Source organism: Corynebacterium sp. UMB10119B, assembly GCF_030228125.1.
Taxonomy (GTDB): domain Bacteria; phylum Actinomycetota; class Actinomycetes; order Mycobacteriales; family Mycobacteriaceae; genus Corynebacterium; species Corynebacterium pseudogenitalium.
In genome coordinates, this window is sequence record NZ_JASPBG010000004.1 from 1 (window position 1) to 57,464 (window position 57,464).

Here is a 57,464-nt window from a genome sequence, read left to right on the forward strand (position 1 = left end):
TTGGCGTAGTCGTAGGCGGTTTCTCGTGTGCACCAGTGCCAGGCGACGACGTGCTCGCTGGTTGCAGCGACAAGCAGACATTTTTTGTGGAAGTAGGTGCCATCAATAAAAAGCTGGTCGTAGACGCGGTACGGGTCCGGTTTGCACGGGACGATGATGAACCAAAAGTAGGTGAACCAGCGGATGAGTGTGCGCCTGGAGACGTTGTGCGCAGCAGCGACAGCGTCGAGGGGACGCTGGTTGGTGATCCAGTCAATGAAGATGGCAAACCGATATGCGCTGGTCTTGGCTGAGTTGGGATTGGTGAAGGTGTGCCCGCAGTCTGTGCAGCGCCATCGCTGTTTTCCGCTGGATGTGGTGCCCATTTTTGTGGCGGTGTGTTCGCATGCCGGGCATAGGGGCCTGTTGTGTTTTCTCTTTCTGTGTTGAGTTGGCATGCAGCTGGTTTAACAGTCTGCTGTCATAGCACATCCAACGCCTGAAGTGGTGGACCTTCCGGTCTACGGCAGGGAATCCCGATTCAACGAGCACTGTCCCGCCGTAGGCCCAGGCAGGACCTGGAATCCATATCCAAAAAAGCACACATTTTGTCGCTTAACCCCTGCCTCCAGAGTGCCAGTGACAAAAGACGCAACCCAATTTGGTACGTCCATTTAAAGTGCCAGGTTATAAAAGTGCTAGATAATTAGCGATGTCACATTTGTCACTCGCGTCAGTTCCCTGTGCACCACAATCCCGGTTTCCAACAAACCTGCGTGGCGTTTCCCCAGGTCGCGAAAACACCCACCCGGAATTTGGTGCGTTGGGAGTGAGTGGAAAAGGATAACATTAGCGACGATGCTCGGGGCCGCTCGTTTCGAGAGGTATTTCACTATGGACGAAGAGGACGTCGATAAGGCGGATTATGAGAGGCAGTTGAGGCTGTTTTGGGCGTGCTCGCAGGAGATGAACTGGTTAGTTAGCTTCACGCAAAGAGCGAACAGTGGCTCAAGAGAGTTACGTGAACCCTCCGTTACTTCGGCCGTGACATAAACGACGAGAAATTAACAGTGCTGATAAAACGTCGAGGCCACTCCTCGTCGTCGGTCAAAAGCATGTCCTCCCACAAACGTGACACGGCTGCCCCGGGCTCAATAGGCTCATCGATCGTCCCTAACGCGGTGGAATAGCTATACATATTCCATTCATCCTCGTTAACCGGTTCATCACTTTGTGCCTGGAGATCATGGAGCAAGTTCTGTTTCACAACGGGATCCGACTCATCAACCTCCACATCAGCGACCAGATAGACGGTCGTGAACTGCTTTACGCGCTCCACTCGTTCAAGGTAGCGTTGATAGCACCGAGGCAAATCCCTTTCCTTTGCAAGGAAATAGGTCTTGGTCAGGGTAATTTCGCTGGACATTACTTGGGGTTCCAATTCGTGTCATAGGCACCCGAAGGGCGTTTCTGCATCCTGGGCAAACGCACTGCCAGGGGTAGCGAGAGCCAAAACAGCACCAAAAATCAATACTGAACGGGTTTTTCTTGCAAGCTTTTAATCGACATCTTTAGCCCCCTTACTGTTGGATCTGTACTTCGCTTATGACAGTAAATGGAAAGTGCTTTCAAGTCTATGGAACTTTCGTTCAGTATTTACAACTAAGAAGATTGCGCAAACGCGTAGGCGTGAAAGCCCAAGCGATCACTTCTCGTCGCGCACAAAACTCCACCAGTGGAAGCAAGAAAACAGTTCCGAAAAAGAACCTAGCCTTTATTCAGGCCATTCTTCGAGTTGGGTTTGTCGGATGCGGTTTGTTGGTACCGGTGTTCCAGGAACGCGGTACCGGCCTATTCCGGGTAGTTGGTACTGGTCCGGGTCAAGCACCAAGCATGCGATGCCCGACCCGGACTAAGTGTTGTGCGCTTACGCGTCGGGGTCTACCGGAGCGGTAGCCTTGCGCATATCAAAGTCTCCGATCCGGATTCGGTAACCGTTGTTGAGTCGGCTGACCAACGAATCCGCCCGAACCCTGTCCGGAAGATCGGCAACCCAATAGGCGGCCGCTGACTGCGACGAAATCACTGTTGGCAGTCGGCCCTCAGTTATCGTGACGAATGTACTATTGGTTGACCTTTCCAGTAAGGGTTACGAGATTGGTGGCAATAAGTGCGTGTTTTTAGGTCTTTAGTTGTAGTAGCGACCGCTATGGCTGCCTGTTCTTCCCCGGCTGCCATGGCGGTTGGGGGGAGTTCTGGTTTGGAAACGGATGCTTACTCGGTTGTGGAGTTATCCGAAGGTGAGTCCATTTCGATCCCCGAGGGTTATGCGGCTGGAGTGGTGGAAGAAGATTCTTCTAGCCAGATGTTCCGTTCAGCTAACACTGCCCCATCGTGTGTTGAAGCGAAAATGGAAAAGGCTGCTGTCCAGGTGTATAACAATTGCGACGCGCCTATGAGAATCAAAGTTGTTATGACTTCTGTTACGTCTCCTATTTTGGGTTCTAAAGATACTTCTTGCGAACAGGTTTCCCTCATAGTAGGAAAAATGTGAAGTGGGTTGTTCGTGGACTAGATAAGATAGACAGGGTAGAACTTTGCTAAGAAATATTTCTAAAACCTCCAAGTGGATTATTTCTATTCCGGTTGCTTTTCACTACTGTTCGTTAGCCCAGCTCCAGCTTTTTCGGCTGCGAAAAAATGAACTGGGCATGTACACAGTGAAGTGCCAAGTGGTAAAGAATGAATCGGGAAACCCAATAGTAGGGTTGGTTTACGGCAATCATCCGAAAGATCCTACAAAGGCGCAGAAAGATGCGGATTTGTATACGAACAAATTCGGAAAAAATGTGTATAAAAGGCACTGCTACCCTCAGCCTAAGTATACAAATTCTGGAGCTTTCACTGTAGACGGTGATCCGATTTAATATGTCGGGCGAAACTCTTCTTTTTACAACTTACTTCCTCGCTCGAGAGTCTGACCTTGAACAATTCCATAAACAGTATTTAAAAAGAGTGGATAAGGCTCGAGAGATCACACAGATACTCTATGTAACTGACGAAATTACACATGGGGGAGACGAAGTAATTCGCGAAGTCATGATGCAAGATTTCCGTAGGGATATGCGAGACTTTGGCACTTACCCTTTTGATGAATCTGAATGGGGTTTGTATAGCCTTTCATGTGTGGCTAAAGACGTTGACGAACCCGCCATGGAAGGAGCTAGTGTCTCTCGACTATGGCGTGATTTGGCATTAGGTGAAGAGACAATACCTAGGGAATTTACCAGTCATGTAAAAGCCGTTAATGTGTCGAGCGATGGTAGAGCGCTCCCTCTGGGATCTATTTGTGCTTGATTATGATCCAGAAATTCAACGGAATATCCATATGATAAATGCCGTCACCTCTTGATTAAGGTGTCAGCGTGTAGTCTGGACGATTAGGCTAATCACTGGTGCACATATCCGGTGCTTCATTTCTGGTACTAAGTCGCTTCGCGAAGCACCAATGGCCAAAGTTTTTGACAGGCGAGCAGACGCGCGTATCGCGCGATTTAGAGACTCCCACGGCATTGGTGGGAAGCCAGGTGCGAAAAATAGCCAGAGAAGATCCTCGCAAGTCCTGGATTGCTTCACCATAGGGTTTCCTGTGTATCAGGATCCCCTTTCGTGGCTAGCTTCTGCGGCATCCTCCCCAGATCGCTGATTCTTGGTGAAGGAATTTGGCACTTGGTCAGGGAGCCAGTGACAAAAGACGCAACCCAATTTGGTCCGTGCATTTAAAGTGCCAGGTTATAAAAGTGCTAGATAATTATCGATGTCAGATTTGTCACTCGCGTCAGTTCCCTGTGCACCAGATTCCGGGTTTTCAACAAACCAGCGTGACGTTTCGCCAGGTCGCGAAAACACCCATCCGGGATTTGGTGCAAAGCGCCTAACGAGGGGTCCACACCGTATATCAGCAGCGCACACCTAGTAAGGTGAACTGGAATACTGTTGTACATCTCTGAAGGAACCCCCATGACGAACCCGTACCAGTCAAATGAGAGTCACCCCGGCACCGACGAGTGGGCAGCTCAGCAACCTCAGCAGCAGTACCAGCAGCCGTACTACCAACAGCCCTATCAGCCGCAGCAGCAGAAGAGCAATACTGGCCTGGTGGTGGCGCTGTCGGTGTTGGGGACGTTGTTGCTGCTCGGGATCGCGGGTGCGGTGGCGTTTTTGTTCGTGCGGTCCGACGGGGCGAATGGCGAGCAACAGGATCCGGTGATTGTGACGGAGGTTGAGACGGTCACCCCAGAAAGCCAGAACAACCAGAACAACCAGAACAACCAGAACAACCAGAACAACCAGGGCAGCAAGCCTAATGTGAACCGGCGTGAGCCGATGGGGTCGAGTGCGGGGTTCTCGAACGCGACGGCGGAGACCGGGAATACGTCGTCGGAGTTCGCGGGCAATGTGTTGGCTGTGTTTAATGAGCGGGCTGCGGCCACTGGTGAGTTCCCGGGGTCGTTGAGTGTGTATAGCCCGGTGACGGGGCAGACGTACACGATGTCGTGCTGGCCGGCGGGTGGGGGAGCCCGGTGCCAGGGCGGTAATAACGCGTCGGTGTATTTGTACTAATGGCGTTGTATCCTCGCCCGTTGTCGGTGGGCGATCATGTGCGTGTGGTGGCTCCGGCGCGTTCGTTGGCGTATGTGGAGCAGGGCTCGGCGGGTCGTTTTGTGGCTGAGTTGGCCACGCGGCGCCTGGAGCAGCTTGGCCTGTCGGTGAGTTTTGGGGCGAATGTGCGGGTCTCGGATATGTTTTGGTCTGCGCCGGGCAAGTTGCGGGCTGAGGATCTTATCGACGCCTACTCCGACCCTTCTGTTGACGGCATCATGAGCGTGATCGGCGGCTTCACGAGTAACGAGATTCTGCCTCACCTGGACTTTGATGTGATTGCGGAGCACCCGAAGTTCCTGTGTGGGAATTCGGATGTGTCGGCGTTGGCGAACGCGGTGTATGCGAAGACGGGCCAGGTGGTGTACGTGGGGCCGCACTGGTCGACGTTGGGGATGCGCGATTTCGGTGAGGTGACCCGTGACGCGTTTGTGCAGGCGGCGTTTACGGACGGGCCGATTGTGTGGGAGCCGGGGGACTGGTACACGGACGATGACTGGTTTATTAACCAGGACGGTCGGGTGCAGGAGCCGGATGATGGCTGGTGGGTGATCCAGGAGGGCCGCGCGGAGGGGGTTGCGCTCGGGTCGAATTTGGGCACGTTGGGGTTGTTGTCGGGCACGGAGTTCATGCCGTCCCTGAACGATGCGGTGTTGTTTGCGGAGGTGACGGGGAAGTACACCGTGATGGATTTCCGGCGTGAGCTGGTGTCGTTGTTGCAGGCCCCGGATGGTCACGGGATTGAGGGTTTGGTGATTGGGCGTTTCCAGACCGCGAGCCGTGTCACGAGGGTGATGGTGGAGGAGATGGTGGCGTCGATACCTGAGTTGAGGGGGAAGCCGGTGGTGGCGAACGCTTCGTTTGGGCACACGAACCCGTTGTTGACGTTCCCGGTCGGCGGGCGTGTGGATGTTTCGGTGGAGGGGGGAGAGGCGTCGATTAGTTTTCCTAGAGTGTAGTTTGTCCCTATGACTGATTCGACGCCGGGTCAACGTTGGACCTTCTTTGCAGTGATTTCGCTCGGTCTGCTGATGATCGGGCTGGACAATTCAATTCTGTATACGGCGTTGCCGGAGCTCAACGAGCAGCTGCACACCACCCCGACCCAGGGCTTGTGGATTATTAACGCCTACCCGCTGGTGCTGGCGGGGCTGCTGCTGGGCACGGGCACGCTGGGGGACAAGCTGGGCCACCGCCTGATGTTCATCGTTGGGCTGGTGGTGTTCGGGGTGGCGTCGTTGGCGGCGGCGTTTGCGCCGTCGGCGTGGCTGCTCGTGGGTGCGCGCGGGCTGCTCGGCATGGGTGCCGCGGTGATGATGCCGGCGACGCTCGCGCTGATTCGCCTTACGTTCCCGGACGAGCGGGAGCGCAACACCGCGATCGGCATTTGGGGGTCGGTGGCCGTGGTGGGTGCGGCGCTGGGCCCGCTGGTCGGTGGCGCGCTGCTGGAGGCGTTCTGGTGGGGCTCCGTCTTCCTGATCAACGTGCCGATTGTGCTCATCGCGCTGGCCCTGACGTTCTGGCTGGCCCCGGAGAACATGCCGAACCCGGCGAAGCACTGGGACCTTATCTCCTCGGTGTACGCACTGTTCGCGCTGTCGGGCCTGACCATGGCTATCAAAGAATTGGCGAACCCGAATTCCGGCTGGTCCCTGTTCGTGGTGGCGGTGGTGCTGTGCGTCGTCGGCGCGGTGTTGTTCGTGCGCCGCCAGGGGAAGCTGGCGGACCCGCTGCTCACCTTCGACATTTTCAAGTCGCGGATGTTCACCGGCGGCGTCGTCGCAGCAGCCGGCGGCATGTTCTTCATGGCCGGCGCCGAGCTGATGACCATGCAGAAGCTCCAGCTTGTCGACGGCTTCTCCCCCCTCCACGCCGGCGCCACCATCATCGCGATGGCGGCGGCCGCGATTCCGGCGTCGACACTTGGGGGTGCCTACCTGCACAAGATTGGCTTCCTGCCGCTGATCGGCGGCGGCTTCCTGGGCGCGGCTGCGGGTGCCGCTGCCCTGATCTGGGGTTCGGACGCGGGCAGCCTCGGCATCGAGATTGCGGCGCTGGCCGTGATGGGCTTCTCGGCGGGCTCGGTGATGAGCGTGTCCTCCATCGCGATTATCGGCGCCGCGCCCCTGCACCGCTCCGGCATGGCGGCGGGCGTCGAGGAGGTCTCCTACGAGTTCGGCACCCTGGTCACCGTCGCGGTGACTGGCTCGTTGCTGCCGATGTGGATGGTGCGCAACCTCCCCGCCGAGCTGCAGCCCATCGGCATGGACGCAATTTACGACGCCTCCACCAACGCGCTTGCCGCCCCCGCCTACGCCGGGGCGTACCACAATGTGCTTGTGATGATCGCCTGCTCGGCCCTGGTCTTTGGTGCGGTGACCTGGTGGTGCTTCCGCGATAACCCGAAGTCGGGTGACGCGAAGGTGGCGGTGTAAATGAGCGCACGCAGCTGGCACCGGAAGGCGTCCAAGCCGGTGAGCATCTGGATGTGGGTGTTCATCTTGATCGGGCTCACCCACACGCTGTTCCCTGAACCGGCGTGGCTGCTGATTCACATTTTCACGCTCGGTATCGTGGCGAACTCGATCGTGCTGTGGAGCGTGAACCTGACCGAGCGTTTCCTGCAGCAGCGCCTTCCCGAGGAGGCGCGCCCGGCCCAATTGCGGCGCACCTGGGTCCTCAACGCCGGCGTCGTGTTGGTGCTGGTGGGCCAGGTCTTGGCCAGCTGGTGGGAACAGCACTGGCTGGTCACCTGGGCCGGCGGGTTGCTGGTCGCAGGTGCGGTGCTGTGGCACGCGGTGGTACTCGCCCGGCTGGTGCGTGATGCCGGCCCGGAGAAGCGGCACCGGCCCGCCGCGGTCGGGTACGTGGCGTCGGCCACTTGCCTGCTGTTCGGGGTGTGCTTTGGTGCGTCGCTGTCGATGGGCCTGCCCGGCACCTGGCAGGAGCAGATCCGCCAGGCGCACCTGTTCGCAAACGTCGCGGGCTTTGTGGGCCTGGCCGCGATGTCGAGCCTGAGCGTGCTGTTCCCAACGATGTGGCGGATTAACGGCATGCGCGACCGAACCCGCGCGGCGATCTGGGGCGCGGTGGCCGGGATTGCGTGCGCGGTTACCGGCGCGCTGCTGGGAATTTCGCAGGTGGTTGCGGTTGGCGCGTTCGTCTACGTCGGCGCGTGGCTGTGGCTCTTCCAGGGGTTCCTGGTGAACGTCATCGACGTCCTGCGCGACCCACGCGACCGCATCACCTACCCGGGCCTGTCCGTCTTCGTAGCGATGTTCTGGCTGATCGGCACGATGCTCTGGTACGCCGTGGGCCTGGTGCGGACCGTCCCGGAGATCCCCACGCTGGCCCTCCTGCTCGGCTTCGTGGCGCCCCTGCTGATCGGCACCATGAGCTACCTGCTGCCCACCACGATGGGCGGCGGGCCGAAGGCGGTGCGCGCCGGGCTGCTGGAACTGTCCCGGGGCACCTACTTCCGGGTCGTGCTGTACAACCTCGCGCTAACGGTGTGGCTGCTGACGGAGCAGTCCTGGCTGCGAGTGGTGATGAGCCTGCTCGTGTTCGCCGTGCTGGTGGCGTACCTGCCGCTGCTGCGCAGGGCAGTGAAAGCACAGGTGGCGGTGCTGCGAGGGCAGCGCGAGGCCCCGGTGGCGGGCGCCCACGTGGAGCGCCCCGCTGGGCAGTCCGCCCTGGCGCTGGCGCTAGTGGCCACGATTGTGGCGGCCTTCGGCGGGATTGCCTGAGCCCGGTCACCTAGGGGGTGACCACGAACTGGCCGCGCTGTCCCTTTTCGGCGTCGGTCATCTGGTGGTTCACGAAGGTGTAGGTGCCGGGTTCATCGAAGGTCATCTCGACGAACCCACCCTGGGCGGCGAGGAGCCCAAGCGCCTGTGAACCGGTGTCAGTGGCGTTTCGGACCTGGTACTGGCCTTCCTTGAATACGGTGTCGAAGATTTCGCCGACCACGTGGAAGCTCAGGGGGTTGTCGGGGCCGACGTTGAAGATCCACACACGGACGGTATCGCCGTCGCGGGCCGGAATCGGCCGCTGCTGGTACTGGTTGGGGTAGCCGTTGAACGCGGTGAGATCGTAGAGCCCGGCGGCGACTCGCTCGGGGTCGGCGCCGTCCTCGCCGAGGAAGACCTCGTGTGAGAGGAGGACGTATTCGGCGTCGACAGGCGCGAGGTCCGGTGGGTCGATGACGACGGCGCCGAACATGCCGTTGGCGATGTGCAAGCTCATCGGCATGGTGGCGCAGTGGTACATCCAGATCCCGTAGCGGCGGGCCTCGAACTCGTACGTGAGCGATTCACCCGGAGCGATCTGGGCCATATTTGTATCGGGGTTGACCTCACCCGCGTGGAAGTCGATGGAGTGCTCCATTGTGCCGTCGTTGACGATGGTGATGCGGAACAGGTCGCCGACGCGCCCGCGCAGTACGGGACCTGGCATTTTTCCGTCGAAGGTCCAGACGGGTTGGGTGACGCCGGGCGCGACTTGGCGCTCGCCTTCGGTGACGTGCCAGGTGTGCTCGTGGACAGCCACATCGGGCGCGGGAGGCAGCGCCGGATCACGGTAGACCAGGCCGTCGTCAGGCCCATCCGCGGCGACTACCGGTCTGGGCGCTACGCTCGGTGAAGTGCTCGGGCTCGCCGACCCGACCACGACATCGAACACCATGCCCATCGCCTTGTGCCCGGCGATCGTGCACCAGCCCTGCGTGGACTCGGTGAAGACGCCGAAGTCGTGGACGACGGTGTCGCCAGGGTCGATGCGGCCTGTGTACTCGTTGCCCAGCTTGAGGTCGTGCTGCTGGTCGTCGGAGTTGGTGATGGTGAGGATGAGGCGGGTACCGGAGGGGACGTCGATACGATTCGGCGTGAAGGCCATGCCTTGGATGTCGACGTCGAGCGTGGTGGCACCGCTGGTGTCGAGTGGTTCCGGGCCGCGATCGTCGCCTGCGGTCGAGCTCAGCGCGCTGAACGCCACCACGAGCGCCACGAATACGGCGATGATGGCCCACGCCAGGCCGTCGGAGGTCTGCCCTTTTTTATTCACGGTCTCGATCGTAATAAATATGGTTCGAAATAGGGAAAGCTCGGCACCCATAGAAAAACCCTCGGGGGAACACAGAGTCTATGTCTGTGACCCAGATCCGAGGGACTACGTTGGCTACAATAGCACAATGACGTATCCAGTGCAGCCGCCTACAGGGCGCCACCACCTGTTATGGGGGTCTATTCCACCTGCTCGGATGGCGACATTTCTATCACACACGTCTCATCATTGCGCCGATGAGGCGCTTGAACTTTATGTATGGAATCGCGATTTGTCCATGGCCTTTATGGCCGATTTAGCGGTCCTCGAAGTTGCGTTACGTGAGGCTATTCATGCTGTTCTGACCGAGAAATGGGGCGTGCAGTGGTATCAGGAAATGCCTTTGGACGACCGGTCGCGAACGGCTTTGGCTAGTGCTTGGGAACGTCTGCCTGCTCACGTGAGATTGAACTCGGAACGTGGGGATTTACCAGGGAGACTAGTGGCCAACTGCATGTTTGGCTTCTGGACGAATCTGTTTGATAAAGGCGGTTATACCGGCCGAGGTCCTTGGCGCAGAAAGGTTGACAATGAGCGGAACTGGCCAGTTCTAGCAAAAGCATTCCCCGGCGGCAGGCGAGAAGCTGCACGTCAGCGGGATGAGCATCCTGAAAAGGCGAGAGCGATAACTTTTTCTCGTGTGTGGGTTCATCAGTTGTGCCAAGAGATTAATGAACTTCGAAACCGTGTTGCGCATCATGAACCGTTACTGAATGGTGTCCCACTTCGTGGACAAACGCATCGAAATGAAAAAAGAAGGAGAACAGTTGAGGAGGCATTCGCGCAAATCTTGTCCCTCGCCCGCATGATTGACACTGACCTGGCTACGTGGTTGGTGGCCAATAGTGAAGTACCAGGTGTTATGGCGAGAAAGTGCGAAATAACCTCTTCGTCACGTTCTTTCAATAAATACGGCCTGGAATAGGGAAAACCGGCGATTTCGGTTTAAGCTGGTAAAGAGCTCTGACCGAAGGAGGCCACGTGAATTCGGCGACCCCGCCTCAACCGACGACGGACCTGATGGACCGCGCCGCCGAGTTGAGCGTGAAGCAGCGCGAGGTGCTTGATCGCCTAGCTTTGCACCCGCATGGGGCGCAGGTCGGCGACCTTGCCAAGGAGATGGGGATGCACCCCAACACGATCCGCGGGCATTTGGATGAGTTGTTGGCGCGGGATTTGGTGCAGGTCACCACGGCTCCGAGCGAGGGCCGTGGCCGCCCGAGCAACATTTTCCACACCCGCACCCCGAAGCACGCAGCCGTCACCCGTGAGTACATCGGCCTGGTCAGGACGATGGCGGAGTGCCTCACGGAGGGCGATGAGGAGAAGGCGAGGGAGATTGGTCGCCTGTGGGCCCGCCAGACGCACGACAGCCGCGAGATGCAGTCGGATGCCTCCGGTGCGTCCCAGCTCAACGCCCTGATCGCGATCCTGCGGGACCTCGGCTTCGATCCCTCCTACCCAAACCAGTCCGGCAACATTGGCCTCAACGCATGCCCGTTCACGACGGTGGGCGTCAGCGCGCCAAGTTCGGTCATCTGTGCCCTGCACGCCGGCTACCTGGATGAACTCAGCGGCGGCATCGTGCACAAGCTGCTGCCGTATAGTCGCCCGTCGCAGTGCGAGATCGAACTATGACTATCGACGACGCCGCCGTCCCCCTGCCCACCGCGGAACTGATGCGCCGCGCCGCCGAACTGAGCCCGAAGCAACGCGAGGTCCTCGATGCGCTCGATTCTTTCCCGGACGGCGCCCTGCTCAGCGAGTTGGGCAAGGAGCTTGGCATCCACGTCAACACCGCGCGCGGCCATGTCGATGAGCTGGCCGAACGGGGCTTGGTGGGCTGGCGCGTCGCCAGCCGCTCCACCCGCGGACGCCCCTCGCACGTGTACCACGTGCGCACCCCGCAGCATCACGCGGTGATGGACGAGTACGTCACCCTCGTCGAGACGCTCACGGAGACGCTGGCCGGTGACGACCTGAACGCCGCCCGCGACTTCGGGCGCGCGTGGGCGCAGCGCAACGCGGACCGCTTCGGCGAACCACCCGAGGACTTCGAGGAGCTCGCCACCGCGGTGCTGCGCTCCCTGCGTGAGATGGGCTTCGACCCCCTCGTCCGCGAGGCCGACGGCGACACCTCTGTGGAGGTCGGCCTGCAGGCCTGCCCGTTCGTCGCCGCCGACGGCACCCCGCCCGCAGCCACGATTTGCGCACTGCACCAGGGGTTTATCGACGCCACCATCGGCCCCCACCACCTCGACTTCATGCCGTTCGACGCGCCGGGGCAGTGCGGGGCCCGGCTGGTTAACCGATCAGCCAGTCGTTCGGACTAAACAGCTCGAAGTACACGTTCGCCGGGTTCAACTCGGCCAGGTCGTCGCGGATGGACTGCAGGAAGCCCTCGCCGCCGCACAGGTACACATCCGCGCCGGAAACGTCCAGGTCAGCGACGTTGAGGCGCTGGCCCTCGGTACGGAAGTAGGGGTGCAGGGAGGCGTCGTCAAGCTTGTCGACGAGCATCCGCATCTCATCCTCCTGAGCCCACGACTGCTGTGATTCGTCGACGTGCGCGACCGTGACCTTGCGTGACGAGCCTTCCGCCGCGAGATGCCCCAAGATGCCGGTCATCGGCGTGGATCCGATGCCGGAGGAGATGAGCACCACCGGGTTCGTGCCGGGCTGCAATACCAGGTCGCCGGCGGCGAGCGTGGCGTCGACGGTGTCGCCGACGTTGACGTGGTCGCGCAGGAACGTGGACACTTCGCCCTCGGTCTCCACGGCGATGCGGTAGTGGGAGGCGTCGCCTTCGATGATGGAGTACTGGCGCAGCTGGCGCGCGCCGTCCGGCAGCTTCACGCCGACCGACGTGTACTGGCCCGGGCGCGGCGCGGTGAAGTCGCCTTCCAGGGCGTAGGCGTAGACGGTGTCGCTGAGCTGGGTTTTCTCCGTGACGGTGGCGGTGCGGAACACGTCGCCTGCCTCCACGCCATCCGATTCGTAGAGCTTGCCTTCGTGCTTGATCAGGACGTCGGCCATCAGCCAGTACACCTTGTCCCAGGCCTCGGCGACTTCTGGGGTGACGGCGTCACCAAGCACCTCGACGATGGCGGCCATCAGGTTGTCGTGCACGATCTGGTACTGGTCCGCCGTGATGCCCAGCGAGACGTGCTTGTGCGCGATGCGGTCCAGCATCATCACTGGGTCCGGTGCCTCGGGGTCCACCAGCTGCGTGGCGAACGTCGCCACCGACGCCGCTAGCGCCTTCTGCTGCGCGCCCTGCTTCTGGTTGCCGCGGTTGAACGTGTCGGCGATGAGCTCGGGGTGGGCGGTGAACATCTTGTTGTAGAAGGTCTTCGTGATCGTCTGGATGTTCGCGCCTACCGGCGGGAGCGTCGCCTTGATGATCTCGGCGTGCTCGTCGCTCAGGTAGGCCTGTTTCGGGTTCGGTTTCTCGTCAATGAACATAAACACGAATATACTCGTGTTTATTAATCCTCAAGATTTTGGTCCAGTCGCTCTTCGTCGCTGCGGCGCCGCGAGCGCTGCCAGCGCGGGGCGAAGATTGCGGCTGCGGCACCGCCGACGATCACGCCGATGACCATGCCGATACTGCCGCTCGGGTCACTGTCGAAGTCGTTAAAAGCGATTCCGGCTAAGGCGATCGCGAGGAAGATCCAGATGGGCAGGGTGGACAGCGTGAAAATCTTGGGCGGGCGGGGCCGCGGGGCGTAGTTCTGCATCCACAGCGCGCCGGCGGTTTGTGCGAGCGTGCCGGGCAACAGCGCGAGCAGTGAGTAGATGGCCACACCACTTGGCAGGACCCAGGCGAGGATCGCCATGATGAACGTGGTGGTGTACATCAGCGTCTCCGAGGTCACGGTGCTGGACTGGTGGAGGATCTGCTGCTGGTATTCGTCGTCGGTGCCCTGGTTTGCCAGGGCGACCTTCTTGTCGCCGTACTGCTTCAACATGGGGTTATCCTTCCTGTTCGTCGCCGAAGAGGGCTTCAACGGTCTTGCCGAGGGTGTGTGCGATGTCGAGTGCGAGGTGGACGGAGGGGGAGTAGTTGCCTTTTTCGATGTTGGCGATGGTCTGGCGGGACACTCCCACCTGTGTGGCGAGCTCGGCCTGGGAGAGTTCCTGCCACCGCCGCCACTTGCGGACCATGTTTTCGTGTGTGTCTGGCATCAGCGCTCCTTTCTGCTTTGTAAGCGCCTACGACAAACAATAAACTAAACACTCCACTATGTAAAGGAAACTAGACAAAGAGGAAAGAGTGGGCGTCGCTAAGCATGAAGCTCTAGACTGTCGCGCATGCCTGCGCCAGTGCCTGCGTATCTCGATAAGATCCTTGACCTCGTCCGCCATACCACCCAACATCCCACATGTGGGATGTTATGTGGGATGTTATGTGGGATGTTATGTTGCGCGGTAGCGCTGGCGGGGGCTCTTATGCGGCTCTGTTCGCTCCGCCTCTCCGGCGTCTACCAGGCGATTGAGTGCGTTTTGGACCGCTGTTCGGCTCAGCTGCGTCTCCGTTACGAGCTCGGTCGTGGACCAGGACTCCTTCGTGGCAAGGAGATCTTTCACTTGGTCGATGGCCGTCCCATGCCGCTCTGCAGCGATGATTCTGCGTTTGTGGAAGGTGATTGTGAAGTGCGTGAGCGAGTTCGCGTACGTCGGTGGGGGCATGAGCGCTTTGGCAAGTGCTTGTTCGATCACGGCGATTCCGGAGCCACGGTTTTCCGCGACGGGTCCGCCGTCGTCAAAACGCAGCTCCTCCAGGAACGTAGAAAGCCGCTGGTTGCGTGAGTTGCTGACCCCTGCGTCTCCGAGGTTTTCCGTGGTGACGCCACCGTAGAGGCCCCCAGGATTCGTGATCTCCAGACGGTCGGCGAACATCATAATCTGGACCTGGCCTCCGCGTGCGGCAGGGGAGTAGTCGCGGTGCATGACAGCATTGACGAGCGCCTCACGCACAGCCTCCACTGGGTAGTCCGGCATGTCTTTCCTGTACACATCACCGATGACGCTTGCGGTGCGCATGTTTTTCTTCACGAGTTCGACGCCTGCTTCGACCATTTCGGGGATCGTGCCGGTGAGCGTCGCGTTGTCCAGGAACCGAATTCCTTCCGCGACCTCCCCGATCTCAGTGCCTGGTAGAAGGGTAAACGTAATGGTCAGGCGTGGGAAGAACTGCTGCGGGTACTCGCCCATGGTGAGAAGCGCAGCGAGTGTGGGGTGCTCGCCATCGAGGATGCGGAGCCGCTGCATTGCCGTCACATCACCTTGCTTGAAGGTGCGCGGCCGCAGTGATTTCTGATGGGAGAGGTAGGGGGTGAGCAGGTCGGTATCCAGGTCGCCAGGGGAGGCGTCTGCAACTGGCTCCTCATCCCACGTTGGTTGGGTGCGTTCCTCGAGCAGACGATCGATTTCGTAGGACTCGAGGCGCCGCTCGCCCTCGCCGGTGCGAGTGAAGCTGCCCTTGTACATCCCCCGTTCCTTGACGTAGCAGGGCTGCTCGCGCGGAGGAAGGGCGGGCACCTCGACGACTACAATCGCCGATCCCTCGAACGGCACCGGTGTGACAAGCGGCCGAAGCACTGGTGAGAGCTGGTCACAGCGCGACGCGACCGCATCTTGGGCGCGATGCGCATCGAACCCATCAATCGGGGTGAAGGAGGCGTCTTCGCTTAAGCCGATGAGAATGACTCCGCCCTGCGTATTGGCAAATGCAGAGAGCGTCTCCAGAATGCTCTTCCCGACGTTCGATTTCACCTCAACTCGCGGTGTCTCACCGACCAACCGCAGATCTGCGACGATCTTCGATAACTCTTCTGCCTGCATGAACCCAACATACCACCCAACATCCCACATGTGGGATGTTATGTGGGATGTTATGTGGGAAGTAAGCTGGTCGGCATGCCAACTCCAGTGCCCGCGTACCTCGATAAGATCCTTGACCTCGTCCGCGACGACGACGCCGGCGAGCCCGCCAACTACATCGAGTCGCTGCGCACCGCCGACCCAAACAAGCTCGGCCTCGCCGTGTGCACCACGTCGGGCCACCTGTACTCCGTCGGCGACGACAGCTACGAGTTTTCCATCCAGTCGATCTCGAAGCCGTTCGTGTACGCCCTCGCGCTCGAGGAGCTCGGCGCGCAGGAGGTGCACAAGGTTGTGGGGGTTGAGCCCTCGGGGGAGGCCTTCAACGCCATCTCACTTGACGACGCCACTAACCGGCCCTCAAACCCCATGATCAATGCGGGCGCCATCGCCGTGAACCAGCTCATCAACGGGGCGGATTCGAGTGTCGAAGACCGCGTCGAGAAGATTCGGTCCTTCTTTTCCCGCCTTGCGGGCCGCGAGCTGCGCATCGACCAAAACATCCTCGACGACGAACTGGCCACCGCGCACCGCAACCTGTCCATCGCGCACCTGCTTCGGGAGTTTGGCATGGTCCAAGACCAGGCCCACGACGCCGTGAACTCGTATACGCAGCAGTGCTCCATCCTGGTCACCGTCCGCGACCTCGCCGTGATGGCCGCGACCTTGGCCAACGGCGGCGTCCAGCCGATCACCGGCGAGCGCATCATGTCTGCGAAAGCTAGCCGGGTGACGCAGGCCGTGATGACGTCCGCCGGCATGTACGACGGCTCCGGCCGCTGGATGGTCAACGTGGGCATCCCCGCCAAGTCGGGCGTGGCCGGTGGGCTGATCGGCACGATGCCGGGGCAGCTCGGTATCGCCTCGCTGAGCCCGCGCCTGGACAAGCAGGGCAACTCGGTCCGCGGCGTGAAGATCTTCCGCGAGCTTTCCGAATCCCTCGGCCTCAACCTGATGAGCGCCGACTACTACGCGGCGCCAGGAATCCGGACGGTGGATCGTCGAGAAGCGAAGACCGTCGTGCAGCTCCAGGGCATGATCAACTTCACCGCCGCCGAGAAAATCCTCCACGACCTCGGCGAATACCGCCTCGCCGGCAACCGCCTGGTGCTCGACGTCTCCCACGTCACCTCCTTCAACAAGGCCGGGCGCCTGCTGATTAAAGAAGGCATCAAGCAGATCCGCGACCAAGGTTTCGACGTCTCCATCTACGACCCCGATGGCGCCATGCCCGACTACGAGTTCTCCGACGGCACCAAATTCCGCGCCGTCAAAGACTTCTCCACCTCCTTCGAGGTCCCGGCGAGCCGCACCGAAGTCTTCCGCGCCATCACCAGGCCGCAGGAGTGGTGGGACGAAACCATCGAGGGCTCCGCCGACACCGCCGGCGGCGAGTTCCACTTCCAAAACGACGACCAATTCGCCGAGCTCTACGTCTCCGAAGCCGAGCAGGGCGACCGCCTCGTCTGGCGCGTCGAGCCCACCGGCAACCTGCTCGAGGACCCCGAGTGGGACGACACCGACATCATCTTCGAGCTTGAAGACGCCCCCGACGGCGACACCCGCGTCAAATTCACCCACCGCGGCATGCACCCGCACGAGGAAGGCTACGAGGAGGCCGCCGCCGACTGGAAGGCGCGTCTCCGCGACAAGTTGGAGCCGCTCATCAAGCGCGAGAGCAAATCGGAGTAGTTTTTCTTGCCTTTCTGAATGCTCCAGTGACAAAGGACGCAACCCAAAACATCTAGCACATTTGCTGCCAGGCATTTTGAATGGCTAGACAGAATGTGGTTGCGTCCTTTGTCACTCGCTCCGGCTGGGGTGACACCAAATTCCCTCCCGCGCTCCCGCCGACCTGGGATTTTCCGAACCGGTCTTCCAGAACCAAGGAATTTGGTGCGCCCGCTGGCCCTTCGTGAAAAATGTTGGGGCCTTTTCGGAAGTTACGGTAGAACACTTTAAACGTGACAGCGAGCGCCACGAGACGATGCTCGATCGGTCTGGCTGAGAGCGCAATCGCTCATATCCCGGGGAACGCTGTATGACATTTTTGAGCTTTAAAACTTTGTGGACCAAGACATCCACGGTCTTTTTTAACCTCGTGTAACAGAGCGTCTGATCTGCTCAAGAGCTGCCCCATCAAAGTTGAATCCTGATATTGCTACGCGTTAGAAGCAAAGAAAGCACCATCGTCTTCACCAGATCTCCACGGTGCAAGCGATGGTGCTCTGTGCTTTGGCTGCTAGAGCCAGCGGGGCGCTTCAACGTCGGTGTCGACGCCTGACGTGCCGCGACCGGCAGCCCACCGAACAAGCCCGGCGAGCGTGCCACGGACTTCAGTGGTCGCGGTCTCGGTCACGGCAACGCGTTGGCCGGTGTCGGTCGCGATGAGGACCAGGTCCTCACCAAGGCCACCGGCGCGCCATTTTCCTGGTATTTCCTCAAGCAGGGTGGACAGGATGACCTCAGGGATATCGCTGAATGTCGCGCGCACATCGAGGTCAACGGCGTGGATCCAGACCTCGCGCGTGCGCATCCATAGCGTTTCGGACGCGGGCACGGTGCGGCCCTGCGCGGTTTTCACTTCGGCGGACCAGGCTGCCTCGGTGGCGTCGCGCCAGGCAGCGTCCAGGCGGGCCACGGTGTGATCGTGGAGGTTGCGAAGTGCGTCGGGAAGCAGTGTTGCGCCGTGCTCAATTTCTTCGCCACGTGCTTGTGGGGACTCGTACATGGGGGTCTCTTCGCCAGTCTCCGCCCAGTGCATGAGGTTGCACAGTGCAGCCGCGTTGTACGCGACGTGGGCGACGATGTGGGAACGAGTCCAGCCTTCGAGTAATGATGGCGTCGAAAAGTCTTCGTTGTTGAGCAACGCGACCTGCCCGCTGTAGTGGGCGGTGCCGCGTCGGGTGAGCGTCAGGCGCTCTTCCAGGGACAGGTCGTGGAAGCTCATTACTCGAACACCGTCCGGTTCGCGATGCGACCCAGGCCTTCGATCTCGACGGTGACCGTGTCGCCGTCGCCGATGTAACGCTTCGGGTCGCGGGCATGGCCGACGCCACCTGGAGTGCCGGTGATGATGACATCGCCGGCGTCGAGCGGGTAGATGTGCGAAATGTACTCGATGAGGGCCTCTGGGTTGAAGACCAAGTCATCAGTTGGGGTGGACTGGACTTTTTCGTCGTTGAGGTACGTTGCCAGCTCGCCGCCGAAGGTGAAATCGTCGCGGGTGGTCAGCCACGGGCCAAAGCCGGCGGACTTCTCCAGGGACTTACCCTGGTGCCACTGCAAGGTGGCGTACTGATAGTCGCGCTGAGTGTAGTCGTTCATCACCGCGTAGCCAGCGATGTACTCTGCGGCGTCTTCCTTCTTCACGCGGCGGGCACGCTTGCCAAGCACTACCGCCAATTCGCCTTCCCAGTCGAGCGCCTTATTGCCCCACTCTGGGACGTTGACATCGTCGTATGGGCCGATCAGGGCGTCCGCGAATTTCACGAACAGCGTTGGAACCTTCGGTAGGTCGCGGCCCATTTCCTTGATGTGGTTGGCGTAGTTCAAACCGACGCAGACGATCTTGCGCGGGCGTGGGACGACGGCGTCGAGATCTTTGTTCTCGAACGTGACCTCTTCACCTTCGGCCGCAGCGAGCTCTTCCCAGTTGTCCTGCTGCAGCAGTTCAGAAAGGTCTTTGTAGTTCAGCTTCACTGCCGTATTGTTGCTGGTCAGGCGTGCGGCGGTGGTTCCTTCGTTGGTGCGGAGCGTAATCAGTCGCATTGTAATTTAGTTTCCTTTCGGGGAGTACGTACGTGCAAGGTGCAGGGCTTCGAAGATTGGGTGATCCGAGAAGCAGAACAGGTCTACCCCATCACTACCGGCTTCGATAGACCACAGCTTCCACGACGGGACGTTCACGATATCGCCATGGCGTGCTTCAAAGACCTCGTCGCCAACCTTGATGGTGGCAGAGCCTTCGAATACCTGGAAGACGCGGTTGCCAACTTCCTGTACCGGAATACTGGAGGCATTCGGACGCAGGCGGTGGAACTCCGCGCGGATCGTCGTCATGACATCGCCGCCAGTCGTTGGGTTCGTGTAGCGGATCGCTGCGTGACCGGGACTTACGACGCCGACGTGGCCGGCGTCCTCAAGCGCAAGCTGGTCGTTGAGCGCTGCGTCGGTGTGCTCCCAGGCGTAACGGCCAATAGGTGAGCTGCTCTTGGCGCCGGGGAACGCGAGAGGGCGCAGGCCCGGGTGCGCCCACAGTCGTTCAGAGCGCGACTTGTCAGGCGTCGACTCGTCGGTCATTTGTTCACTACCGAGTTCAAAGAACCCGGTATCCATCTGGTGCTGGAATGGGATGTCCAGGCCGTCGATCCAGGCCATCGGCTTGGTAGCGACGTTATGGTGTCCGTGGAAATTCCAACCCGGGGTGAGCAGGAAGTCGCCGCGACGCATCGGGACCGGGTCGCCGTTCACGACAGTCCATACGCCTTCGCCTTCTACAACGAAACGGAACGCGTTCTGGGAATGCCGGTGCTCCGGCGCGTTTTCGCCCGGCGCGAGGTACTGGATTGCGCACCACAGCGTCGGCGAGATGTACGTGTTGCCGCCGAGGCCCGGGTTGGCAAGCCCGATTGCACGACGCTCACCCCCGCGTCCGACCGGGACGAGCTCGCCGGAGCGCTGCGCCAGACGGAACAGCTCTTCCCAATCCCAGTGATGGGCAACAGCGCTCGGCTCCGGAGTATCGGGCATGAGGCCACCAATTTGAGTCCAAAGTGGCTTCATGTGCGTGTCTTCCATGCGTTCGTACATGGACTGCAGCTCGGCCTCTTCTTCGGGCGTTGCTGGTGGTGGTTGATGTGGAGTACCCATGTGAACACCTCCGTTCTGTGATGATGTGTGACACTCAACGTATGTGTCAATGAGCCACGCCACAATGTATTTCCAGATAGCGGAACTACAGACTGTCAGAGGGGGTAACCGTCAGTTCCAATCCACCCCCAAGTCAGACACTTGGGGCATGTTTGACCGTTCTAATGTGCGGTTCAGCTCCCGGCCCTGCATGAGCAGGCTCCGAATGCACTGATCGCGCACTTCTGCGAAGCGGCCTGTCGGCACCGCCACGCTGAGCGCGCCGAGCGTATCCCCAACGTCGTTCAATAGCGCCATGCCAACAGCCGACACATCGGTCTCGTACATACCGGGATTCACTGCAAAGCCCTGGGTGCGAATCTTGTGCAGCTTTCTCCGCAACAACAGGACGTCACGCTCCCCCATCTGGGGATAGAGCTGGCGTAGCTCTTTCGCCGATAGCTCCGCCAGCATCGCGAGGCCACCAGAGTTCTGTTCCGCCGGAATAATCTGCCCTCGCCGATCCCCCACGCGCACCGGTTTAGGTCCTTCCACGGTGAACAGAAACGAGCTGTGAGTACCCTGCTGCACCATCAGATGGCACGTCTCCCCAGTCGTGGCGACAATCTGCTGCATATACGGACGACACGCGTTGACCAACGACTGCCCCGCCCCAACATTCGTCTGCGACTGCAACATTGCAGGCCCCGGTAGGTAATGGCGGTTTTCAGCCTGTACGACAAAGCCGCGGTACTTTAGCATCTGGAGCGTACGGTGGGCCGTCGACACCCCAACTTCGAGCTCCTCCGAAAGCTTGGTGACTGTGGCCGAATGGGTTCGACGGAGGTACAGCAATGCCCTCAACGTGACATCGACGGAGGCAAGATATTCCTTCGGCCTGCGCTCTGCGTCCATAATGAGCTCCTTCCGCTATCTGGAATCTCGTTGATTGTAGCGCACGTCACTTGGAGCATGTGGACATGACTTCCCCTACACATCACAGCGAGCCGCTCATCGAGCAGGCCCCCTACCCTCCGATCAAGAGAGGCGACGACGGACGCTTCAAGGTACTCGGCATCTCCGGCCGTCGTCTGGCAGCCGTCCTCATCGGCTGGTTCTTCGTAGTTTTCGACGGCTACGACCTCATCGTCTACGGCACCGTCCAAACCGCACTCTCCCACGAGTGGGGTTTGGATAACGCTCAACTCGGCGCCATCGGCTCCACCGCATTCCTCGGCATGGTCATCGGCGCCGTTCTCGTTGGGCGTTTGTCCGATTCGCTTGGCCGCAAGCTCGCCGTCATCGGGTCAGTCCTCATCCTTTCCATCTTCACCCTGTTGTGTGCATTCGCACCCAACCCATGGATGTTCGGCGTATTCCGCCTGATCGCAGGCATCGGACTTGGCGGCCTCGTCCCATCCGTGAATGCCATGACCTCGGACCTCGTGCCGCGCAACAAAATCGCAGCGTGGTCGACAGTCATGATGTCCGGCGTGCCGATCGGCGGCTCGATTGCAGCCATCCTTGCAAAGTGGATTGTGCCAGCGCACGAAGAAGGCTGGCGCGTCATGTTCCTCATCGCGGTCGTGCCGCTGGTCATCGGCCTTCCAATCGCGCTGAAAGTCATCCCATCCTCGAAGGTCATCGAAGCCGATTACGAAGCCCGCGAAGGACACGACGACCCAGCAGGCTTCAAAGAGCTGCTCGTGGGCAAGTACCGCGCGATCTCGATCTGGTTCGCTATCGCCACGTTCGTGACCCTGCTCGCCTGGTACGGTCTGGGCACCTGGCTGCCACGCCTCATGGAAACCGCAGGCTACAACCTCGGCGCGGCACTCATGTTCACCCTCGCGCTCAACCTCGGCGCAGTCCTCGGATCAGTCACGACCGCGTGGGCCGGCGACCGCTTCGGCACTTTGCCGACAGGCATCGTCGCTGCAGGCGTCGCAGGCGTCGCCCTGCTGCTCCTCCTCGTCCACCCACCGGTCTGGATGGTCTACCTCATCCTCATCGCGGCCGGCGTAGGCACGCACGGCACGCAGATCCTCATCATCGCAGCCATCGCTAACTTCTACCCGCACAACCTGCGCGGCACCGCACTCGGCTGGGCGCTCGGCGTCGGCCGCCTCGGCGCCGTACTCGCACCACAGGCCGCAGGTTTGCTGCTGTCCATGGGACTCGGCGTCGGATCTAACTACATCATGTTCGGCGGTGCGGCACTGCTCAGCGCAGCATCCCTGTTCGTACTCACTCGCATTCAGAAGTAAAGGAAACAGCCATGTCGCAAGAACTTTCAGGTCAGAAGGTAATCATCTCTGGTGGTGGTATCGGAGGTGCAGCAGGCGCACTCGCCCTAGCGCTCCGCGGAGCGGACGTTACCCTCTACGAACGCGCACGCGAGTTCAAAGAAGTCGGCGCCGGGCTCCAAATTGGCCCACACGGCTGGCGAATGCTCAAGCGTTGGGGCGTGTTGGAAGCGCTCGTCGAAAAGGGCTACCTTCCTGAGTACATGCAGTTCAAGGACGCCATCAACGGTGGCCCCATCCTCACCATGAACTTCGGCGAAGACTTCGAGCATCACTTCGGCGGACGCTACATGGTCGTCCACCGCTCCGACCTGCTCGCCCTACTTCTCGACGCCGCCCGCGACGCCGGAGCCGAACTCGTCAACGGCGTCGTCGTCACCGGATGCGACACCGTCGAAAATGGCATCGACGTCCACCTCCACCACCGCGACAATAACCAAGACCACACCGTCCACGCCGATGTCCTCCTCGCATTCGACGGCATCCACTCCGTCATGCGCCCCCGCCTCGTCCAAGACGAACCAGTCCCCTCCGCCTATGTGGCATACCGCGGCACCACCCCAATCTCCGAAGACCCCGAAGCCGCCAACATCAACGGCGTCATCGGCTACATCGGACCACACTGCCACTTCATCCAGTACAAACTCCGCGGCGGCGACATGCTCAACCAAGTCGGCGTCTTTCAATCCGACCGCTACCTCGACGGCCGCGACGCCGGCAACATCCCCGACGACTGGGGCAACAACGACGAGCTCGCCACCGCCTACAACCATTGCATCCCATACATTAAGGAGCGCACACAAAAACTCTGGAAGGACCAGTGGTGGCAAATGTCCGACCGCGAGCCACTCCGCGAATGGGTCGACGGGCGCATGATCCTCCTCGGCGACGCCGCCCACCCACCCCTGCAGTACCTTGCATCCGGCGCCGTCATGGCCATGGAAGACGCCGAAGCCCTGGCTACCTTCGCCTCTGACTCCGCCAACCTCAACGGCGGCACACCCGACTGGGACGCTGTACTCAAGGAAGTCGAAGCCGAACGCGTCCCGCGCGCCGCACGCATCCAAACCACCGGCCGCTTCTGGGGCGAACTCTGGCACCTCCCAGGCACTGCCCGCCTTTTGCGCAATTACCTGTTCAACCAGGCAGAAGGAAACTGGTACCGCTACGCAGACTGGCTGTGGCACTACGACCCAGTCGACCGCGCCTACATCAAGAACCCATCCCTCGGCGAGCTGCCGCAGGAACTACGCGAGTGGACGTACACGCTGACGCAACGTGCGTAAGGGATAAGGCAGCGCGCGCGTAGAGGCACACATGGCAATCCCGTTTTCCGTTCGGCGGCCTGAGAGAACAAATCCCCAGGTCGCTGTATTTCGTAATGGAAAGTGGTTCACCATCTACTGTTAAAGAGTTAGAAAAAGATCAAAACAAGTCGCTATCCTGCACAATCGTCCGCAGCCGTCCTTTCTCGGCGTCTGTAATGTTTCGGAGATCTTGCGGGCGTAGAAGTAGGCGTCAAAAAGAATTCCCTGGGGTTGTGCTTGCCCGATTGAAGAGACGTGCACCACAATCCGGATTTCGGCAAGGTGAGAGCGCGCGAGTACCAAAAGACGCACATTCATTTTTGAGAGAGGCGTTTTCCCGGTCGCGAGTTTTTAGGTGCGTCTTTTGTTACTGGCTTCGTAGGCGACAAAGTTTTTAACAGTTTGCTTCGCACCAAATTCCCTCCCGTGCTCCCGCCGACCTGGGGGAACGTCGCGTGTCCCGCAGGAACCAAGGAATCTGGTGCGCGCTTCGTTACAGCTTCGGCAGCCGCACGCCCGGAATCAAATCCGCGTACGCCGCACCGCCGAATCCAAGCGCTAGCAGCAGCGGAACGATCAGCCACAACCAACTACTTGTCGACGACCCCTCCGCCTGCTGCGTTGGGTTCTCTTGCTGCTGTGTGGTTTCCGGTGCCTGCTCGGTTGTCCGCGGCGCGGAACTTCCTGGCTTCGTCGCAGGCACCGAGGTCGCTGCGGACTGCTTCGTCGACGGCCCTGGCACCTCGGTTGTCCGCGCGGCGGACACCTCCGGCGAGGCTGGGGTAGCCGTTGTTGCTGGTGTTGAGGTCGCCGCGGACGCCTTGGTGCTTGGCTTTGCTGTTTCCGTTGTCCGCGGGGCGGACACCTTGGACGAGGTTGCTGGGACGACGGTTACCGTGGACAGCTTTGCTGAAGTAGTTGTCCGCGGGGCGGAACCTCTCGGCTTCGTCGCAGGTACCGAGGTTGCCGCGGACGGCTTCGTCGACGGCCCTGGCACCTCGGTTGTCCGCGCAGCGGACTGCTCGGACGAGGTTGGGGTAGTTGATATCGCTGGTGCTGGTGCTGCCGTGGTCTGCTTGGTCGACGGCTCCGGCACCTCGGTTGTCCGCGCGGCGGACACCTCCGACGAGGCTGGAGTAGTCGTTGTCGCTGGTGTTGAGGTTGCTGCGGAGTGCTTGGTCGACAGCTTCAGCGCCTCGGTTGTCCGCGCGGCGGACTGCTCGTTCGAAGGGATTTCAGTCGTTTCGGTTGTCCGCGGGGCGGACACCTTGGACGAGGTTGCTGGGACGACGGTTACCGTGGACAGCTTTGCTGAAGTAGTTGTCCGCTCGGGAGAATCTTCAGCGGTCGGTTCAGTCGTTTCGGTTGTCCGCGCGGCGGACACCTCCGACGAGGTTGGGACAGCCGTTGTTGCTGGTGCTGCGGTTGCCGCGGACACTTCGGTCACGGTCGTTGGTGAGACCTCGGCCTCGGGTGCTTCAGCCTCGGACGGCTCGGATGCCTCAGCTTGGGTCGACTCGGTCGGCTCGGCCGTCTCAGGCTTGTTGATGTACTGCTGTAGCAGCTTCTGCAGATCGAGCATGTCCTGCTCGAGTTTCTTTGCTTCGTCGAGGTTCTGGGTGAGTTCGTCGATATCGATTTGGTCTTCGGGTTCGGCGGAAGTGTCCGCGGGTTCGACGTTTTCAGAAGCCTCAGGTGTCCGCGGGGCGGACTCTTCCGAAGTTGGCGTAGACGTTGTCGCTGGTGTTGAGGTTGCCGCGGACAGCTCGGTGGTTGGCTCGGCGGCCGGTTCAGAAGCTTCGGGCGCTGCTGCAGATTCCGATGGTTCCGTAGTCCGTGCGGCGGAAGCCTCGGTCGGCTCGGCAGAAGGCTCCACCACCTCAGAAGCCTCAGTCGGCTCGGCAGCCATGGAAGGCTCAGCAGAAGGCTCCACCACCTCAGAAGGCTCAGTCGGAGCCACAGCCTCCTCCTTGAGCGCTTCGAGCGCGGCGGCTTTGTCGGCGATGCGTTTGGTGGCGTCGGCGATGTCGTTGTCCGCGGCGCGGAGGGCGCGTTCGAGAGTCCACTTGTCGGCGTTGTGCCAGAAGCCGGTGAATGGGTTGCGCTCTTGCCAACCGGTGAGTGCGGCGAGGTTGGCTTCGATGTTGGCCTTGCGGTGGGTGGCGGCTTCGAGGGTGCTGTTGGCGAACTCGAGCTGTCGAGAAGCGTCGTCGACGTTGGTGGGTGTGGTGGCGTCGTAGCGGTCGGCGCCGTGGCCGTCATGTGCAGGGGTTTCCGCTTCGACGGCTTCGAAGAGTTCGATGGAGCGCTTGATGTTGTCCAGGCGCGCCTGTTCGAGGTCGAGTTTGGCCTTGCGGGCGTCGCGACGGTTCTTCAGGCCCTCGAGCTCCTTGGTGTTGGAGGGGGCGAGCCAGCTGAACCAGCTGGAGTCGACTTCTTTTTTGCGTTTGGTGTAGGCGGAGTCGGCTTCGTCGAAAAGTGCTTGGCGCTTGGCGACGGCCTCCTGCTGCGCGGTGATGCTCTCGAGTGCTTCGCGCAGGTTGGTGGGCAGGGTGAGGGGTTTGGTGTCGGGTTCGGGGGCGTCTTCGTAGGCGGATGGGTCTTTGCCGTTGAAGTCCTCGAGCTGTTTCTTGGTCACGGCGAGTGTTTTTCGCGCGGCGTCGAGGGAGGTCTTGGTGGTGCGTACGAGGAGCTCGGCGGAGTCGACGAGTAGTTTCTGCTGGTCGTACTCGGCTTGCTTGGCTTTCTTGTTCTCCTCGCCGATGGCGAGCGCGACGCCCCAGCGCTTCATCTCGAGGACAGCCTGCGCGCCCTTGAGCGCTAGCTCGGCTTTCCATAGTTGGGATTCGAGTTCGGCGACTTTGGCTTCGCCCTTTTCGACGAGCCCCTGCAACGCCTGCCCGCCGAGGCCGAGGAGGCCTTGCGCTTCGGCGTAATGGGCAGTGGGGTTGATGGTGGCGGGGACGGTGACGGCGGTGCCGGTCAGGGCGACAACGAGGGCGCCGGAGGTCAACTTATGCATGCGCAAAGTTTAGGGGATAGACCTCTCGAAGTGCTACTTCTGTGTAGCGGCGAGTGCCCCCGTGAGTGCGCCGATGGCGGTGGCGATGATGTCGTCACGCTCGGGGGCGGGGCAGCTTTCGTCGACCCAGTCGATGCAGACGGCGTCGAGGAAGCCGAGCATCCCGGAGGCGGCGCGTGCGGCGTGCTCGTCGTCGCGGCCCAGCAGGGAGCACAGCGTTTCGACGGAGGCGTCGCGCATCTCAATGCGCAGGTTGATTGCCTCGGTGGGTTCGGCGCCGCCGCGGCGACCGGCCAGCCACACGAACGGGTGCTCGGCGACGTGGTTGAGGTAGCGCTCCAGGGTGCTGCGCAGAGCCTCGTGGGTGTCGGTGTTGGGGTCGAGGTGGTCGTCGAAAAGCGGCTGGGTGTGTGCCTTGAGGAAAGCGGTGTAGAGCCCTGCCTTGGATTCGAAGTAGTGGAAGAGGAGGCCTTGGGACACACCGCAGGCGTCGGCGATGTCCTGGGTGGAGACTTCCACGTAAGGTGTGGTGGAGAAGATGTCCGTGGCAGCGGCGAGGATTTCTTCCTGGCGTTGCTCGACGCTGAGCCTCCGTCGTGGTTGTGTCATGGACACCACCCTACAGTACTGAGCTTTGCTCAATAGAAAGTGTGAGGAACTTGTCCACGTCAGACATTATCTGGTGGCACGTCTACCCGCTGGGCGCCACGGGCGCACCGATCCGCGAGGAGCACGACGAAGCGCCGCGCCTGCGGCAGCTCGAGCCCTGGTTGGACTACCTGATCGAGCTCGGCTGCAACGGGCTGCTGCTCGGCCCGATCTTCAAATCGGTGTCCCACGGCTACGACACCCTTGACCACTTCCAGATCGACCCGCGCCTGGGCACCAACGAGGACTTCGACCACCTGATGGCCGCCTGCCGCGAGCGCGGCATCCACGTGATACTCGACGGCGTGTTCAACCACGTCGCGCGCACCCACCCGCTGGTCGCGCAGGGCCTGGCCGGCGACACGGACTGGGAAGGCCACGGCGAGCTGGCCACCCTCCACCACGAGGACCCGCGCGTGGCGGACCTGGTCACCGACGTCATGTGCTACTGGCTCGAACGCGGCATCACGGGCTGGCGCCTAGACGTGGCGTACTCGGTGCCGCCGGAGTTCTGGCGCACCGTGCTGGCGCGCGTGCGCGAGCGCTTCCCGGACGCGCTCTTCCTCGGCGAGGTCATCCACGGCGACTACGCCGAGATCGCCGCGGCGGGCACCCTGGACACCGTCACCCAGTACGAGCTGTGGAAGGCCCTGTGGTCCTCCATCAAGGACGTGAACTTCTGGGAGCTTGACCACGCGCTGGGCCGCCACCGCGACCTGTGCGAGCACATGGTGCCCAACACGTTCGTCGGCAACCACGACGTGGACCGGATTGCTTCGAAGGTGGGGCAGGACGGCGCGCTTGTGGCCACGGCGCTACTCATGGCGCTGCCCGGCATGCCCAGCATCTACTACGGCGATGAGCAGGGCTTCGAGGGCCTGCGCGGGGAGGGGTTCGCCGCCGACGACCCCGTGCGCCCGCCGCTGCCAGCCAGCCCCGCGGAGCTTTCGAGTCTGGGGCAGTGGATCTTCGAGGAGCACAAGAAGCTCATCGCTTTTCGACGCCGCCACCGCTGGCTCGAAACCGCCACCCTCGAGGTGACCGACAAAACAAATGAGGCGATCACCGTGGCGCTCGAATCCGGTTCGGAGCGCGCGACGGTGACCGCCTGGCTCGACCCCGCGCCGGGCGTGCGCATCACGTCCGGGGGCGAGACCTGCTACGAGTGGTCTGCTGTCTAACCGCTAGAACGGCCTAGAACGGCAGGGAGGAACCCGGTGCGTACTTGGCCAGCAGCTCCCGGGCAATGACGGACAGGTCCGGCAGGCGCAGCGTGACCGCGCCCGCGACCGGCATGTCGAAGGTGGGCACGTTGGCGGGTGCCAGCGTGATCACAGGTGTGCCCTGCGGTGCGGGTGCGGGGGCCGGCTGGGCATTCTGCTGGGCAGGCTGCGCTGGCTGCGCGTTCTGCTGGGCAGGCTGCTGCTTATTTGCAGGCGCGCCCGTGGTGCCGCGCAGGCCGCAGCGGTTGGCGGCTTCCTCCACGCGGCCGAGCGCGGCCTGGATCTGCGGGCCGCGGCGGTCGAAGGCTGCGATGGTCTGGGCCTGGCGCTTCTTGGCGTTGAAGTCGGCGTCGTTGGTCCAGTAGCGGGATGCCTGATCGCAGGAGATCTGGCCTGCGGGAAGCTTTGCCAGGGCGTCGTCGATGGCGTCAGCGGAGGCCACGCCGGTAGAAACGGTGGCGGCCATGAGTGCGGTGAGTGCAGCTGTGCGAATTTTCATAGCCGCCAGTATGTCACATCAGCCCCATCTGTCACACCCGGTTAGGCGTCGAGGAAGCGCCGAATCAGGCTGCGGTAGGCGTCCACGGTGAGGTGAACGTCCTCGATATCCACGTATTCGTCGTGGCCATGCAGCAAATCCAGCACCTGACCCAGGTGACGCTCACGGGCGTGCATCGCAAATCCGTAGCCCACCCCGCCCTTGCGGCGCGCGAAGCGCAGGTCCGAGCCGCCGGCGGCGATAGTTGGGACCACCACGGCGTCGGGGAAGAACTCGGCGTAGGTCTCGCAGATCGCCTGATAGAGCGGCGAGTCGGTGGGGGAGATGGTGGCGTCCTCGGTGATGAGGTGCTGGATCTCCACCTCGCTGGCCAGGTCGCCGAGCGCCGTGCGCAGCTGCTCGTCGATCCACTCCTGGCTCTGGCCGGGCAGCGGGCGGATGTCCAGCTCCATGTAGGCCATGGACGGCAGTACGTTGATGGCCTCGCCCGCGCGCAGCACCGTCGGTGCGATGCTCAGGTGGCTCATGGCGTGCGAGTAGCGCGCCAGGTCGCCGAGCGCCTCGTAGCCTTCGCCGCGCAGCAGGGCGGCCTCGGTCTCGGGGTCGAATTTCCAGGCGCGGATGTAGTCCGGCCACGGCTGCTCGGTGGTCACGGAGGGCTGCACCGACGCGATACGGCGAGCAACCTCACCAATCTTGGTGACGGCCATGTCGCGGTCGTGCGGGGCGGAGCCGTGGCCGGCGTCCCCGCGCACCACGAGGCGGCGCTGGGCCGCGCCCTTCTCACCAATCACCACGACGATCGCGTCCGAGCCGTCGCGCACCGGCAGGTGGGAGCCGCCCTCCTCGGAGAGGCAGTTCTTCCAGCTGAACGGCTCCGGGTCGAGCTGCGAGAGGTAGCCGGCGCCGAGCCCGCCGCGCGCCTCCTCGTCCGCCACGCCCACGAAAGTCAGTGTGCCGCGCGGGCGTTTGCCGCTCAGGGCCACGTCGCGGGTGGCGGCGGCCATCGCGGCGGTGATGTACAGCATGTCGGTGGCGCCGCGGCCGTAGAGTCGGCCGTCGATAATTTCGGCGCCGAAGGGGTCGTGCGTCCACTGCTCCTTATCGACGGGCACTACGTCCGTGTGGCCGAGCAGCGTGAGGGGCTCCGCGGAGGGGTCGGTACCCTCGATGGTAAACGCGATAGACACCCTCCCATCTGTGGGTTCATACTTTTGGATGCGCACGGGAGCGCCGTCGAAAAACGATTCGAGCGTGGCCGCGTTGCGGTATTCTCCCCCCGAAGTTGGGGTAAGGTCGTTGACACACGTATTTTTGGATAAGGGTTCGTAAGAGATCCACTGTTGCGCTATGTAGGTTCATGTCTGGCATATTAGGTGCTTTTGTGGGCATCCAGAGAGGAGTTGGTGTCGTATGGCTCGAAGAGAACTCAGCCAGGACCCCCGCGCTGTGAAAACGCGGAACGCGATCATCAAGACAACTACCGAGTTGTTGAATGAGCACCGGGTTGAGGACATCACGGTGTCCCAGATTGTGAACGCGGCAGGGATGAGCCGCCAGGTTTTCTACGAGCACTTCAAGGACCGCGACGCCGCCGTCAAGGCAGCAATCCAGCGCGCGCTGGCCCCGGCGGTGAACGATTACATCGAGACGTATAAGAAGACCGGCGAGATGCCTCCTGCGCTGGAGGCGCTGTTCTCGCAGCTCGCCGAGGTTCGTTGCCTCTTGAGCCACGTGATTAACGGCCCGGCCCACGCCACGCTGATGGCTTGCTTTACAACGCCCGAGATGCCAATGCTGCACGACATGGTGACGGCGATGCGCGCCGAGGTCGTCCCGATGACCGACGAGGAAGCTGCCGACGTGGCTTCTTACCTGTGCTCCGGCGCGTTTTCGATCTTTATGAAGTCGGCGACTGAGTCCGAGAATTACGAGGAAGCCGTCAAACGCGCAATGAGCGTGTTCGGAGTGTTCGGTAGGGCAATGAGCTTGCCTCAGTGAGGTATCCTGCATTCATGACACCACGTGAACTTAGTATGGACCCGCGCGCGGTTCGTACGCGCACGGCGTTACTGAACGCAACGAAGGAACTGCTGCTCCATTACCGGGTGGATGAGCTTTCGTTGTCCCAGATTGTGAAGTACGCGCAGGTCAGCCGCCAGGCCTGCTACGAGCACTTTCACGACAAGGACGCGCTCATCCTGGCTGCGGGGTGCGACATTTGCCTCCCTGCCTACGAGTCTTTCGTCAATGACATCGTGATCGACGAAACGTACCCGGACCAGGTGGCGCGGCTGGTGAAGCACCTCGAGCGCTACGACAAGGCGGTCAAGCATCTGATCAACTCCTCGGTGCACGGCCATCTCAACGACAAGATCTGCAACATTCTGGCGGACGCCTACCTGAAGAAGATCTACACCCAGATCGAGTCAGGCGAAGAAATTGCTCTGACGGAGGAAACGCTGCGCGACACGGCCCGCTTCATGGCTGCCGGAACACAGGACATCCTGATCGACGGCATGCTGCGCGACCGCGAGCATGAAGAAACCGCGCAACGCGTAGAAAACGTTCGCGCGGCATTAGATCTCGTGATCGGCGCGCTGCGCGCCACCAGTGGTGGGGCAGCGGACGAGCAGTAGCATCGCTATCCTCGCTGGGGAGCTGGGGCGCCGTCTTCTGCGGCGTCCCAAATTTTTTCGTCCAGGATGCCTTCGCGCTTCGCCACGATGGCGGCGACGACGGCCTGGCCGGTGACGTTGACGGCGGTACGTCCCATGTCGATGATCGGCTCGATGGCCAGCAGCAGGCCCACGCCAGCCAGCGGAAGGCCCAGGGTGGACAGCGTCAGCGTGAGCATGACGGTCGCGCCCGTGGTGCCCGCGGTCGCCGCGGAGCCGAGCACGGCCACGATCACGATGAGCAAGTAGTCCGTCGCGCCCAGGTCGAGGCCGTAGAACTGCGCGACGAACAGGGCCGCGATCGCTGGGTAGATGGAGGCGCAGCCGTCCATCTTCGTGGTGGCACCGAGCGGCATGGCGAAGGCCGCGTACTCGCGCGGCACGCCCATCGACTCCTCGACGGTGCGCTGGTTCACCGGCATCACGCCCATGGAGGAGCGGGTGACAAAGCCGAGGGTGGTCACCGGCCACACGCGGCGGAAGAAGCCACCGACCGGCACCTTATTGACGGCCAGTACCGCCGGGTACAGCACAAAGATCACGAGCGCGAGGCCCACGTAGATCGCCAGCACGAACTGGCCGAGGTTGCCCAGCGCCTCCCAGCCATAGGTGGCTACCGCCTTACCGATCAGCGCCGCGGAACCAATCGGTGCCAGGCGAATGATCCACCACAGCACCACCTGGATGACCTCCAGGAAAGACGCGGAGAACTGCAGGAACGGCTCCGCCGCCTTGCCAGCCTTGATGGCGGCGATGCCCATAAGCAGGGAGATCACGAGGATCTGCAGCACGTTGAAGTTCACCGACGCGCCCGTCTCTGAGACCTTCACGCCCAGCCCGAAGAAGTTCGAAGGGATGACGGTGTTGAGGAAGCCGAGCCAGGAACCCGAGCCGCCTGGTTCGGCGGCGGAGGAGGCGTCGACAGACGAGTTCGCGCCGGGCTGCATGACGGCGCCGACGATGATGCCGATGATCACCGAGAAGAACGCGGTGATGGCGAACCACAGCAGGGTCTGCCAGGCAAGGCGCGCGGCGTTGGTGACCTTGCGCAGGTTCGCGATAGAGGTGACCACCGCGGTGAACACGAGTGGCGGGATGAGCAGCTTCAGCAGCTGCACGTAGGCGCTGCCGACCCAGCTGAGCGTCTCGCTGAGCCAGGTGATGTCGTTGGCCGCGGCGATGAGCCCGAGGATGAGGCCGATGATCAGGCCGGCGATAACTTGGGCGCCGAACCCGGTCATCCACTTTGGAAGGTGCATGAACGTCTCCAGGTGTAGGTTTATAGACTGATCTGTACTAAATGAAGCTAAATCCTACACCTATCCTCTAGAAACGCGTCAAATCTAAACTAGACAGAGCGGTTCACGTAGCACTTTATCCAGCGCAACCGCGCGTGCGATGTCCCGCACGATCTCACGGTGCGAGGGGATCATGCGCAGCTTCGGGGCGCGCTCGGCCTCACTGACCACCGTTCGGGCGAACGTGGCGGGCGCCTGCGGGTCGTCGATGAAGGCGCTGCCGGCGACGACGACGGTGCTGGGGGTGTGGGCGTCGGCAAGCGTGGCCACGAGTGAGCCGAGGCCGCGTGCGCGCTGGTCGAGCGCCTGACGCGTGGCCGGCTGCTGCTCCGCGAGCGCGACGACCTCCTGCAGTGAGTGCATCGCGGGCTGCGCAACGGCGTTGAGTAGGCCCTGCGTGGTTAGGTGATCGCTGGCGACGTCGATGGCCATCACGCCGGTCGGGGTGGACATTGCGCAGGCCAGCGAGTCGTCGGCGAACAGCGCCATCACCGGCGGGGTGTCGATGTCCAGGCTCGACTGCATTTCCGAGCCGACGATCGCCTGGCTGATGGAGACCACCTCGACGGGCACGCCGAACTGCTCCCGCATCTGCTGGCGGATCGGTACCCCGTGCCAGCCGAGGTTTGCCGCGGTGACCTCGCCGTCCTCGTTGACGGTGCCCGAAGTGGTCACGCCGACGGTTGCGAGCGGGCGGCCCATTCCGGCGCTGAGGCGGTGTAGCCCGGCCATGATGTGCTGCACGAAGTCATCCGGGCTCATGTGCGCGACGGGGATGTCCACATCGATGCTGCGCAGAGTGCGCCCCTTGAGGTCGAACAAGGCGATGTAGGTGCTCAAGGTGCCGACGGCCACCCCGGCGTACAGCGAGTTCGGTTCCCCGAGCTCGAGCGGCATGGTGGGCCTGCCCCGGCCGGTGGACTCGGACAGGTCGCCGCGTTCCACGATGTAGCCGGAGTTTGCCAGCGCGGTGACGGCGCGAGTGATGGTGGGCTGCGAGAGGCCGGTGGCTGCGATCAGGTCGCGTCGCACGCACTGTTCCTGCAGGCGAATGAGGTGCAGGCACTTGGCGGCGGGGGTTGTTGGGTGATGGAACGCTGTCCGTGTCGCAGGCATGTGAATATATGTACCGGTAGTAGACCGCTTTGTCCAGTTATCGAGCTAGAGTGGGCCGTTTCAGTAGACAATGCGGTTTGTATGGGGTGTAGAGGTGCACGTTCAGCGTGTCCCTCGGTTACACTGCCTACCCATGACCAATCCTTTGCTTGAGGAGCACGCGTCCGAGTCAGAACGCGAGCCTTCGCTACTCGACGCCACCTGCGAAGACTTTCTCTACGACCTCGCCGAGCTGATCCCTACCCTGGCAACGGAGATCGGCCTCGAAGGCCACGACTGTGACCTGCAGGACTTCAGCCCCGAGTACTACGGCGAAGTCGCCGACCGCATCCGTGACGTCGTCGCCGATGTCGACGCGCTCAACGACTCCACGGACGCCTCCGACGACGAAGACGACTTCGACGACGTCGACAACCTCACCGCTTCGCTGCTGCGCGACCGGATGGCATTCAAGCTGGAGCTGCACCACCAGGGCGAGGACCTGCGCCAGCTCAACAACATCGATTCGCCGGTGCAGACCATCCGCGACTCCTTCGCGCTGATGCCGAAGGTGAGCAAAGAGGACTTCGAGCACATCGAGGCGCGCCTGTCCAAGGTGCCGGCGGCGCTCGCGGGCTATCGCGCGTCGCTTTCGGAGGCGGCGTCGGCAGGCAATGTGCCTGCGTACCGCCAGATCGAAGCCGTGATCAAGCAGTGCGGCGACCTCGCCGATGGCGACAGCGTCTTCGACCAGCTGGGCTTGCCGGAGGACTCGGCCGTCGTCGAGAAGGCGAAGGCTGCCTTCGACGAGATGGCCACCTGGCTGTCCACCGAGCTCGCGCCGCACGGCCGCCATGACGACGCCGTCGGCCGCGACCGCTACGAACTCTTCTCCGAGTTCTTCTTGGGCCGCGGCATCAACCTCGACGAGGCCTACACCTGGGCCAAGGAGCAGCTGAAGGAAACCGTCGCTGAGCAGCGCGCGCTCGCGCAGAAGCTCTACGGCCCGGACGCCACCATCCTGGGCGCGTACAAGCGTCTCAACGAGGAGGAGCGCTACACCCTGCGCGGCACCGACGCCCTGCTGGAGTGGATGAACTCCGTCAACGAGCAGGTCATGCGGGACCTCGACGGCGTTGACGTCACCATCCCGGAGGGCCTGCACAAGGTGGAGTGCGCGATTGACCACGCCGGTTCCGGCGGCATCTTCTACACCCCGCCGTCCGACGACCTGATCCGCCCCGGCACCATGTGGTGGTCAGTGCCGGAGGGCCAGGAGGTGTTCCACACCTGGCAGGAGCTCACCACCGTCTTCCACGAGGGTATCCCGGGCCACCACCTGCAGATCGGCACCGCGCTCATGCAGCGCAACGACCTCAACCTGTGGCGTCGCACCGCGTGCTGGAACTCCGCACACGGCGAGGGCTGGGCGCTCTACGCCGAGGAGCTCATGGGGGAGCACGGCCACTTCGACGACCCAGGCTTCCGAATGGGGCTTCTCGACGCCCGCCGGCTCCGCCTCGCCCGCGTCATGATCGACATCGGCGTCCACCTCAAGAAGGCCACCCCGGACGGCACCGGCGTGTGGGACGCCGCCTATGCCAAGGCGTTCCTGCGCGACAACTCCGCCATGCCGGAGTCCCACATCGCCTTCGAACTGGACCGCTACCTGGGCTGGCCGGGCCAGGCGCCGAGCTACGCCATCGGCTACCGCGACTGGTGCTCACTGCGCGACAGCGCCCTGGAGCAGGGGATGACGCTGCGCCAGTTCCACGACAAGGCGCTCAAGCTCGGGTCGATGCCGATGGACATGCTGGCCCACGAGGTGCTCAACCACCACGACTAGCCTGCTAGCCGTTGCGTTTGCGATTCTGCCAGTTGACCAACTTCGGCAGGTAACCCGCGAACAGCAGGATGCAGATCAGGCGGATCAGCTGGACCGCCACGACCGCCGGGCCCACCCCGCCCTCCGCGGTGAGTGCCAGCACCGTCTCGAGTGCGCCTGGCGTGGTGGCCAGGTAGCCCTCGTAGAAGCTGATGTTCAGCCACAGCGCCAGCAGCCAGCCCAGTCCGGCGCAGGCTGCCATGAGGGCGGCGATGTAGATGATCGTGATCGGCAGCAGGCGGGAGAACTGCTTCAGGGCAGGTACGGATAGGCCGCCGCCGCACGCCCAGCCAATGCACAAGAACGCTGCGATGTTCAGCGGCTCCGGCGGAACGATGACCACGTCCATGAAGGAGCCGACCACCGCGGTGACGATCATCGGGCCGAAAATCGACGGGTTCGGGATGTGCAGCACCTTCGCGATCGGCTGCCCAACCGCCACCAGCGCCGGCACCAGCAACCACATCCACCAGTAGGGCTCCAGATGCTCCGTGGCGGAGGCGTGCTTGGTAGTGAGCAGCCCCGCCACCACCGGCAGCGTCATCGACACGACGAGCAGGCGCAGGTACTGCGTCAGAGCGACGTAGCGGACGTCGGCACCAATCTCCTTCGCGATGACCGGCATGAGCGACGCACCGCCCGCGAGCAGCGACAACACCCCGGTTTCCTGCGAGATTCCCTTGCGCGCGAGCACCGCGCCGCCCACGTACGCCAGCCCGATCATGCTCGCCGCAGCCAGCAGGCCAGGCAGCAGGAACGGCAACAGCGTCTTCGGGGGGATACCCACCAGCGGCAGTGCCGCCAGCACGCCGATCACGCCGCGTGTGCACGTGAACAGGAGCTCGTTGATGGGGAGGTCGCGTCCGCTGCGCAGCGCCACCGCGCCCGATGCGACGATCGCCCCCAGGATCCACGCGGCCGGGAGGTGCAGCGCGCTGAAGGCCCAACCGAGCGCGATTGACACCGGGACGACAACACACCAACGAAGCATGGCTGTTGATACTACTCTTTAGCGCATGATTGTCGTCCTGCTGATTGCATCACTGGTCGCCGGTTGGATTGACGCCGTCATCGGCGGCGGTGGGCTGGTGCTCATCCCGGTGTTGATGTCCACCACAGGCATGCCTGCCGCCGCCGTCCTGGCGACGAATAAGTTCGCGGCGTTCACCGGCACCTCCTCCGCCGCGGTCACCATGGTGCGCAAGGTCGGGGTTCCGCGCTGCACGTGGGGGTTCGCCCTTGCCGCGCTGTGCGCCTCCGCGGGCGGTGCGCTGGCCGTCGCGCTCGTCAGCGACACCGTGGTGCGCCCGCTCATCATCGTGTTGCTGCTGGCAGTGGGCATTTTCGTCGTGTGTAAGCCGAGCTTCGGTGAGGAGGGAAACCGCATCATCACCCCGCGCCGGGTGGCGCTCGGCGTGGTGGCGGCCCTGCTCGTCGGTGGGTACGACGGCGTCTTCGGCCCCGGCACCGGCATGTTCCTCATCATGGCGTTCACGGCCATCTTCTCCCAGACCTTCCTGGAATCCGCGGCGATGGCAAAGGTCGTCAACACCGCGACGAACATCGGCGCGCTGACCGTGTTCATTGCCGGGGGCTACGTGGACTGGTCGCTGGCAATCGCGCTCGCCATCGCGAACGTGATCGGCGCGCAGCTCGGCGCGCGCACCGTGCTGCAGGGCGGGTCCAAGTTGGTCCGAATCGCCTTATTGACGCTCGTAGTTGTTCTATGCGCGCGGCTTGGGTGGCAAGAATTCATGCAATAATGGCGGCGTGGAAAAGCAGCAGAAGATTCTTAGGCCGGCTCGTAGGGCGGCAACCGAGCAGAAAATTTTCGCGTCGGTGCTCAGCATCGCCCGCGATCGCGGGTTGCACTCTGTAACGATCGACGAGGTTGTGGCGGATTGTGGCGTCGCAAAAACGACGATCTACCGCCGTTACGCTGACCGCCGCGAAATGATCACCGCGGCGCTGGACTCAATCGCGCTCCAGATCCCGATCTACCTCCCCACCACGCGCGCTGAGTTCGTAAAATACATGATTGACCTGCAGCGCTACCTCGACGAGACGCTGGGTGTGCGGCTGATCGGCTCCATCATTGCCAGCGCCGAGCCCTTCGTGTCGCAGTGGCGTCTGCGCCTTGAAACCGAAATCCTCGAGCGGATGGTGGAGGGGATCCGCAAGGGGATGGACGAGGGCCTGTATAACCCGAACATCAACCCGTACGCCTTCGTGGGCATGCTGCTCGGCGGCATAGTTATGCGCCAGGCGTTCAGTGAGGCCTCCGCCGAGCGGCACGCCGAAAACACCGCGACGGTCCTGTGGCCACAGCTGGCTGTGGACCCGGACCGCCGAAACGATTAGAGCTGCTGAGAGCTGACTAGAGCTGTAGAGAGCCGTTGGCCAGGCCGACCACGGCTGCGATAGCGCCCGCGATCACGATCGCCACCACAACCCACTCGAAGCTGTTGAAGAGGCGCTCCTTGTTCGCGATGCGCGTCCACACGTACGGGATGATGCCCGGGACCACGGCGAGCGCGCCGAAGAGCACGTAGACCGGGTCGGCGGCGTAGATCAGCCACATCGAGTACACGAAACCGACCGCGCCGACGATGAGGTGGCGCTGGTTGTCGCTGCGGCTGACCTCCGGACCGGAGTCGTCGAAACGCACGCCCGCGTTCGGGTGGTTAAGCCCCTTGTCGCGCACCGCGAGCAGGATGAGGTACAGCGAGGAGAAGATGTACGGCAGCAGGTACATGATGGTCGCCAGCTGCACCATCGCGTTATAGGACGTCTCGTTGGCGAAGAAGATGATCACGAACAGCTGGATCACCACGGTGGAGATCAGCTGCGCGCGGAACGGGGAGCCCGCCTTGTTGGCCACGCCGAGCGACTGCGGCAGCAGGCCGTCGTTCGCCATGAGCACGATCGGCTCTGCGCACAGCATCTGCCAGGACACGTACGCGCCCAGCACCGACAGGCACAAGCCGATAGAGATGAACACGCCGCCCCACGGGCCGACGACCGCCTCAAGCACGGCACCCATCGAGTTCTCCGGCAGCGCCGCCAGCTCCTCCTGGGTGAGCACGCCGTAGGAGAGCGTGGACACTAAGACCAGCAGCAACAGCACCGACAGGAAGCCGATGATGGTCGCGCGGCCCACGTCCTTGCGGGTCTTCGCCTGCTTCGAGTACACGGAGGCGCCCTCGATGCCGATGAACACCCATACGGTGTAGAGCATGATGCCCTGCAGCTGCTGCGAGAACGGGATCGTCGAGCCCTCTCCCCAGAAGTCCAAGGTGAACTTGTCCCAGGAGAAGCCGAGGAAGGCAACCAGGACGATGAAGCAGAGGATTGGCACCAGCTTGGCCACCGTGGTGACCACGTTCATCACGGCCGCCTGCTTCACACCGCGGGTCAGCATGATGAAGATGCCCCACGTCATCACGGATACCGCCGCGGCCAGCACCCACCGGTTATTCAGCGGGGCGAAGTAGTAGGCCACCGTGGAGAAGAACAGGGTGGCGTAGCCCACCTGCGCCATCACGGAACCCAACCAGTAGCCCAGACCAGAGGTGAACCCGATGAAGTCGCCGAGGCCAGCGCGCACGTAGGAGTATACGCCCGAGTCCAGGTGCGGTTTGCGCCGCGCCAGGATCTGGAACACGAACGCGATGGAGAGCATGCCCACCCCGGCGATAACCCAGCCGATGAGCATTGCGCCGGGGCTCGCCACGGAGCCAATATTTTGCGGCAAGGCGAAGATGCCGGAGCCAATGGTGGAACCAATAATGAGCGACACCAGGGTCCACATGGTCACCGTGTGTGATTGGGCATTAGTCATGGAGAATAAGTTACCTTATGATGAGAGCCGTGAAGCGTCGAAGGAGGTCGGTCATGCGTGGCCGGATTACAGCAGCTGCGTGTGCAGTCATGCTTGCCTGCACCTCCCCACACGCCGTGGCGGTAGAAACTGCGCACGGACAGGCGATCGTGCAGGGCAATTACCCCGTTACAACCGTAACTATCGGTAGTACGGAAACACTACCCCCACCGCTGCCGAGGGGCCAAGCCTGGTACAGCGGCACGAGTATCCCCAGCTGGGCGCACCTTTCTGAAGCCGATGGCTCCATCGAGCTGACGCCATCTGTTGGCGTCGATCCTGGTGATTACCAGTGGCCAGTCGTTGCCCACTACGGCGACGAATCCACGGAAATCATCCCGGTCCGAGTCACTGTGGCGAACCCGGGAACGGATGAAGGCGTGGCGCCGGACTTCCTGAAGCCGCTCGGTTTTGAGCAGATCACGCCGAAGTGTTCCAAGACTTCCTTGGCAGTGGGCATTCCGTTGCTGGCACTGATCCCGCTCGGCTTTGCCACCCAAATGGGGCTACCAATCGTTGCGGTGCAGGACAGCATCAACTTGCAGATCACGAACCTGCCACAGCCAGTCAAAATTCACCTCAAACCGCGCCAGTACAACCGCCGCAATGCGGACCTCGGCATCGCGTCGGTGCTGACGGTCGCTGGCCTAGTCGGCGGCGGCATCATTTATTCAGCGTGCGGTTCGTTCGAGAAGTAGGCGTCGCCGTCCACGGGTCCTCCGGCCACGGGTGCTTCGGGTAGCGCCCACGCATCTCCTTACGCACGTCCTGGTAGGGCCCGTTCCAAAAACTGCGCAGGTCGTCAGTGACCGCCAGCTCGCGCCCCGCGGGGGAGAGCAGGTGGAACAGCACCCGCTGCCCGCCAATCACCGGCGAGTCCGCCAGCCCGAACGCCAGCTGCAGTTTCAGCCGCACGACGGGGCGGCCCGTCGAGTAGTCCAGCTTGCCTTGCGCGATGCGCGTCGGCGCCAGCTCGTCGAGCTTTGAGGCCTCCGGCCACGGCAGTTGCCGCATCAGCGCCTGCCGCATGTCCAGCCCTCTTATTGACGCCCCCCTGGCCAACTGCGCCACCTCCAGCGAGTAGTCGCCCTTGGTCACGTCCGGCCACGGCTCGCCGATGGTGGCGTGCAGGAAATCGAGGCGCTGCTTGAGGGCGGTGGCGGCGCTATCAAGCGCGAAATCTTCGAAGCTGATGTCGCGCAGTGCCTCTTCCACCTCGTGGGGCTCGGGGCGGATCGGGGTGGCGCTCAGTTCGATGGCGCCGATGGCTTTGACCCTGCGTGCGCGCACTTTCCCGTCCACCAGTGATGCGCGCACGTGCTCCTCGACGCGCTCCTGCGGCATCGCAAGCGGTTCCGCCGCGCGGATCACCGCACCCCGCGCAGTGCGCTGCACCTCTGCGGCCGCGATCCACTCCGGGGCGCCGATCGGCACGTCCAGCCGCGCCCTCGTTCCTGAGGCAAGCAGGTACTCGCCCCCGTCGCGCTTGGCCACCCACTGGGGGTACGCCGCCGCGATCACGTCGCCAGGCGCCACCGGCGCTGACTGGTGTACGAGTCTGGCCAGGCGTTTCGCGGGCTGGTCGGCGAGTTTGGCCACCGTGTCCGCAGCGCCCGAGCCGAACTTCACCAACGCGGCCCCCAGCCGCGGATCCACCGGCATGCGCACCAGCTTCTCACCGAGGGCGGTGATGCGGTGCTCATCGTCCAGCGCGCCGATGAGCCGCAGCGTCTCCTGCGCAGCGGCCAAGTGGTGCGCCGGGGGAGGGTCCAGCAGCGGCAAGTCTGGCGACGCCCACGCCGCCAATTGCAGCGCCGCCTGCGTGAGGTCACTCGTCGCGATCTCCGGCGCCACATCCGGTTGAAAGTGCTGGTAGTCCGTCTCCGAGTAGGCCCGCACCACCGTGCCAGGCCCCAGGCGACCGGCGCGGCCCGCCCGCTGGTCCGCACTGCTTTTCGCCGCAGAGACCGTCACCAAGCCCGTCATCCCGCGGGCATCCCGCCGCGGCACCCGGGTAAGCCCGGCATCCACCACGCGGCGCACACCCGGCACCGTCACCGAGGACTCCGCAACGTTCGTCGACACCACCACCGCAGCATCCCCGTAGAGCGCGGCGTCCTGCTCCGCGGAGGACAAGCGGCCGTGGAGCGGAGTGGCGTCGTCAAGAAAGCTGGCGACGAGCTCCACCTCCCGCACCCCCGGCACGAACACCAGGGTGCGCTCCGGCGCCTCCGCGAGGGCGGCCACATGCCGGTAGAACTCGCGCGAACCCTGCATCCGCCCAGCGTGCGGCGCATATGTGACCTCGACGGGGTAGGTCGCCGCCTCCGTGGACAGCACCTCGGCGCCCATGTGGTCGGCGAAGCGGCGCGCGTCCAGCGTCGCCGACATCGCGCACAGGTACAGGTCATCGCGCAGCAGGGCAGTCTCCATGCACATGGCCAGCACCAGGTCGGTGTCCAGGCCACGCTCGTGCACCTCGTCGATGATCACCGCGTTGACGCCCTCCAGGCCAGGGTCCTGCAACAGGCGGTTCAGCAGCACACCCGGCGTCACAAACTCCACCAGCGAACCATCCCGATGCTCACCGCGAATGGAGTAGCCCACCCGCTGCCCAAGCCGCGACCCATCCAGGTCCGCCAGCCGCTTCGCCGCCGAACGCACTGCCACACGCCGCGGCGCCGTCACCAGCGTCTTCCCACACACATTTGCCACCGCCGGTGGCACCAGCGTCGTCTTACCCGTCCCAGGCGGCGCCTCCACCACCAGCGGCCCGGTGCGCGGCAGCTCCCCAATCACCTTCGCGACGGGCAGCCCCTCCCCAATCCGCCCCAGGTCAAACGCGTGCTCAGGCATCCTGCGCAAACTTTCGCTTCACGACGCCCGGCACCCCCGCCACCAAACAGTCATCCGGCACGTCCTTCGTCACCACCGTGCCGGCGGCCACCACACAACGATCACCCACCGTCACGCCAGGCATCACCATCGCACCCGCCCCGAACCAGCAGTCCTTCCCAATCCGAATCGGCTTCGCGATCTCCCATCCCTCAGCCCGCTTCGCTGCATCCTCAACCGGGTGGCCCACCGTGATCAGCTGGCAGCCCGGCCCGAACATCGACCCGTCCCCGATGGTCACCTCCGCAATATCGAGGATGACGCAGTTGAAGTTCATGAAGCACCCCTTGCCGAACCGAGTGTTCAGCCCGAACTCCACATGCAGCGGCGCGAACAGGCCCGGCACGTGCGCACTGTTGGAAAACACCTGCCGCAACAGCTCCTCCGCCCGCGGCTGATCGGTGTTGCCCAAGGCGTTGACCTGGCGCATCAACTCCCACGTCCGGGCGTGTTGGGCGTCGGCCTCCTCGCCGCCGGGGAGGAACCACTGGCCTGAACGCATCTGCTCCATCGAATACATACCAGCCAGGGTACCGGGACCATGCTGTATCCGTTTTGCGCCCAATTTGCTTGAAGCGTGCGCTTCGAAGCGTGCGATGCAGGTCGCGCATTTTCACCCAGCCGGGCTGATTTCCGGCGACCAGCGTCGCACTCCTTTAACACCTCGACCGGAACGAAAAACCCGCGAAAACTAGTCGGCAGCGCGCCATCTCTCCAGCACCACGCACCCAACAGCGCCAAAACCAAGCCTCCAACACACCCCAAAACCGCTTGAAGCGTGCGCTTCGAAGCGTGCGATGCAGGTCGCGCATTTTCACCCGGCCGGGACGATTTCCAGCGATCAGCGTCGCACTCCTTTAACACCTCGACCGGAACGATATGAGGGCGTCGGCACAGGGCACCGGGCTCAGAGAGGCAGCGCGCCGACCCAGCGCGAGCACTACACTGCCAACCATGACAGAGACAACGAAAGTAGCCGTAGTAACGGGAGGCTCCGCCGGGATCGGGGAGGCGTGTGCGCGGGCGCTCGCCGCGGACGGTTGGAAGGTGTACGTGGCGGCGCGCCGGGTGGAGCACTGCCAGGCCATCGCAGAAGAGATCGGGGGCGTGGCGGTGCGCCTTGATGTGACGGATGAGGTGAGTGTGGGGGAGTTGGCGTCGATAATTGAGGGGCCGGTTGGGCTGCTGGTGAATAATGCGGGCGGCGCGAAGGGCCTCGACCTGCTTCGCGACGCGAACCCCGCCGACTGGCAGTGGATGTACGAGACGAACGTGCTCGGCACCATGCGGGTGACGAAGGCCCTGTACCCGCACCTGCTGGAGGCGTCCGGTCTGGTGGTGAACATTGGGTCCGTGGCGGCGACTGACGCGTACAAGGGCGGCAGCGGCTATAACGCGGCGAAGTACGGGCTGCGCGGGATCACGCGGGCGCTGCGACGGGAGGAGGCGGAGAACAACATCCGTGTTACGGAGATTGACCCTGGCCGGGTGAAGACGGACTTCTCCCTGAACCGTTTCGCGGGCGATGCCGAGCGTGCGTACGCGGTGTACGAGGGCAAGTTGAACTTGACCGCGGAGGACATTGCGGAGGCGGTGCGCTGGGTGGCGAGTTTGCCGCCGCACGTGAACATCGATACGTTGTCGATTATGCCGACTGACCAGGCTGAACGCTAAGTGTCGGGGGCGTGGCTTAGACTGGCTGCATGATTCTAAGCACTACTAATTCCGTCGATGGGGGCACCATCGCTGAGTACATGCGCATCGTGGGCGGCGAGGCGATCGTCGGCATGAATGTGTTCAAGGATTTCGCGGCGGGCATTCGCAACATTGTGGGTGGTCGCGCCGCCGCGTGGGAGGCCGACGTCGTGCGCGCCCGCGAGGAGGCCCTGAACGAGCTGTGGCATCGCGCCGCGGAGATGGGGGCTGACGCGGTGGTTGGCGTGAAGGTGGACTACGAGTCCATGGGCGCTGACGGCGGCATGATGTTGGTGTCCGCGGTGGGCACTGCGGTCAAGCTTGCTCCGCCGGTGGTGTAATCATGGCGTTTGATGTGGTGATTTCGGGGGAGAGCATTAAGCTCGGTCAGTTTTTGAAGGTGGCCAACCTTGTGGAGTCCGGCGGGCACGCCAAGGAGCTCATCAACGCCGGCGAGGTCAGTGTCAATGGGGAGGTGGTGCGTGCGCGCGGGCACCTGCTTTTCGACGCCGACTCCGTCACCGTCGGCACCCAAACAGCAACCGTGAGCACCGGCGGGGATGACGGCGACTACTTCGATGAGCGCACCGCGAACGACGATTTCGATCCGGAAAAGTGGAGGAACATGTAAATGCCTGCGTTTCAGGGAACACCAGGGATGCCGTACTGGCAGGACTGCTTGACCAAAGACGTGCAGAAGTCCGCGTACTTCTACTCGAAGGTGCTCGGGTGGGAAGTTACGGGCGAGACGTACCGGGTTGCCCGCAAGGACGGGCTGCCGGTGGCGGGGTTCGTGCCGTCAAAGCAGGAGCGGGACCTGTGGGTGACGTACTTCATGGACGCGGACGGCTCGATTGAGTCACGCGTGGAGCCGCTGGGGGGCAAGGTGCTGAGCTCCCAGGAGGTGGACTTCGGTGTGATGACGGTGTGTGCCGACTCGTCCGGTGGCTTGTTCGGCTTGATGCGCCCGGCGGGGGAGGATGCCTTCGTTGCCGCTGGTGAGCCGGGTGTTTCGGTGTGGTACGAGTGCGTGGCGCCGGATGAGGCCACCGTGGACTTCTACGGGGAGCTGTTCGATTGGGAGCTGCGCAAGGAAAGCGGCTACTACATTGCGCTGCAGGAGGGCGCGGCGTTCTTGGGCCTGCGTCTGGACCCGCGGCTGCAGCAGCACGGCCTTGCGGCGGTCTGGCACTCCTACTTCGGCGTCAAGGACGTTGATGCGGCGTCCCATGCGGTGCGTATGGGTGGCGGCCAGGTGTTGGCTGGTCCGACGCTCAGCCCGTTCGGCCCGATGCTTGGGGCGAAGGACGCCACCGGCGCCAACGTGTACCTGTGCGAGGTGCCGGAGCCGGTCAGCGAGGACGTCAGCGAAGCAGACTCCATCCTGGACCTCTAGGGCGCGAAACGAAGCGGAAGCACTGTGTTGAAGAAGTGGATCGCTGCGCTGCTGGTGTGCGCGCTGATGCCTGCGTTGCAGGGCTTTCACGTGAACCCCGGCTACACGCGGGAGCGCACTGCGCTGGCGGTGGTGCACCCGGACGGCCGGGTGTCGATCTCCCCGGCGGGCGAGGAGCCGCGCGCCGCCCTGTCCCTGGCCAAGCTCTACCTGGGCTACTGGGTGCTCTATAACGGCACGAAGGAGGAGAAGGCGCAGGTGGAGGAGATGGTGCGCGTCTCCAACGACGCGATCGCCGAGGAACTCGACGCCCGCTACCCGCAGGCCATCGACGAGATTGCCGCCGACTTCGAGCTGGAGCGAACGCAGCGCGTCGGCGCGTGGGGCACGACGTTGACGTCTGCGAGGGACGTGGCCACCTTCATCGCGGCCATCCTGTGGGACCCGGTTGCTGAGCCGCTGTTGGACGGGATGCGTCGGCAGTCGCTGGTGGCCTCTGACGGGTTTGGTCAGCAGTTCGGCACCGCGCGTCTGCGCGGCGTGCAGGGTTCCAAGATGGGCTGGGCCAACGAGGCCACCACAGCGACCGCCTCTGTCTCCTGGGGCACCACGCTGGATGAGACGTGGGCGGTGGCGGCGCTGACGAACGGCAGCGCCTACCACAACACCGTCGACGTACGCCGTGGCATCGTGCAGCGCCACGACGCTACGCCCGCGTCAGCGTTCGGCCGTACCAAGTCCGGCAAGAAACTCCGCGGCATCCAGGACCTTGCGCCGGTGCTGGGCCGGGGTAGCGATCACCCCGGTGGAGACGTACTCTTTCACTTCCGCCCCCTCGACTGAGGGCTGTTCCCACGCCGCGTCGGACGCGCGCTGGAGCAGCACCTTCGCGTCGCCGGTTGCTACTGCTGCGGTGGCTTCGGCGGGGAAGGTGAGCACGTAGGCGTCCGCGCCCGCAGGCAGCAGCCCGCAGGAGGAGCCGGTGCCCCACACCGCGACCACGTCCGCGCCTTCCTGGCGTGCGGCATGCACGGCGGAGGCGACGCCAGTCGGGTCGTCTACGTCGTAGGCGCGGGCACCGGCCTGCTCAGCGCAGGCGGCAACCTCGGGGCGCCAGGCGAACTCGCGGGCATCCGCTGGCCCGTCGTAGCAAGACACCACCCACACGCCGCCCTTTGCGGGCGCCTTCGATGAGGTGAACACCTGGCCCAGCGGGGCGTCCTCGACGGAGACGTCCCCGGTCAACGCCACGCCCGGCATCTGGTGATCCACTGCGGAGCCCAGCATTAGCATCGCGGCGTGCGTAATCCGGTCCGGAAGCAACGCCAGGTACTGCGGGGAGTCCTCGTAGGACGCCTCGATGTAGGACACCAGCTGCGCGAGCTGCTCGGACTCCGGCAGGGTGCGCTCCACGCCACCGACCTGGAACTCCTCGGAACCCTGCTCGTTGAGCGGGTAGTGCGCGCCCTCCGCGCCGGGCTGAAGCGACGATTCCTCTACCATATTTTGACCCTTTCCTCCGGGGCGATCCACATCGGGGAGCCGGGCTCCACGTCGAAGGCCTCGTAAAACTCGTCAACGTTGGAGGCGATGACGTTGCAGCGGAACTCGTTCGGCGAGTGCGGGTCAATCGCCAGCAGCTGCGTCGCCATCTCCGGCCGCGCCTTCGAACGCCACACGCGGGCCCACGCCAGGAAGAGCTCCTTCAGGTTCGGCTCGACGTTGTTGTCGGCGCAGTACAGCTGGTACGCCACTACCGCGATACCAAGGCCGCCCAGGTCGCCGATATTCTCGCCGAGCGTGAACTCGCCGTTGACCCCCGCCACGTCCTGGCCCTCCAGCACAGAAGGCACCAGACCCTGGAACTGCTCCACCAGCTTCGCGGTGCGTTCCTCGAAGTGGGCGCGGTCCTCGTCGGTCCACCAGGAGTTGAGGTTGCCGTGGCCGTCGTAACGCGAGCCCTGGTCGTCGAAACCGTGGCCGATCTCGTGGCCAATCACCGCGCCGATCGCGCCGAAGTTGCGCGCCGGGTCCGCCTCCGGGTCGAAGAACGGCGGCTGCAGGATCGCGGCAGGGAAGGTGATGTCGTTGACCACTGGGTTGTAGAACGCGTTGACGGTCTGCGGGGTGGTCACCCACTCGGAGCGGTCCGAAGGCTTGCCGATCTTGCCCAGCTGGTAGTCATGCTCGAAGGCGGCGCCGCGGCGCACGTTGGCCACCAGCTGCTCACCGGAAGGGTCAAAGGTCAGGCCCTCGTAGCTGCGCCAGGTTTCCGGGTAGCCGATCTTCGCCTGGAACAGGCGCAGCTTCTCCAGGGCGCGCTCGCGGGTGGCGGGTGTCATCCACGGAAGGTTGCTGATGCGCTGCTCGTAGGCGCGCACGAGGTAGTCCACCAGGGAGAGCATCTGCTCCTTCGACTTGGCGGGGAAGTGGCGCGCCACATACTCCTTGCCGATCTCCTCGCCCACCAGCGACTCCACCAGCCCCACGCCGCGCTTCCAGCGGTCGCGCTGCTGCGTCGCGCCGGAGAGCACCGTGCCGTAAAACTCGAAGTTCGCCCGCCCGATCTCCTCGGTGAGCACGCTTGCGCGCGAGCGCAGCACGGTCCACGCCGCCCACAGTTGCCAGTCGGCGAGGGTTTCGGGGCGAAGCATCGTCGCTAAGTCCTCGGTGAAGGAGGGCATCATGTTGATCACGCGGCCGTCGCGAAGCCCGGCGCCGCGCAGCATCGTCACAATTATCGACGGCAACTCCGCCAACTCCACCGGGTTGTAGGTAGCCATCGCGTCCCGGCTGCGCACCACATCCCAGTGGCTGGCCGCCACCTGGGTCTCCAGGTTCATGATGCGCTGCGCCGCCACCTCAGGCGTAAGCCCCAGCAGGTACGCCGGGTCCAAAAACGCCAGCATGCGGGCCACGTGCTTCTGGTAGGTGGCGCGGGTCTCCGCGTGGGCGTCCTCCCGGTAGTAAGCCTCATCCGGCAGGCCAAGGCCGGATTGGACAAGGTAGGGCACGCTGTCCTCGCCCTGGGAGTCCTTTTCAACCCAAAAGGCCAGGGGGGAGCCGACACCCGTGCGGTCGAGCACGCCCAGGTTGTGGGCGAACTCCTCGATATCTTTCACCGCGATCAGGTCCAGGTCCGGCTGCAGAGGCGCGGTGCCTGCGGCGTTGATGGCGTCGGTATCCATGAAGGAGGCGAACAGGTCGCTGGTCTCCGAGACGATCGTGTGGACGTCCTCCTCCGCCTTGTCGCGCAGGGCGTAGAAGGAGCCGTCGATACCGCGATCGGCTGGGATCTCGTGGGATTCGACCCACTCGCCGTTTACGTGATGAAAAAGATCATGCATGCCCACAACTCTAACGTGTGGGGCGGACATGCGCGTCGGCGGGACTAGCGGTGGTTGGCGATCCAGTTCGCAGCCTCATGCTGCTGCGCCAGCGTGTAGGACCCGTGCGCACCGATCGAGTGGATGATGCTGCTCGTGCGGCCGTCGTTCGCGCGCGCGATGTCAATCACCCAGCGGGGCATCCCGCCGCTGCTCAGGTTGACGTCCATCGCAGGGTCGACGATCTCGCGCTGATCCTCCGACGGGGAACACACGATGTCGCCGGTGTTGCAGATCTCCAGCACGCGCTCACCGAGGTCGCCATAGCCGCCCTCCAGCTCACCGAGCGCGCCGCGCACGTGTGGCGACGTTCCCACAGACATCACCGCACCGTTCCCGCCCTGGTAGGGGCTGGAAAACAGGGCAGCCGAGACGACGCGCTCCTTCGCGATAGGGCCACGGTCATGCGCAATGTTATTCAGCATCCGCGACACAATATCCGCGCCGAGGGAGTAGCCAGTGAAGCTGAAGCGCGCGTTCGGGCAGGCGTTCGCGATGCCCGCGACGGCCTTCTTCGTCTCCGCGTACCCGCGGTTCGACGCCGTCTGGTACTGCGTGGTGGCGAACGGCGCGGCGTCGTACGCGATCCACAGCGGCTGAATCTGCCCACCCGTATACAGCTGGGTAAGCACGCCCGTGAGCCACACGTTCCCGCCGTGCGGCAGGTTGCGCGGTAGCCCCGGCATCGTATTGACGCCACCCGGCACCGCAATCAAGTACTCCGACTTGCAGCCCTGCGACTTCAGCAGGCTCGGCAGGCGGAACGACGGTGCGATCGGCGCCGGCAGCTGCAGCTGCTGCGCAGAGGCCGGAGCCGCCGCACCAACCGCGACAAGGGCGGCGGTAGCGGCGGCAACAAGAACGGAGCGGAGGGATGCGAAAGCGCGCATGGCGCCTCATCTTAGCTGTTAGACCTCCCGAATCTTCATCGGGCCTGGGGTCCACCACCCTGAACGGGTGACCTCCTCCAGCTGGATCTCCGCGAGCGCTGGCACCTCACCGATGGAGTTCGTGCGCAGCTGGTAGCGGGACAGGGAACCCCAGTCGCGCTGCCAGTCGCCCTTCATGTACCCCGGCACCTGGTAGGAGTAGTTCACGGCCTCCGCGGTGGACAGCGCACCGCCGCCCAGGAAGTCCATGAATCCGGACAGCTGCTGCTTACCCGGTGCGTCAGGCATGATGCGGAACTCCGGGATCTCGGTCACGCCAGCGAAGTGGTTGAACGTGCGCTGGCACGGGTACTGGAAGGCCACCGACCAGTCGAGCAGGCCCGGGGTGTCCGAGTCGAACATCTTGTTCAGCGGCTGCAGCGTCGGGTTGCGCAGCGGGGTGACGGCCATCCAGTCGTCTTCCGCAAGGGAGGCGTCCTCGGCGACGAGGCGCACCACGTTTGCCTCCTCGGGCAGGTCCGCGATGGGGTAGCGCAGGTTGCGCCACTTCGGCGTCGGCCCCTGGTCCAGCATTTCTGCCTCGCCCAGGGTCTTTATCGAGCCGTCGTCGCTGCGCACGCCGTACTCCAGCACCAGCTCGGCACCTTCCTTTTCGACGCCATTAATGTCGTGGTGCGCGATCTTGCCAGCCACGGACGTGACCAGCAGGGGGGCGTCGTCACGCTTCTGTGGCAGTTCGAACCAGGTGGTTTCCAGGTAGGCCGTGCGCGTCGCGCGCTCGTCGTATGTGCCCAGCAGCGGGATGCGGTTGAAGTCCAGGTTGAACGGCAGGCGCACCGTCGACCCGTTGACGCCACGCAGCGTGAACGGGCGGTTGCCCTCGACGCTGCGTGCATCCGAGGAGAGCTCAGGCTCCTCGTTTGCATCGGACTGGACGGTCTCGATGGCGGTGTCGTCGCCCGATTTCGTATCCGTGGTGTCGGCGTTGTCGTCCGCGATCGTGGCAGGCACGCCGTCCGGGTAGAACGCGCGGTTCACCCCGGAGTCCAGCGAGCGGCCCAGCGGCACCCCGTCGACAGGGGTGAGGAAGGAATCGTTCGTGTCGGTCTCAAGCAGAATCTCGCTGCCGAGGGCGCAGATGTCACCCTTGAACGTCTTCACGTTGCCCATGCCCACCGAGTAGTTCGGGGTCTGCTCCGCAAACGCCTTCACGAAGGTGAGGCACGAAAACGCCACCATGAGTACCGCGGCGACGGCGATCGGCGCGGCCATCACGCCAGCCCAGCGCGACGCCGCCGCGCGCTCCCGCACAGAATCAGGGCGCGGCCGCAGCCACTGGACGACGCCCACCAAGGCAATCACCAGCGTAATTCCGAGCAAAACAGTGTTCGCCTCGATGCCCTTCACCTGTGGGTTCTTGTCCCACCACGGCACGCCGAAGGAGGACACGTACCACCACGCGTTCCAGCCCGCCAGACTCAGGGACACCAGGAAGAGCACCGCGGCGATCGCAAAGGAGCGGTTGCGCGCCGACTGCAGCGCAAAGTGAGACAGCACCACCGCGCCGAGTGCTGCGACCACACCGCCGATACCCGCGTAAATACCGAAGTGGTGCGTCCACTTCGTCGGGGTGAACATCAGGAAGAACGTGGACAGCCCGATGATCAGCATCAGGCGCTGCGTCGGCTTCGCAGGCGTGCCTGGGATCGCGCCGTGGCGTGCCATCGAAAACAGGATGAGGACTACGCAGAAGGCGAAGACCAGCATCGGGAAGCGGCGCGACAGCGAGCCGTCGACAGCTTCCTGGAACAGCGTGCCGTAGCGCACCCACTCCGAGTACCAGGACAGCGCCGGGCCGACCTCGCCGCGCACCTTGGTGGCCTCCAATACGGTCGCCAGGGTCTGGTCCTTGAACACCGGCACCATCACGGCGAAGCCCGCCGCCAGAAACGCCGCTATGTACGCGATGCCCGGGGCAATCGCGCGTCGCTTGTTCATGATGCGGAACACCTCAGGCAGGCAGATCAGGAACACGCCCACCGCCGCCAGACCCGTCGGGCCACAGGCCAGCGTGAACGCCGCCACCACCGTGCCCAGCGCCGCCGGGGCCAGTCGCTTCGTGGCGATCGTGCGCTCAAACAGCGCCCACGTCAGCGTCAACCCCATCGCGATAATCGGCTCCGGGCGGGTGCCGTTGTTGTACGGCAGCCAGAACGCCAGGAACACAAACGCTGCAGTCCAGTACGCCATGCGGCGGTCCGCGATGACCGCGCCGAAGCGCGGCAGCAGCTCGCGGGAAATCAGCCACCACACCAAGATGGCGGCCAGCAGCGTCGGCAGGCGCATCCACATCGACGCCGTCGTCACCTTCGCCAACAACGCCAACACGTCATAGAACGGGGAACCGAACGGCGCCTCGGGCACGCCGTACCAGCGGTAATAGTTCGCCATGTAGTCCGAGTCGTTCGAGACCCGCGCCATCGTCAGCAGGAAGCCGTCATCCGAGGTGTTCGCGCCGAACACGTGCCAGAACCCCAGCACCGCCAGCACCACCGCGTCCAGCGGCTTGAACGTGCGCCAACGACGGTTGAACAGCGGGATACGACGCCCATCCAGCTGATCCAGGCGCCACAGCCCCCACAGGCTCACCGCCATCGCGGCCAGCCCCAGCCACATCGCCAGCGACTTCACCAGGGTCGGGCTGGACGTAAAGCGAGAGTTGATCTCGATGTTGGCGGCGAGCCCGGCGTCAATAAGCTGCGCCGACGACTCCTCCTTCAGCTCCGAGTACAACCCACTGAGCTGCGGGCGATAATCATCCTCGAGGACCTCCTCGAAGCTGGTGCCCGGCACCGAAATTTCCGCCTGCTCATCCGTGATGTGCACCCGCAGCTGCTTGTCCGGGCCGATACCCGCCAGCTCGCCGGGGCTCAACTCGAAGAGCACCTTATTAATCGAGCTGACCACCAACCCGCCATCCGGCGCGGACACAAACATGCCACGGTCGGTCGCCTCCTCCGAGGACGCAGGCAGCGTCGACACAATGATGTTCTGGCCTTCACGCAGGTGACGCGTCGCCTCCAGTGGCACCGTCATGTCAATCTCCTGCGGCGCCAGCGAAATCAGCGGGGCATTCACCGACCCCACCGAGCCGCCTTGCGGCCACTGCACTGACGACTGCACCTGCGTCACAGGCAGCAGCGGCGTCAGCAGCAGCAACACGAAGGCGATGAAGCCGGACACGACGGTCGCAGCCACCAGCTGGCGCGGGGCGCGCCGAGGTTGTTGCGCGCCGGGCGTGCTCGCCGCACTCTGTGGGTTCGCAGGGTTCACGGGATTCACGGATGTCTCAGTTGTCACAGGGGCATACTCTACTTCTCAGGCGTGGCGGCATTGCGAACCACCACGACAAACGGACCAATCTGCTTCGCGTCCCACGTCTCGCGGGGGAACGCCTTCGGGTTAAAGAACAGGCCTTCGTAGCGCACGTTCGGCTCGCTCGGGAAGATGTTGTGGCCGATGTGCGTCTTCCACGCCACATCCCGGTTCTCGGTGGCGTCCTCGCGCAGGTCATCGCTCATGGTTCCGCGGAAAATGAATGCCTGCGGCGCCGTCCACTTCGTGTCCTGCATCGCTGCGTCGAGCTTCTCGGGGGCGTCGAAGGAGAGCTTCGCCCACTGCGAAAGCGCCTCGTTGCGCAGGTGGAACTCGCCCAACGGGTTGGCGTAATGGCTGGTGAACGCGTTGAAGCCGTGGTAGGGCTTGAACGCCATGAAGTTGATTTCATCCGTGTACACCACGGTCTCCCCAGGGGTGTAGCCGTGGGACTGGATGAACTCGTCGATCTCGCCGTAGTAGCGGCCCGGGTCCGGCGGGAAGCGGTCGGCGCGCTCGCCGAAGCCGTCCGTATCCGAGTACGCCTGGTCAATGTGCGCCTCGTTGAGTGCCGGGATGCGCTGCACGAACGAGAGCGTGCCCGCAGCCACCACGATGATGAGCACCGCGGTGATCACGCGCTGCGTGCGCTCCTTGAAGTGGCCCGGGTAGTAATAATCGACGCCAGCAGTGCGCAAGTCCGCCACCGCGAAGATACCCACGGTGGAAAACAGCAGCATCAGCAGCACCTCGATGCGGAAGCCCAGCAGGGACGTGCCCAGCAGCGACGCAAACATCGAGACGATCACCCAGGTGTAGCAGACCACCACCATCACAGCTAACGACGCCACCTCAGGCACATGCAGGCGCCCAACCATGAAGATCAGGCCCAACACCGACAGCACGCCGATGATGGACAGGGAGAAGAACGGCAGCGGGATCACCGTGCCCTGGGCGGGCAGGAAGTGGTTCGCGGTGTGGCGCACGTCGAAACCGCCGAAGACCGACTGGTACAGGTACGGAGCCCAACCAATCGCCGCGATGCACAGCGCACCCACCCCGGAAGCCAAAAGGTGCACGACGGGGCCGCGCGCGAACTTGCGGCGGAACCACAACAGCACCGCGATCACCACAACGGTCAGCGCGGCGATCGCAGTAAACAGGGTGTAGAACATGGCGGAAACGCCCAGGTAGAGCGCCAGCACCACCGTGGCTTGCCAGGAGCCCGTCAGCGCCTTGTACGCGGTGACAGCGGCCGCGGGGGCGAAGAGGGCGACGATCGCCGCGTAGGGCTCGTCAGGCGTCTCGGTGAGCACGATGCCCGTCGATACGAGCGCGATCAGCGTGGATACCGGCAGGGAGCCGCACAGCTTCCGCCAAATCGGTACCAGCGCGCACGCCGCAGCAGCCAGCGATACCAGCGCCCACGGCTGGTATACCTCCCAGCCTTCCATGCCCAGCAGGTGCGCGAGGCGCCCGCCGAGCCAGAACCACCCAATCGGGTAGAAGGTAGGCAGGTCCAGGTAGTTCATGTCCTGGTTGGTGGCCACCTCGGTCATCCGGCTCAAGAACTGGGTACGAAAGCCCTGATCCACCTGGATGCCGTCCAGCCACAGGCGTGTCGACGCCAGCGGGATCCCCAACGCCGTAATCACCAGACCAGCCGGGGCCAGCCCGCAGACAGCCTGGCAAAGCACGCGCACCGGCCGCGACAGGCGCTTCCGCACCCACGCCCAGCACGCCAACGCCGCGCACAGAATCACAACGAAAGAGCCGCCCGTGGATAGAGCGCGCGTCACCATCGAGGTATTAAACGCAGGCAGCGACGTGGAGTGCAGCACGTACCACACCGCCAACGTCACCACCGCCGCGCTGGCACCGGCCGCAAGCATGCGCAAGACCGCCGACGTCCATGACACAGCGTCAGGCTCGTAGTCGACGGTCTTGAACTCCAGCGTGGGTTGGATGGATGTATCTGTCATGCACACAGTTTGGCACATCGCAGCGCATCCACCACGTTCCCCGCCGGGAATTAGAAGTTGAGCTTGCGCATAATCCCTGCCGGGATGTGCTGCAGCACCAAGGAAATCGGGCCGAACAGCTTGTGCACAAACACGCTTGGCTCGCCCTTCAACGCAGCCTCAACGGCAGTCTGCGCCACCTCCTCCTTATCGACGGTCAGCGGAGCCTCCTCCAACCCATCCGTCATCTTGGTACGTACCTGGCCTGGGCGAACCACAGTCACCTTCACGCCGGAGTCACGAAGCGCCTCACCCAACTGGAGGTAGAAGGCATCCATGCCAGACTTCGACGCGCCGTACACAAAGTTGGAGCGACGCACGCGCTGGCCCGCAACGGAGCTCATCGCGATGATGGTGCCGTGGCCCTGGCGCTTCATCTCCTGGCCCAACAGCACGCCGACGGACACGAACGCGGTGTAGTTCACCTGCGCCGACTCCACGGCTGCCGCCTGGTCCTGCCACAGCTGCTCCTGGTCACCCAGGGTGCCGAAGGCAACCACGGCGACGTCAACATCGCCACCGGAGAACGCCTGCTTGATCACGTCCGGGTGAGACGCGAAATCGGTCGCGTCGAAGTCCAGGACCTCAACGGAGCCTGCACCTGCGTTGGTGACCTCAGCAACGGCGGCGTCGATACGCGGGGAGCTCTTGCGAGCCGCGAGGGTGACATTCGGATTGCCGCCGCGGGTGACGAACTCGCGCACGATGGCGAGGCCGATGTCCGAGGTGCCACCCACGAGCAGAATGTTTTGCGCTTGGCCTACTGCATTCAACATGTGAAAAATCTCCTTCAGGTAGTTCAGCTAGTTCAGCTCGAGGCGGCGGGACATGTCGGAAGCGAAGACGCCGGTCGGGTCGATCTCGCGGCGGGTCTTCAGCCAGCCCTCCAGACCTGGGTACATCTTGTGGAACTTCTCCGCCGACGTACGGGACTCCTTCGCCAGGTAGAGGCGGCCACCGAACTCCATCACCTGGTCATCCAGGCGGTCCAGGAACTCGTTGAGGCCCGGGCGGATCGGGAAGTCCACGCAGACGTTCCAGCCCTTCATCGGGTAGGACAGCGGCGCGCGGTTGCCCTCGCCGAACAGCTTGAACACGTTCAGCGCCGTGTAGTGGCCGGAGGACTGGATCTGGTAGATGATGTCCTTGAACGGCTCCACAGCGGTCGTCGGCACCACGAACTGGTACTGCAGGAAGCCCGCGCTGCCGTAGCCGCGGTTCCACTCACCAATCAGGTCGAGCGGCTGGTAGAACTGCGTCAGGTTCTTGATGTCATTCTTGCTCGGGGCGCCCATCATGTAATAGGCCTCGCCGATGGCGGACAGCGTCAGCTTGTTCATGGTCCACGACGGGAAGATGTCCGGCACCGTCATCAGCTGAGGCGCCTTGAAACGCAGCGGATCCTTCGCCAGCTTCGGCGCGTACTCCTCCAGCTGCGCCAGCGTCGCCAGTGAGCCACGGGAGATGGTGGAACGGCCCGTCTTCGG

Annotated in this window: 50 protein-coding genes and 3 pseudogenes (1 of these 53 running past the window's edge); 25 read left to right on the forward strand and 28 right to left on the reverse strand. The window is 63.2% G+C overall.

The genetic code is table 11. The annotated features are described in order from the left end of the window. From QP802_RS04960 to QP802_RS04970, 3 genes and pseudogenes are all read right to left on the reverse strand, one after another. Positions 1–365 (reverse strand): IS1/IS1595 family N-terminal zinc-binding domain-containing protein (locus QP802_RS04960; RefSeq protein ID WP_479684161.1); only part of this gene is annotated, 365 nt, incomplete at its 3' end. Positions 366–1,012: 647 nt separating this feature from the next. Then, complete coding sequence (locus QP802_RS04965) at positions 1,013–1,405, reverse strand: hypothetical protein (protein WP_284817710.1); 393 nt, start codon at positions 1,403–1,405, stop codon at positions 1,013–1,015. 501 nt (positions 1,406–1,906) lie between these two features. Next, a pseudogene (locus QP802_RS04970) lies at positions 1,907–2,083 on the reverse strand (ATP-binding protein); the annotation flags it as partial. Positions 2,084–2,188: 105 nt separating this feature from the next. Between QP802_RS04970 and QP802_RS04975 the strand changes: the two are divergent. The 6 genes from QP802_RS04975 to QP802_RS05000 all read left to right on the forward strand — a co-directional run bounded on the left by QP802_RS04975 (position 2,189) and on the right by QP802_RS05000 (position 8,387). Continuing rightward, complete coding sequence (locus tag QP802_RS04975; protein WP_256060354.1) at positions 2,189–2,533, forward strand: hypothetical protein; 345 nt, start codon at positions 2,189–2,191, stop codon at positions 2,531–2,533. Positions 2,534–2,892: 359 nt separating this feature from the next. Further along, a complete protein-coding gene (locus tag QP802_RS04980) occupies positions 2,893–3,336 on the forward strand; it encodes a hypothetical protein (protein ID WP_256060353.1) in 444 nt (147 codons plus the stop codon). A gap of 663 nt (positions 3,337–3,999) precedes the next feature. Continuing rightward, a complete protein-coding gene (locus QP802_RS04985) occupies positions 4,000–4,602 on the forward strand; it encodes a hypothetical protein (RefSeq protein WP_284817711.1) in 603 nt (200 codons plus the stop codon). Further along, positions 4,602–5,600: a S66 family peptidase gene (locus QP802_RS04990; protein ID WP_284817712.1), complete on the forward strand. Its 999-nt coding sequence runs from the start codon at positions 4,602–4,604 to the stop codon at positions 5,598–5,600. Before QP802_RS04985 ends, QP802_RS04990 begins: the two co-directional genes overlap by 1 nt. A 9-nt stretch (positions 5,601–5,609) precedes the next feature. Then, on the forward strand, positions 5,610–7,076 hold the full coding sequence (locus QP802_RS04995) for an MFS transporter (RefSeq protein WP_284817713.1): 1,467 nt from the start codon (positions 5,610–5,612) through the stop codon (positions 7,074–7,076). Beyond that, on the forward strand, positions 7,077–8,387 hold the full coding sequence (locus tag QP802_RS05000) for a copper oxidase (protein WP_284817714.1): 1,311 nt from the start codon (positions 7,077–7,079) through the stop codon (positions 8,385–8,387). It begins immediately after the preceding gene. A 10-nt stretch (positions 8,388–8,397) separates the two neighbouring features. On the opposite strand, the gene QP802_RS05005 is transcribed toward QP802_RS05000, so the two are convergent. After that, on the reverse strand, positions 8,398–9,702 hold the full coding sequence (locus QP802_RS05005; protein WP_284817715.1) for a multicopper oxidase domain-containing protein: 1,305 nt from the start codon (positions 9,700–9,702) through the stop codon (positions 8,398–8,400). A gap of 127 nt (positions 9,703–9,829) precedes the next feature. Between QP802_RS05005 and QP802_RS05010 the strand changes: the two genes are divergently transcribed. From QP802_RS05010 to QP802_RS05020, 3 genes are read left to right on the forward strand one after another with little or no spacing between them, the layout of a single operon-like run. Continuing rightward, positions 9,830–10,666: a hypothetical protein gene (locus tag QP802_RS05010; protein WP_145945282.1), complete on the forward strand. Its 837-nt coding sequence runs from the start codon at positions 9,830–9,832 to the stop codon at positions 10,664–10,666. Positions 10,667–10,722: 56 nt separating this feature from the next. After that, the gene (locus QP802_RS05015; protein WP_284817716.1) at positions 10,723–11,379 is read left to right on the forward strand and encodes a helix-turn-helix transcriptional regulator; all 657 of its coding nucleotides are present in this window, start codon (positions 10,723–10,725) and stop codon (positions 11,377–11,379) included. Further along, complete coding sequence (locus QP802_RS05020) at positions 11,361–12,074, forward strand: helix-turn-helix transcriptional regulator (protein WP_284817717.1); 714 nt, start codon at positions 11,361–11,363, stop codon at positions 12,072–12,074. The genes QP802_RS05015 and QP802_RS05020 overlap by 19 nt, the downstream gene beginning before the upstream one ends. Here QP802_RS05020 and QP802_RS05025 read toward each other — a convergent pair. From QP802_RS05025 to QP802_RS05040, 4 genes are all read right to left on the reverse strand, one after another. Beyond that, complete coding sequence (locus QP802_RS05025) at positions 12,046–13,206, reverse strand: globin domain-containing protein (protein ID WP_256008374.1); 1,161 nt, start codon at positions 13,204–13,206, stop codon at positions 12,046–12,048. The two genes, QP802_RS05020 and QP802_RS05025, sit on opposite strands and share 29 nt — an antisense overlap. 23 nt (positions 13,207–13,229) lie before the next feature. Continuing rightward, positions 13,230–13,712: a hypothetical protein gene (locus QP802_RS05030; RefSeq protein WP_284817718.1), complete on the reverse strand. Its 483-nt coding sequence runs from the start codon at positions 13,710–13,712 to the stop codon at positions 13,230–13,232. A gap of 4 nt (positions 13,713–13,716) precedes the next feature. Then, positions 13,717–13,929: a helix-turn-helix transcriptional regulator gene (locus QP802_RS05035; RefSeq protein WP_038587567.1), complete on the reverse strand. Its 213-nt coding sequence runs from the start codon at positions 13,927–13,929 to the stop codon at positions 13,717–13,719. A gap of 231 nt (positions 13,930–14,160) precedes the next feature. Continuing rightward, the gene (locus QP802_RS05040) at positions 14,161–15,588 is read right to left on the reverse strand and encodes an ATP-binding protein (RefSeq protein ID WP_284817719.1); all 1,428 of its coding nucleotides are present in this window, start codon (positions 15,586–15,588) and stop codon (positions 14,161–14,163) included. A 75-nt stretch (positions 15,589–15,663) separates the two neighbouring features. On the opposite strand from QP802_RS05040, the pseudogene QP802_RS05045 reads away from it, so the two are divergent. Then, positions 15,664–16,905: pseudogene (locus QP802_RS05045) on the forward strand (glutaminase); the annotation flags it as partial. A gap of 36 nt (positions 16,906–16,941) precedes the next feature. Continuing rightward, positions 16,942–17,319 (forward strand): annotated as a pseudogene (locus tag QP802_RS05050) (SRPBCC domain-containing protein); the annotation flags it as partial. 550 nt (positions 17,320–17,869) lie between these two features. Here QP802_RS05050 and QP802_RS05055 read toward each other — a convergent pair. The 4 genes from QP802_RS05055 to QP802_RS05070 form a co-directional block, all read right to left on the reverse strand. Beyond that, positions 17,870–18,577 (reverse strand): maleylpyruvate isomerase family mycothiol-dependent enzyme, encoded by a 708-nt coding sequence (locus QP802_RS05055; protein ID WP_256022094.1) that lies wholly within the window; start codon positions 18,575–18,577, stop codon positions 17,870–17,872. Further along, positions 18,577–19,398, reverse strand: coding sequence for a fumarylacetoacetate hydrolase family protein (locus QP802_RS05060; RefSeq protein ID WP_256022092.1), 822 nt, complete (start codon positions 19,396–19,398; stop codon positions 18,577–18,579). The genes QP802_RS05055 and QP802_RS05060 overlap by 1 nt, the downstream gene beginning before the upstream one ends. A gap of 6 nt (positions 19,399–19,404) precedes the next feature. Continuing rightward, complete coding sequence (locus QP802_RS05065; protein WP_256022091.1) at positions 19,405–20,499, reverse strand: cupin domain-containing protein; 1,095 nt, start codon at positions 20,497–20,499, stop codon at positions 19,405–19,407. A 111-nt stretch (positions 20,500–20,610) separates the two neighbouring features. After that, entirely contained in the window at positions 20,611–21,393 is a 783-nt protein-coding gene (locus QP802_RS05070) for an IclR family transcriptional regulator (protein WP_256022089.1), read from the reverse strand. 65 nt (positions 21,394–21,458) lie between these two features. Between QP802_RS05070 and QP802_RS05075 the strand changes: the two genes are divergently transcribed. Next, on the forward strand, positions 21,459–22,745 hold the full coding sequence (locus tag QP802_RS05075) for an MFS transporter (protein ID WP_256022088.1): 1,287 nt from the start codon (positions 21,459–21,461) through the stop codon (positions 22,743–22,745). Between the two features lie 11 nt (positions 22,746–22,756). Continuing rightward, positions 22,757–24,070, forward strand: coding sequence for an FAD-dependent monooxygenase (locus QP802_RS05080; protein WP_256022086.1), 1,314 nt, complete (start codon positions 22,757–22,759; stop codon positions 24,068–24,070). A gap of 514 nt (positions 24,071–24,584) precedes the next feature. On the opposite strand, the gene QP802_RS05085 is transcribed toward QP802_RS05080, so the two are convergent. Continuing rightward, positions 24,585–27,113, reverse strand: a complete 2,529-nt coding sequence (locus tag QP802_RS05085) for a hypothetical protein (protein WP_284817720.1) — start codon at positions 27,111–27,113, stop codon at positions 24,585–24,587. Between the two features lie 33 nt (positions 27,114–27,146). Beyond that, positions 27,147–27,722: a TetR/AcrR family transcriptional regulator gene (locus QP802_RS05090; protein WP_284817721.1), complete on the reverse strand. Its 576-nt coding sequence runs from the start codon at positions 27,720–27,722 to the stop codon at positions 27,147–27,149. Positions 27,723–27,772: 50 nt separating this feature from the next. On the opposite strand from QP802_RS05090, the gene QP802_RS05095 reads away from it, so the two are divergent. Further along, positions 27,773–28,942, forward strand: coding sequence for an alpha-amylase family protein (locus tag QP802_RS05095; protein WP_284817722.1), 1,170 nt, complete (start codon positions 27,773–27,775; stop codon positions 28,940–28,942). 13 nt (positions 28,943–28,955) lie between these two features. Here QP802_RS05095 and QP802_RS05100 read toward each other — a convergent pair whose 3' ends face one another. Continuing rightward, positions 28,956–29,483 carry a hypothetical protein gene (locus QP802_RS05100; RefSeq protein WP_070363321.1) on the reverse strand — a complete coding sequence of 176 codons (528 nt, stop codon included), beginning with the start codon at positions 29,481–29,483 and terminating at the stop codon, positions 28,956–28,958. Between the two features lie 41 nt (positions 29,484–29,524). Beyond that, on the reverse strand, positions 29,525–30,673 hold the full coding sequence (locus QP802_RS05105) for a M20/M25/M40 family metallo-hydrolase (RefSeq protein WP_350338463.1): 1,149 nt from the start codon (positions 30,671–30,673) through the stop codon (positions 29,525–29,527). A 223-nt stretch (positions 30,674–30,896) separates the two neighbouring features. On the opposite strand from QP802_RS05105, the gene QP802_RS05110 reads away from it, so the two are divergent. Beyond that, on the forward strand, positions 30,897–31,484 hold the full coding sequence (locus QP802_RS05110; RefSeq protein WP_070479015.1) for a TetR/AcrR family transcriptional regulator: 588 nt from the start codon (positions 30,897–30,899) through the stop codon (positions 31,482–31,484). Between the two features lie 14 nt (positions 31,485–31,498). Then, positions 31,499–32,122: a TetR/AcrR family transcriptional regulator gene (locus QP802_RS05115; protein WP_083290935.1), complete on the forward strand. Its 624-nt coding sequence runs from the start codon at positions 31,499–31,501 to the stop codon at positions 32,120–32,122. Between the two features lie 5 nt (positions 32,123–32,127). On the opposite strand, the gene QP802_RS05120 is transcribed toward QP802_RS05115, so the two are convergent. Both QP802_RS05120 and QP802_RS05125 read right to left on the reverse strand, forming a co-directional pair. Continuing rightward, positions 32,128–33,420: a dicarboxylate/amino acid:cation symporter gene (locus QP802_RS05120; RefSeq protein ID WP_284817723.1), complete on the reverse strand. Its 1,293-nt coding sequence runs from the start codon at positions 33,418–33,420 to the stop codon at positions 32,128–32,130. An 84-nt stretch (positions 33,421–33,504) separates the two neighbouring features. Next, the gene (locus tag QP802_RS05125) at positions 33,505–34,575 is read right to left on the reverse strand and encodes an ROK family transcriptional regulator (RefSeq protein WP_256000610.1); all 1,071 of its coding nucleotides are present in this window, start codon (positions 34,573–34,575) and stop codon (positions 33,505–33,507) included. A 133-nt stretch (positions 34,576–34,708) separates the two neighbouring features. On the opposite strand from QP802_RS05125, the gene QP802_RS05130 reads away from it, so the two are divergent. After that, positions 34,709–36,400 (forward strand): DUF885 domain-containing protein, encoded by a 1,692-nt coding sequence (locus QP802_RS05130; protein WP_284817724.1) that lies wholly within the window; start codon positions 34,709–34,711, stop codon positions 36,398–36,400. Between the two features lie 4 nt (positions 36,401–36,404). Here QP802_RS05130 and QP802_RS05135 read toward each other — a convergent pair whose 3' ends face one another. Continuing rightward, positions 36,405–37,430: an AbrB family transcriptional regulator gene (locus QP802_RS05135; protein ID WP_071573669.1), complete on the reverse strand. Its 1,026-nt coding sequence runs from the start codon at positions 37,428–37,430 to the stop codon at positions 36,405–36,407. A gap of 25 nt (positions 37,431–37,455) precedes the next feature. Between QP802_RS05135 and QP802_RS05140 the strand changes: the two genes are divergently transcribed. Both QP802_RS05140 and QP802_RS05145 read left to right on the forward strand, forming a co-directional pair. Further along, positions 37,456–38,202, forward strand: coding sequence for a TSUP family transporter (locus QP802_RS05140; RefSeq protein ID WP_284817725.1), 747 nt, complete (start codon positions 37,456–37,458; stop codon positions 38,200–38,202). A gap of 7 nt (positions 38,203–38,209) precedes the next feature. Next, on the forward strand, positions 38,210–38,800 hold the full coding sequence (locus tag QP802_RS05145) for a TetR/AcrR family transcriptional regulator (protein ID WP_168156206.1): 591 nt from the start codon (positions 38,210–38,212) through the stop codon (positions 38,798–38,800). 16 nt (positions 38,801–38,816) lie between these two features. On the opposite strand, the gene QP802_RS05150 is transcribed toward QP802_RS05145, so the two are convergent. After that, positions 38,817–40,280, reverse strand: a complete 1,464-nt coding sequence (locus QP802_RS05150) for a basic amino acid/polyamine antiporter (protein ID WP_284817726.1) — start codon at positions 40,278–40,280, stop codon at positions 38,817–38,819. Between the two features lie 53 nt (positions 40,281–40,333). Between QP802_RS05150 and QP802_RS05155 the strand changes: the two genes are divergently transcribed. Continuing rightward, positions 40,334–41,017, forward strand: coding sequence for a Rib/alpha-like domain-containing protein (locus tag QP802_RS05155; protein WP_256000615.1), 684 nt, complete (start codon positions 40,334–40,336; stop codon positions 41,015–41,017). On the opposite strand, the gene QP802_RS05160 is transcribed toward QP802_RS05155, so the two are convergent. Both QP802_RS05160 and QP802_RS05165 read right to left on the reverse strand, forming a co-directional pair. Continuing rightward, on the reverse strand, positions 40,983–43,175 hold the full coding sequence (locus tag QP802_RS05160) for an ATP-dependent RNA helicase (RefSeq protein WP_284817727.1): 2,193 nt from the start codon (positions 43,173–43,175) through the stop codon (positions 40,983–40,985). The two genes, QP802_RS05155 and QP802_RS05160, sit on opposite strands and share 35 nt — an antisense overlap. Further along, complete coding sequence (locus QP802_RS05165; protein WP_284817728.1) at positions 43,168–43,734, reverse strand: sugar O-acetyltransferase; 567 nt, start codon at positions 43,732–43,734, stop codon at positions 43,168–43,170. The genes QP802_RS05160 and QP802_RS05165 overlap by 8 nt, the downstream gene beginning before the upstream one ends. 434 nt (positions 43,735–44,168) lie before the next feature. Here QP802_RS05165 and QP802_RS05170 point away from each other — a divergent pair, with 434 nt between their 5' ends. From QP802_RS05170 to QP802_RS11185, 5 genes are read left to right on the forward strand one after another with little or no spacing between them, the layout of a single operon-like run. Then, positions 44,169–44,888, forward strand: coding sequence for an SDR family oxidoreductase (locus tag QP802_RS05170; protein ID WP_070363308.1), 720 nt, complete (start codon positions 44,169–44,171; stop codon positions 44,886–44,888). Between the two features lie 29 nt (positions 44,889–44,917). Next, positions 44,918–45,250: a heavy metal-binding domain-containing protein gene (locus tag QP802_RS05175; protein ID WP_070363307.1), complete on the forward strand. Its 333-nt coding sequence runs from the start codon at positions 44,918–44,920 to the stop codon at positions 45,248–45,250. Positions 45,251–45,252: 2 nt separating this feature from the next. Then, the gene (locus QP802_RS05180) at positions 45,253–45,540 is read left to right on the forward strand and encodes an RNA-binding S4 domain-containing protein (RefSeq protein WP_070477226.1); all 288 of its coding nucleotides are present in this window, start codon (positions 45,253–45,255) and stop codon (positions 45,538–45,540) included. Further along, on the forward strand, positions 45,541–46,305 hold the full coding sequence (locus QP802_RS05185) for a VOC family protein (RefSeq protein ID WP_070363305.1): 765 nt from the start codon (positions 45,541–45,543) through the stop codon (positions 46,303–46,305). Between the two features lie 24 nt (positions 46,306–46,329). Beyond that, positions 46,330–47,148, forward strand: a complete 819-nt coding sequence (locus QP802_RS11185) for a hypothetical protein (RefSeq protein WP_070477228.1) — start codon at positions 46,330–46,332, stop codon at positions 47,146–47,148. A gap of 653 nt (positions 47,149–47,801) precedes the next feature. Here the strand turns inward: QP802_RS11185 and QP802_RS05195 are convergent. The 6 genes in view from QP802_RS05195 to QP802_RS05220 are tightly spaced (at most 50 nt apart) and all read right to left on the reverse strand, a layout consistent with a single transcriptional unit that may run on beyond the window. Next, positions 47,802–49,652, reverse strand: a complete 1,851-nt coding sequence (locus QP802_RS05195) for a M13 family metallopeptidase (RefSeq protein WP_284803843.1) — start codon at positions 49,650–49,652, stop codon at positions 47,802–47,804. Between the two features lie 44 nt (positions 49,653–49,696). Continuing rightward, on the reverse strand, positions 49,697–50,581 hold the full coding sequence (locus QP802_RS05200) for a cutinase family protein (RefSeq protein WP_284817729.1): 885 nt from the start codon (positions 50,579–50,581) through the stop codon (positions 49,697–49,699). 18 nt (positions 50,582–50,599) lie between these two features. Next, entirely contained in the window at positions 50,600–53,941 is a 3,342-nt protein-coding gene (locus QP802_RS05205) for an arabinosyltransferase domain-containing protein (protein WP_284817730.1), read from the reverse strand. Positions 53,942–53,952: 11 nt separating this feature from the next. Further along, positions 53,953–55,938, reverse strand: coding sequence for a galactan 5-O-arabinofuranosyltransferase (locus tag QP802_RS05210; protein WP_284817731.1), 1,986 nt, complete (start codon positions 55,936–55,938; stop codon positions 53,953–53,955). A 50-nt stretch (positions 55,939–55,988) separates the two neighbouring features. Further along, the gene (locus QP802_RS05215) at positions 55,989–56,753 is read right to left on the reverse strand and encodes a decaprenylphospho-beta-D-erythro-pentofuranosid-2-ulose 2-reductase (protein WP_256000630.1); all 765 of its coding nucleotides are present in this window, start codon (positions 56,751–56,753) and stop codon (positions 55,989–55,991) included. Between the two features lie 27 nt (positions 56,754–56,780). Then, positions 56,781–57,464: the 3' portion of a decaprenylphosphoryl-beta-D-ribose oxidase gene (locus tag QP802_RS05220; RefSeq protein ID WP_070477238.1), read on the reverse strand. 732 nt of this gene lie beyond the right edge of the window; 684 of the gene's 1,416 nt are visible here — the last part of the coding sequence; its start codon lies off the right edge, out of view; its stop codon occupies positions 56,781–56,783.

Bases quoted from the DNA above. Each gene is read 5' to 3' on its own strand.
- QP802_RS05215 (WP_256000630.1), bottom strand. From the start codon at position 56,753: ATGTTGAATGCAGTAGGCCAAGCGCAAAACATTCTGCTCGTGGGTGGC.
- QP802_RS05210 (WP_284817731.1), bottom strand. From the start codon at position 55,938: ATGACAGATACATCCATCCAACCCACGCTGGAGTTCAAGACCGTCGAC.
- QP802_RS05010 (WP_145945282.1), top strand. From the start codon at position 9,830: ATGACGTATCCAGTGCAGCCGCCTACAGGGCGCCACCACCTGTTATGG.
- QP802_RS05025 (WP_256008374.1), bottom strand. From the start codon at position 13,206: ATGTTCATTGACGAGAAACCGAACCCGAAACAGGCCTACCTGAGCGAC.
- QP802_RS05200 (WP_284817729.1), bottom strand. From the start codon at position 50,581: ATGCGCGCTTTCGCATCCCTCCGCTCCGTTCTTGTTGCCGCCGCTACC.
- QP802_RS04985 (WP_284817711.1), top strand. From the start codon at position 4,000: ATGACGAACCCGTACCAGTCAAATGAGAGTCACCCCGGCACCGACGAG.
- QP802_RS05195 (WP_284803843.1), bottom strand. From the start codon at position 49,652: ATGCATGATCTTTTTCATCACGTAAACGGCGAGTGGGTCGAATCCCAC.
- QP802_RS05075 (WP_256022088.1), top strand. From the start codon at position 21,459: ATGACTTCCCCTACACATCACAGCGAGCCGCTCATCGAGCAGGCCCCC.
- QP802_RS05155 (WP_256000615.1), top strand. From the start codon at position 40,334: ATGCGTGGCCGGATTACAGCAGCTGCGTGTGCAGTCATGCTTGCCTGC.
- QP802_RS05140 (WP_284817725.1), top strand. From the start codon at position 37,456: ATGATTGTCGTCCTGCTGATTGCATCACTGGTCGCCGGTTGGATTGAC.
- QP802_RS05160 (WP_284817727.1), bottom strand. From the start codon at position 43,175: ATGCCTGAGCACGCGTTTGACCTGGGGCGGATTGGGGAGGGGCTGCCC.
- QP802_RS04975 (WP_256060354.1), top strand. From the start codon at position 2,189: ATGGCTGCCTGTTCTTCCCCGGCTGCCATGGCGGTTGGGGGGAGTTCT.
- QP802_RS05040 (WP_284817719.1), bottom strand. From the start codon at position 15,588: ATGCAGGCAGAAGAGTTATCGAAGATCGTCGCAGATCTGCGGTTGGTC.
- QP802_RS05100 (WP_070363321.1), bottom strand. From the start codon at position 29,483: ATGAAAATTCGCACAGCTGCACTCACCGCACTCATGGCCGCCACCGTT.
- QP802_RS05055 (WP_256022094.1), bottom strand. From the start codon at position 18,577: ATGAGCTTCCACGACCTGTCCCTGGAAGAGCGCCTGACGCTCACCCGA.
- QP802_RS05085 (WP_284817720.1), bottom strand. From the start codon at position 27,113: ATGCATAAGTTGACCTCCGGCGCCCTCGTTGTCGCCCTGACCGGCACC.
- QP802_RS05180 (WP_070477226.1), top strand. From the start codon at position 45,253: ATGGCGTTTGATGTGGTGATTTCGGGGGAGAGCATTAAGCTCGGTCAG.
- QP802_RS05070 (WP_256022089.1), bottom strand. From the start codon at position 21,393: ATGGACGCAGAGCGCAGGCCGAAGGAATATCTTGCCTCCGTCGATGTC.
- QP802_RS05125 (WP_256000610.1), bottom strand. From the start codon at position 34,575: ATGCCTGCGACACGGACAGCGTTCCATCACCCAACAACCCCCGCCGCC.
- QP802_RS05130 (WP_284817724.1), top strand. From the start codon at position 34,709: ATGACCAATCCTTTGCTTGAGGAGCACGCGTCCGAGTCAGAACGCGAG.
- QP802_RS04965 (WP_284817710.1), bottom strand. From the start codon at position 1,405: ATGTCCAGCGAAATTACCCTGACCAAGACCTATTTCCTTGCAAAGGAA.
- QP802_RS04995 (WP_284817713.1), top strand. From the start codon at position 5,610: ATGACTGATTCGACGCCGGGTCAACGTTGGACCTTCTTTGCAGTGATT.
- QP802_RS05110 (WP_070479015.1), top strand. From the start codon at position 30,897: ATGGCTCGAAGAGAACTCAGCCAGGACCCCCGCGCTGTGAAAACGCGG.
- QP802_RS05000 (WP_284817714.1), top strand. From the start codon at position 7,077: ATGAGCGCACGCAGCTGGCACCGGAAGGCGTCCAAGCCGGTGAGCATC.
- QP802_RS05030 (WP_284817718.1), bottom strand. From the start codon at position 13,712: ATGTTGAAGCAGTACGGCGACAAGAAGGTCGCCCTGGCAAACCAGGGC.
- QP802_RS05170 (WP_070363308.1), top strand. From the start codon at position 44,169: ATGACAGAGACAACGAAAGTAGCCGTAGTAACGGGAGGCTCCGCCGGG.
- QP802_RS05090 (WP_284817721.1), bottom strand. From the start codon at position 27,722: ATGACACAACCACGACGGAGGCTCAGCGTCGAGCAACGCCAGGAAGAA.
- QP802_RS04990 (WP_284817712.1), top strand. From the start codon at position 4,602: ATGGCGTTGTATCCTCGCCCGTTGTCGGTGGGCGATCATGTGCGTGTG.
- QP802_RS05175 (WP_070363307.1), top strand. From the start codon at position 44,918: ATGATTCTAAGCACTACTAATTCCGTCGATGGGGGCACCATCGCTGAG.
- QP802_RS05185 (WP_070363305.1), top strand. From the start codon at position 45,541: ATGCCTGCGTTTCAGGGAACACCAGGGATGCCGTACTGGCAGGACTGC.
- QP802_RS05115 (WP_083290935.1), top strand. From the start codon at position 31,499: ATGACACCACGTGAACTTAGTATGGACCCGCGCGCGGTTCGTACGCGC.
- QP802_RS05080 (WP_256022086.1), top strand. From the start codon at position 22,757: ATGTCGCAAGAACTTTCAGGTCAGAAGGTAATCATCTCTGGTGGTGGT.
- QP802_RS05035 (WP_038587567.1), bottom strand. From the start codon at position 13,929: ATGCCAGACACACACGAAAACATGGTCCGCAAGTGGCGGCGGTGGCAG.
- QP802_RS05135 (WP_071573669.1), bottom strand. From the start codon at position 37,430: ATGCTTCGTTGGTGTGTTGTCGTCCCGGTGTCAATCGCGCTCGGTTGG.
- QP802_RS05060 (WP_256022092.1), bottom strand. From the start codon at position 19,398: ATGCGACTGATTACGCTCCGCACCAACGAAGGAACCACCGCCGCACGC.
- QP802_RS05165 (WP_284817728.1), bottom strand. From the start codon at position 43,734: ATGTATTCGATGGAGCAGATGCGTTCAGGCCAGTGGTTCCTCCCCGGC.
- QP802_RS05065 (WP_256022091.1), bottom strand. From the start codon at position 20,499: ATGGGTACTCCACATCAACCACCACCAGCAACGCCCGAAGAAGAGGCC.
- QP802_RS05150 (WP_284817726.1), bottom strand. From the start codon at position 40,280: ATGACTAATGCCCAATCACACACGGTGACCATGTGGACCCTGGTGTCG.
- QP802_RS05120 (WP_284817723.1), bottom strand. From the start codon at position 33,420: ATGCACCTTCCAAAGTGGATGACCGGGTTCGGCGCCCAAGTTATCGCC.